48 protein-coding genes, 1 tRNA gene, 1 pseudogene and 1 riboswitch (2 of these 51 running past the window's edge) are annotated in these 56393 nt (G+C 72.7%); of the genes and pseudogenes, 19 read left to right on the top strand and 31 right to left on the bottom strand.

Annotation, left to right across the window (positions count from 1 at the left end; all coding sequences use genetic code 11):
* A protein-coding gene (locus ACIGZJ_RS07630; RefSeq protein ID WP_396456398.1) for an extracellular solute-binding protein crosses the window boundary here: on the bottom strand, positions 1-1053 show its 5' portion. 240 nt of this gene lie to the left of the window's left edge; the window shows 1053 of its 1293 coding nt (coding positions 1-1053); its start codon is at positions 1051-1053; its stop codon lies beyond the left edge, outside the window.
* A 336-nt stretch (positions 1054-1389) separates the two neighbouring features.
* Here ACIGZJ_RS07630 and ACIGZJ_RS07625 point away from each other — a divergent pair, with 336 nt between their 5' ends.
* The 4 genes from ACIGZJ_RS07625 to ACIGZJ_RS07610 all read left to right on the top strand — a co-directional run bounded on the left by ACIGZJ_RS07625 (position 1390) and on the right by ACIGZJ_RS07610 (position 5289).
* Positions 1390-2181, top strand: a complete 792-nt coding sequence (locus tag ACIGZJ_RS07625) for a GntR family transcriptional regulator (protein WP_396456397.1) — start codon at positions 1390-1392, stop codon at positions 2179-2181.
* A 280-nt stretch (positions 2182-2461) separates the two neighbouring features.
* The gene (locus tag ACIGZJ_RS07620) at positions 2462-2725 is read left to right on the top strand and encodes a DUF3311 domain-containing protein (protein ID WP_396456396.1); all 264 of its coding nucleotides are present in this window, start codon (positions 2462-2464) and stop codon (positions 2723-2725) included.
* On the top strand, positions 2722-4335 hold the full coding sequence (gene mctP / locus ACIGZJ_RS07615; RefSeq protein WP_396456395.1) for a monocarboxylate uptake permease MctP: 1614 nt from the start codon (positions 2722-2724) through the stop codon (positions 4333-4335). The genes ACIGZJ_RS07620 and mctP overlap by 4 nt, the downstream gene beginning before the upstream one ends.
* A gap of 174 nt (positions 4336-4509) precedes the next feature.
* Entirely contained in the window at positions 4510-5289 is a 780-nt protein-coding gene (locus ACIGZJ_RS07610; RefSeq protein ID WP_396456394.1) for a histidine phosphatase family protein, read from the top strand.
* A gap of 66 nt (positions 5290-5355) precedes the next feature.
* Here ACIGZJ_RS07610 and ACIGZJ_RS07605 read toward each other — a convergent pair whose 3' ends face one another.
* Entirely contained in the window at positions 5356-6312 is a 957-nt protein-coding gene (locus tag ACIGZJ_RS07605) for a helix-turn-helix domain-containing protein (protein ID WP_396456393.1), read from the bottom strand.
* Between the two features lie 476 nt (positions 6313-6788).
* Here ACIGZJ_RS07605 and ACIGZJ_RS07600 point away from each other — a divergent pair, with 476 nt between their 5' ends.
* Complete coding sequence (locus tag ACIGZJ_RS07600; RefSeq protein WP_396456392.1) at positions 6789-7283, top strand: GNAT family N-acetyltransferase; 495 nt, start codon at positions 6789-6791, stop codon at positions 7281-7283.
* Between the two features lie 50 nt (positions 7284-7333).
* Here ACIGZJ_RS07600 and ACIGZJ_RS07595 read toward each other — a convergent pair whose 3' ends face one another.
* The 5 genes from ACIGZJ_RS07595 to ACIGZJ_RS07575 form a co-directional block, all read right to left on the bottom strand.
* Entirely contained in the window at positions 7334-9046 is a 1713-nt protein-coding gene (locus ACIGZJ_RS07595; protein ID WP_396456391.1) for a glycosyltransferase family 39 protein, read from the bottom strand.
* 2 nt (positions 9047-9048) lie between these two features.
* Complete coding sequence (locus ACIGZJ_RS07590) at positions 9049-11259, bottom strand: glycosyltransferase family 39 protein (RefSeq protein ID WP_396456390.1); 2211 nt, start codon at positions 11257-11259, stop codon at positions 9049-9051.
* Positions 11259-12356, bottom strand: a complete 1098-nt coding sequence (locus tag ACIGZJ_RS07585) for a glycoside hydrolase family 26 protein (RefSeq protein WP_396456389.1) — start codon at positions 12354-12356, stop codon at positions 11259-11261. The genes ACIGZJ_RS07590 and ACIGZJ_RS07585 overlap by 1 nt, the downstream gene beginning before the upstream one ends.
* Positions 12353-13954 carry a glycosyltransferase family 2 protein gene (locus ACIGZJ_RS07580; protein ID WP_396456388.1) on the bottom strand — a complete coding sequence of 534 codons (1602 nt, stop codon included), beginning with the start codon at positions 13952-13954 and terminating at the stop codon, positions 12353-12355. Before ACIGZJ_RS07580 ends, ACIGZJ_RS07585 begins: the two co-directional genes overlap by 4 nt.
* A 159-nt stretch (positions 13955-14113) precedes the next feature.
* Positions 14114-15259, bottom strand: coding sequence for a hypothetical protein (locus tag ACIGZJ_RS07575; protein WP_396456387.1), 1146 nt, complete (start codon positions 15257-15259; stop codon positions 14114-14116).
* A gap of 156 nt (positions 15260-15415) precedes the next feature.
* Positions 15416-15557, top strand: a riboswitch (cobalamin riboswitch).
* A gap of 184 nt (positions 15558-15741) precedes the next feature.
* On the opposite strand from ACIGZJ_RS07575, the gene ACIGZJ_RS07570 reads away from it, so the two are divergent.
* The gene (locus ACIGZJ_RS07570; protein WP_396456546.1) at positions 15742-18138 is read left to right on the top strand and encodes a ribonucleoside-diphosphate reductase subunit alpha; all 2397 of its coding nucleotides are present in this window, start codon (positions 15742-15744) and stop codon (positions 18136-18138) included.
* Positions 18138-19154 carry a ribonucleotide-diphosphate reductase subunit beta gene (locus ACIGZJ_RS07565; protein ID WP_396456386.1) on the top strand — a complete coding sequence of 339 codons (1017 nt, stop codon included), beginning with the start codon at positions 18138-18140 and terminating at the stop codon, positions 19152-19154. The genes ACIGZJ_RS07570 and ACIGZJ_RS07565 overlap by 1 nt, the downstream gene beginning before the upstream one ends.
* On the opposite strand, the pseudogene ACIGZJ_RS07560 reads toward ACIGZJ_RS07565, so the two are convergent.
* From ACIGZJ_RS07560 to ACIGZJ_RS07550, 3 genes and pseudogenes are all read right to left on the bottom strand, one after another.
* Positions 19048-19371: pseudogene (locus ACIGZJ_RS07560) on the bottom strand (DUF397 domain-containing protein); the annotation flags it as partial. The gene ACIGZJ_RS07565 and the pseudogene ACIGZJ_RS07560 overlap by 107 nt on opposite strands.
* Positions 19372-19422: 51 nt before the next feature.
* Complete coding sequence (locus ACIGZJ_RS07555; RefSeq protein WP_392929122.1) at positions 19423-19773, bottom strand: peptidoglycan-binding protein; 351 nt, start codon at positions 19771-19773, stop codon at positions 19423-19425.
* 362 nt (positions 19774-20135) lie between these two features.
* A complete protein-coding gene (locus ACIGZJ_RS07550) occupies positions 20136-20672 on the bottom strand; it encodes a DUF3995 domain-containing protein (RefSeq protein ID WP_396456385.1) in 537 nt (178 codons plus the stop codon).
* A 308-nt stretch (positions 20673-20980) separates the two neighbouring features.
* On the opposite strand from ACIGZJ_RS07550, the gene ACIGZJ_RS07545 reads away from it, so the two are divergent.
* Complete coding sequence (locus tag ACIGZJ_RS07545) at positions 20981-22039, top strand: ferritin-like protein (RefSeq protein WP_396456384.1); 1059 nt, start codon at positions 20981-20983, stop codon at positions 22037-22039.
* 70 nt (positions 22040-22109) lie between these two features.
* Here the strand turns inward: ACIGZJ_RS07545 and def are convergent, their stop codons facing one another.
* The 8 genes from def to ACIGZJ_RS07505 all read right to left on the bottom strand — a co-directional run bounded on the left by def (position 22110) and on the right by ACIGZJ_RS07505 (position 30212).
* Entirely contained in the window at positions 22110-22751 is a 642-nt protein-coding gene (def, locus tag ACIGZJ_RS07540; RefSeq protein WP_396456383.1) for a peptide deformylase, read from the bottom strand.
* Positions 22752-22813: 62 nt separating this feature from the next.
* Entirely contained in the window at positions 22814-23803 is a 990-nt protein-coding gene (locus ACIGZJ_RS07535) for a tetratricopeptide repeat protein (protein ID WP_396456382.1), read from the bottom strand.
* Positions 23804-24095: 292 nt separating this feature from the next.
* Positions 24096-25427, bottom strand: a complete 1332-nt coding sequence (locus tag ACIGZJ_RS07530) for an HD-GYP domain-containing protein (protein WP_396456381.1) — start codon at positions 25425-25427, stop codon at positions 24096-24098.
* Positions 25428-25450: 23 nt separating this feature from the next.
* Positions 25451-26893 (bottom strand): HD-GYP domain-containing protein, encoded by a 1443-nt coding sequence (locus ACIGZJ_RS07525; protein WP_396456380.1) that lies wholly within the window; start codon positions 26891-26893, stop codon positions 25451-25453.
* Positions 26894-27282: 389 nt separating this feature from the next.
* Positions 27283-27672 (bottom strand): mycothiol system anti-sigma-R factor, encoded by a 390-nt coding sequence (rsrA, locus tag ACIGZJ_RS07520; protein ID WP_396456379.1) that lies wholly within the window; start codon positions 27670-27672, stop codon positions 27283-27285.
* Positions 27669-28412, bottom strand: coding sequence for a sigma-70 family RNA polymerase sigma factor (locus ACIGZJ_RS07515; RefSeq protein WP_387944636.1), 744 nt, complete (start codon positions 28410-28412; stop codon positions 27669-27671). Before ACIGZJ_RS07515 ends, rsrA begins: the two co-directional genes overlap by 4 nt.
* 277 nt (positions 28413-28689) lie before the next feature.
* Entirely contained in the window at positions 28690-29346 is a 657-nt protein-coding gene (locus ACIGZJ_RS07510) for an alpha/beta family hydrolase (protein ID WP_396456378.1), read from the bottom strand.
* Positions 29347-29459: 113 nt separating this feature from the next.
* Positions 29460-30212 carry an SOS response-associated peptidase gene (locus ACIGZJ_RS07505; RefSeq protein WP_396456377.1) on the bottom strand — a complete coding sequence of 251 codons (753 nt, stop codon included), beginning with the start codon at positions 30210-30212 and terminating at the stop codon, positions 29460-29462.
* 133 nt (positions 30213-30345) lie between these two features.
* Between ACIGZJ_RS07505 and ACIGZJ_RS07500 the strand changes: the two genes are divergently transcribed.
* The 5 genes from ACIGZJ_RS07500 (at position 30346) to hisN (ending at position 35000) form a co-directional block, all read left to right on the top strand.
* Positions 30346-31059 carry a M50 family metallopeptidase gene (locus tag ACIGZJ_RS07500; protein WP_396456376.1) on the top strand — a complete coding sequence of 238 codons (714 nt, stop codon included), beginning with the start codon at positions 30346-30348 and terminating at the stop codon, positions 31057-31059.
* A 140-nt stretch (positions 31060-31199) separates the two neighbouring features.
* Positions 31200-32531, top strand: coding sequence for a 3-phosphoshikimate 1-carboxyvinyltransferase (gene aroA / locus ACIGZJ_RS07495; protein ID WP_392929104.1), 1332 nt, complete (start codon positions 31200-31202; stop codon positions 32529-32531).
* Between the two features lie 15 nt (positions 32532-32546).
* The gene (gene rsgA, locus ACIGZJ_RS07490; RefSeq protein WP_396456375.1) at positions 32547-33602 is read left to right on the top strand and encodes a ribosome small subunit-dependent GTPase A; all 1056 of its coding nucleotides are present in this window, start codon (positions 32547-32549) and stop codon (positions 33600-33602) included.
* Positions 33603-33722: 120 nt separating this feature from the next.
* Positions 33723-34046, top strand: a complete 324-nt coding sequence (locus tag ACIGZJ_RS07485) for a DMT family transporter (protein WP_392929100.1) — start codon at positions 33723-33725, stop codon at positions 34044-34046.
* A 156-nt stretch (positions 34047-34202) separates the two neighbouring features.
* Positions 34203-35000 carry a histidinol-phosphatase gene (hisN, locus tag ACIGZJ_RS07480; RefSeq protein ID WP_392929098.1) on the top strand — a complete coding sequence of 266 codons (798 nt, stop codon included), beginning with the start codon at positions 34203-34205 and terminating at the stop codon, positions 34998-35000.
* An 86-nt stretch (positions 35001-35086) separates the two neighbouring features.
* Here the strand turns inward: hisN and ACIGZJ_RS07475 are convergent, their stop codons facing one another.
* Positions 35087-36565: a catalase gene (locus tag ACIGZJ_RS07475; RefSeq protein ID WP_392929096.1), complete on the bottom strand. Its 1479-nt coding sequence runs from the start codon at positions 36563-36565 to the stop codon at positions 35087-35089.
* Positions 36566-36670: 105 nt separating this feature from the next.
* Here ACIGZJ_RS07475 and ACIGZJ_RS07470 point away from each other — a divergent pair, with 105 nt between their 5' ends.
* Positions 36671-37090, top strand: coding sequence for a Fur family transcriptional regulator (locus tag ACIGZJ_RS07470; protein WP_396456374.1), 420 nt, complete (start codon positions 36671-36673; stop codon positions 37088-37090).
* A 3-nt stretch (positions 37091-37093) separates the two neighbouring features.
* On the opposite strand, the gene ACIGZJ_RS07465 is transcribed toward ACIGZJ_RS07470, so the two are convergent.
* From ACIGZJ_RS07465 to ACIGZJ_RS07455, 3 genes are all read right to left on the bottom strand, one after another.
* Positions 37094-39088: a sel1 repeat family protein gene (locus ACIGZJ_RS07465; RefSeq protein WP_396456373.1), complete on the bottom strand. Its 1995-nt coding sequence runs from the start codon at positions 39086-39088 to the stop codon at positions 37094-37096.
* A gap of 348 nt (positions 39089-39436) precedes the next feature.
* A tRNA-Met gene (locus tag ACIGZJ_RS07460) sits at positions 39437-39510 on the bottom strand.
* Between the two features lie 56 nt (positions 39511-39566).
* On the bottom strand, positions 39567-42575 hold the full coding sequence (locus tag ACIGZJ_RS07455; protein ID WP_396456372.1) for a UPF0182 family protein: 3009 nt from the start codon (positions 42573-42575) through the stop codon (positions 39567-39569).
* A gap of 178 nt (positions 42576-42753) precedes the next feature.
* On the opposite strand from ACIGZJ_RS07455, the gene ACIGZJ_RS07450 reads away from it, so the two are divergent.
* On the top strand, positions 42754-43320 hold the full coding sequence (locus tag ACIGZJ_RS07450; protein ID WP_392929087.1) for a PPA1309 family protein: 567 nt from the start codon (positions 42754-42756) through the stop codon (positions 43318-43320).
* A gap of 66 nt (positions 43321-43386) precedes the next feature.
* On the opposite strand, the gene ACIGZJ_RS07445 is transcribed toward ACIGZJ_RS07450, so the two are convergent.
* The 4 genes from ACIGZJ_RS07445 to ACIGZJ_RS07430 form a co-directional block, all read right to left on the bottom strand.
* Complete coding sequence (locus ACIGZJ_RS07445; protein WP_396456371.1) at positions 43387-44496, bottom strand: PDZ domain-containing protein; 1110 nt, start codon at positions 44494-44496, stop codon at positions 43387-43389.
* A gap of 42 nt (positions 44497-44538) precedes the next feature.
* Positions 44539-44727, bottom strand: a complete 189-nt coding sequence (locus tag ACIGZJ_RS07440) for a hypothetical protein (RefSeq protein WP_396456370.1) — start codon at positions 44725-44727, stop codon at positions 44539-44541.
* A 231-nt stretch (positions 44728-44958) separates the two neighbouring features.
* Positions 44959-45399: a molybdenum cofactor biosynthesis protein MoaE gene (locus ACIGZJ_RS07435; protein WP_392929081.1), complete on the bottom strand. Its 441-nt coding sequence runs from the start codon at positions 45397-45399 to the stop codon at positions 44959-44961.
* 107 nt (positions 45400-45506) lie between these two features.
* Positions 45507-46655 carry an NAD-dependent epimerase/dehydratase family protein gene (locus ACIGZJ_RS07430; protein ID WP_392929080.1) on the bottom strand — a complete coding sequence of 383 codons (1149 nt, stop codon included), beginning with the start codon at positions 46653-46655 and terminating at the stop codon, positions 45507-45509.
* A gap of 209 nt (positions 46656-46864) precedes the next feature.
* Between ACIGZJ_RS07430 and ACIGZJ_RS07425 the strand changes: the two genes are divergently transcribed.
* Both ACIGZJ_RS07425 and ACIGZJ_RS07420 read left to right on the top strand, forming a co-directional pair.
* The gene (locus tag ACIGZJ_RS07425; RefSeq protein ID WP_396456369.1) at positions 46865-48400 is read left to right on the top strand and encodes a zinc-dependent metalloprotease; all 1536 of its coding nucleotides are present in this window, start codon (positions 46865-46867) and stop codon (positions 48398-48400) included.
* Positions 48397-49005 (top strand): NUDIX hydrolase, encoded by a 609-nt coding sequence (locus tag ACIGZJ_RS07420; protein WP_396456368.1) that lies wholly within the window; start codon positions 48397-48399, stop codon positions 49003-49005. The genes ACIGZJ_RS07425 and ACIGZJ_RS07420 overlap by 4 nt, the downstream gene beginning before the upstream one ends.
* A 138-nt stretch (positions 49006-49143) precedes the next feature.
* On the opposite strand, the gene ACIGZJ_RS07415 is transcribed toward ACIGZJ_RS07420, so the two are convergent.
* A complete protein-coding gene (locus tag ACIGZJ_RS07415) occupies positions 49144-49806 on the bottom strand; it encodes a M48 family metallopeptidase (RefSeq protein ID WP_396456367.1) in 663 nt (220 codons plus the stop codon).
* A gap of 324 nt (positions 49807-50130) precedes the next feature.
* Here ACIGZJ_RS07415 and ACIGZJ_RS07410 point away from each other — a divergent pair, with 324 nt between their 5' ends.
* Both ACIGZJ_RS07410 and ACIGZJ_RS07405 read left to right on the top strand, forming a co-directional pair.
* On the top strand, positions 50131-51219 hold the full coding sequence (locus tag ACIGZJ_RS07410) for a ThiF family adenylyltransferase (RefSeq protein ID WP_396456366.1): 1089 nt from the start codon (positions 50131-50133) through the stop codon (positions 51217-51219).
* Between the two features lie 720 nt (positions 51220-51939).
* Positions 51940-53319, top strand: coding sequence for an ABC1 kinase family protein (locus ACIGZJ_RS07405; RefSeq protein ID WP_396456365.1), 1380 nt, complete (start codon positions 51940-51942; stop codon positions 53317-53319).
* A 143-nt stretch (positions 53320-53462) separates the two neighbouring features.
* Here ACIGZJ_RS07405 and ACIGZJ_RS07400 read toward each other — a convergent pair whose 3' ends face one another.
* From ACIGZJ_RS07400 to ACIGZJ_RS07385, 4 genes are all read right to left on the bottom strand, one after another.
* Positions 53463-53708, bottom strand: a complete 246-nt coding sequence (locus tag ACIGZJ_RS07400) for a hypothetical protein (protein WP_387944344.1) — start codon at positions 53706-53708, stop codon at positions 53463-53465.
* A 149-nt stretch (positions 53709-53857) separates the two neighbouring features.
* On the bottom strand, positions 53858-54226 hold the full coding sequence (locus ACIGZJ_RS07395; protein WP_392929067.1) for a WhiB family transcriptional regulator: 369 nt from the start codon (positions 54224-54226) through the stop codon (positions 53858-53860).
* A 167-nt stretch (positions 54227-54393) separates the two neighbouring features.
* Positions 54394-54870, bottom strand: coding sequence for a hypothetical protein (locus tag ACIGZJ_RS07390; protein ID WP_392929064.1), 477 nt, complete (start codon positions 54868-54870; stop codon positions 54394-54396).
* A gap of 313 nt (positions 54871-55183) precedes the next feature.
* Positions 55184-56393, bottom strand: partial view of an ATP-dependent DNA helicase UvrD2 gene (locus ACIGZJ_RS07385; RefSeq protein WP_396456364.1) — the 3' portion only. Its footprint extends 1025 nt past the window's final position; the window shows 1210 of its 2235 coding nt (coding positions 1026-2235); its start codon lies beyond the right edge, outside the window; it ends in the stop codon at positions 55184-55186.

The following is a 56393-nucleotide window of genomic DNA, read 5'->3' as shown; positions in this document are numbered from 1 at the left end:
GGCGGCGACCAGACCCTCGTTCTTGTCGTTGAGGGCGATCTTCAGGAAGTCCTTCGCCATCTCGGTGTTCTTGCTGGTTGCCGAGATCGCCAGGTTCGAGCCGCCGAGGAAGACGCTGGAGGCCTTGTCGGCGGTCTTGCCCGGGAGCGGGAAGAAGCCGATCTTGTCCTTCGGCATGGTCTTCTCGTCCGGGAGCTCCCAGCCGAGACCGATCATGGCGCCGATGTCACCCTTGCCGAAGACGTCCTTCTGCTGCGGGGTGGCCTCGTCCTTGTCCTTCGGAGCGGTGGTCGAGTAGGCCTGCAGCTTCTTGTAGGTCTCGAAGGCCTTCTGCGCCTCGGGGGAGGACAGACCGCCGACCCACTTGTCGCCCTCCTTCTTGGCGAGCTTGCCACCCTCGCTGGTGAGGAGACCGAAGTAGACGTACCACTCCTGGCCCGGCATGTAGATCGCGTCGGTGACGCCCGCGGTGGCCTTCAGCTTGTCGAAGTCCGCGTAGAGCTCGTCCAGGGTCTTCGGCGTGGCGGTCAGGCCGGCCTTGGCCCACAGGTCCTTGTTGTAGGCGACGACGCGGTTGGTGACGAACCACGGGGCGGCGTACTGCTTGCCGTCCAGGATCGCGGCCTCGTTCTGGTTGGCGGCCCAGTCGGCCCCGCCCAGGGCGGCCTTGTCCTTGGTGATGTCGAGCAGACCACCGGTGGCGGCGTAGCCCGCGGTCTGGGTGTTGCCGACCTCGAGGACGTCGACCGAGCCCTCGGACAGACCGGCGGTGACCTTCGGGCCGATGCCGTTCCACGGCTGGACCTGGAAGTCGACCTTGGAGCCCGGGTAGGCGGTCTCGAAGTCGGCCTTGACCGAGTCCGTCCAACCCTTGGGGGCGGAGCCGTCCATCGTCCAAACGGTCAGCGTCTTGCCACTGTAGTTCTTGGTGGCGGCGGAGGAGGACGAACCGCTCGCGGTGTTGTCGCTGTCCTTCTTGCCGTCCGAGCCGCAGGCCGCCAGGCCGACGACCATTGCTGCGACGCCGACCGCCGCGATGAGCTGACGCTTCACGCCATCCTCCTGAGGGATGCCTGGGTTACCCCCGTCGGGTGGCAGCGGCAGACCCACATAAAGCGGGAGGAAAGGTGCCGCGGTCCCCAGCGAACGGGTGGGGGGATTCATAGTTACCGGCCTAGTGGTGTAGACCAGATGCCTGGAGCTTGGCCTAGACCAATGGGCCTGTCAACGGCTGTTCGACCTATCAGGACCACCCGTTATCAAGCCGACACCGCACATCGTTCATCGCGTGATGAGGTATTCGTTCCGTAGCCATACATGCAACGATGTGAGCCGTTAACGATATGGCGGGGCACCTTCAGGCCCCGTAAGAAGCGGGAGACAGGTCCGATGAGCAGCGACGGGGGCAGCACGGCCCAGGTGAACGACCCCCAGGAGAAGAGCCCCCAGGGCCAGCCCGCCGGGGACGCCACCGCACGGGTGCCGAAGTACTACGGCCTCAAGCGCCACCTGCTGCAGCTCACCGAGACCCAGCCCGCCGGCACCCCGGTGCCGCCCGAGCGGGCGCTGGCCGCCCAGTTCGACACCTCGCGCACCACCGTGCGCCAGGCCCTCCAGGAGCTGGTCGTCGAGGGCCGGCTGGAGCGCATCCAGGGCAAGGGCACCTTCGTCGCCAAGCCCAAGGTCGCCCAGGCCCTCCAACTGACCTCCTACACCGAGGACATGCGGGCCCAGGGCCTGGAGCCCACCTCCCGGCTGATCGAGATCGGCTACATCACCGCCGACGAGCACCTCGCCCCGCTGCTGGACATCAAGCCCGGCGGCCGGGTGCTGCGGATCGAGCGCCTGCGGCTGGCCAACGGCGACCCGATGGCCATCGAGGTCGCCCACCTCTCGGCCAAGCGCTTCCCCGCGCTGCGCCGCAACCTCGCCAAGCACAACTCCCTGTACACCGCCCTGCGCGAGGTGTACTCGGTGACCGTGGCCGAGGCCGAGGAGACCATCGAGACCACCCTCGCCAACCCGCGCGAGGCCGGCCTGCTCGGCTCCGACCTCGGACTGCCGATGCTCCAGCTCTCCCGGCACTCCTTCGACGCCGAGGGCCAGCCGGTCGAGTGGGTCCGCTCGATCTACCGCGGCGACCGCTACAAGTTCATCACCCGCCTCAAGCGCCCGGAGTAGCCCTCCGGCCGCCCCGGCCCCCTGAGCTGCCGAGCCCCGGCGCGCGAAGCGCGTGCCGGGGCTCGCGCGCGTCCGGATAGCGGGAAGTTCCGCCGTTTCCGGTGACACAGATCACTCCATGCTCTAGATTTCGCACCCGTACTGACTGTCGATCACCAGTGGTGCTGCTCGGCGGGCTCAGGGGGGTGTGCGGTGCCCGCTGGGCTGCGGCGCCGACGGGGTGACCCCTCCGGAGCGGAGCCGAACCATGTCGTCAGACCTCCATCCCACCGAACCTGTCATGCCCGAGCCACCAGGGACGATCCCGGCCGTCACGCCGGAGCGGGTGCTGGCCGGACTCGCCCTGCTCGTGCCGATCGTCGCGATGCTCTGGGTGTCCTCCTACGACAAGACCGACCCCGAGGTCGGCGGGGTCCCCTTCTTCTACTGGTACCAGCTGCTCTGGGTGCCGATCTCGGCCGTCTTCACGGTGGCCGCGTACCTGCTGATCAACCGGGACGAGAAGGCCCGCAAGGCCCTCCGCAAGGCGGGTGGCGCGCGATGAACGGCGTCAACGTGCCCGCCCTGGTCGTCTTCCTGCTGTTCTTCGCCCTGGTCACCGTGATGGGCTTCCTCGCCTCGCGCTGGCGCCGGGCGGACGACGCCCAGCACCTGGACGAGTGGGGCCTGGGCGGCCGCAGCTTCGGGACCTGGATCACCTGGTTCCTGCTCGGCGGGGACCTCTACACCGCGTACACCTTCGTCGCCGTCCCGGCGGCCGTCTACGCGACCGGCGCGGCCGGGTTCTTCGCGGTGCCGTACACGATCATCGCCTACCCGCTGGTCTTCCTCTTCCTGCCCCGGCTCTGGTCGGTCTCCCGGGTGCACGGCTACGTCACCCCGGCCGACTTCGTGCGCGGGCGCTACGGCTCCAGGCCGCTGTCCCTCGTGGTGGCGCTGACCGGGATCCTGGCCACCATGCCGTACATCGCCCTGCAGCTGGTCGGCATCCAGGCGGTGCTGGACGTGCTGGGCGTCGGCGGCGGCGAGAACGCCAACTGGTTCGTCAAGGACCTGCCGCTGTTCATCGCCTTCGGCGTGCTGGCCGCGTACACCTACTCCTCCGGGCTGCGGGCGCCGGCGCTGATCGCCTTCGTCAAGGACACCCTGATCTACATCGTGATCATCGTCGCGGTGATCTACATCCCGATGCGGCTCGGCGGCTACGGGCACATCTTCGACGCGGTCGGCGAGAAGTTCAGCGCGCCCAAGGCGGCCGGCTCGTTGACGGTGCCGGAGAACAAGCAGTGGACGTACGCCACGCTGGCGATCGGCTCGGCGATGGCGCTGTTCATGTACCCGCACTCGGTGACCGGCGTGCTGGCCTCCAAGTCCCGCAACACGGTGCGCCGCAACATGGCGATCATGCCCGCCTACTCGCTGATGCTGGGCCTGCTGGCGCTGCTCGGCTTCATGGCGATCGCGGCGGGCGTCGGCAAGGGCGACAAGAAGTTCAACACCCAGCTCTCGGTGCCGCAGCTGTTCGAGAACATGTTCCCGGACTGGTTCACCGGCGTCGCCTTCGCCGCGATCGGGATCGGCGCACTGGTGCCGGCCGCCATCATGTCGATCGCCGCGGCCAACCTCTTCACCCGCAACGTCTACAAGGAGTACCTGAAGCCCACCGCCACCCCGGCCGACGAGACCAGGGTCGCCAAGCTCGCCTCGCTGCTGGTGAAGGTCGGCGCGCTGGTCTTCGTGCTCACCATGGACAAGCAGGCCGCGATCAACCTGCAGCTGCTCGGCGGCCTGTGGATCCTGCAGACCTTCGTCTCCATCGTCGGCGGCCTGTTCACCCGCTGGTTCCACCACTGGGCGCTGTTCGCCGGGTGGGCGGCCGGCATGGTCTACGGGACGTGGCAGGCGTACGGCCTGGCCAGCCCGGCGACCAAGCACTTCGGCGGCAACGCCACCGAGATCCCCGGCATCGGCGAGCTGGGCTACATCGGCCTGACCGCCTTCGTGCTCAACCTGCTGGTCTCGGTGGTGCTCACGGTGGTGCTGCGGGCGCTCAAGGCCCCGGAGAGCCCGGACGAGACCCGTCCGGGCGACTACAGCGCCGAAACCGGCGACGAAGAGCTGAAGAACGCGCCGGAGCCCGTGGCGGCGCACTGATACGCCCCGCGCGCGCCCTGTGATCGCGCCGCCTTCTCCGTGAACACTGGAGAAGGCGGCGCGATCATATGTATGAACGGCCGCACACCCAGAGCACCATCCAGCACGACCAGACCGGACCGCCGGACGGCCGGCAACTGATCGCACCGGCATCGACCACGGGGAGAAGCGGCGATGGCAGAACTCGGCACCACCCTCAACGGCCAGTACCAGTCCACCCACGGCGCACCGCCCACCGCACCGGCCGCCGCCCACCGGCTGCCGTCCGTCCTGATCGCCACCCGGCACGGCGAGTCCACCGCCAACGTGGAGTTCCAGCTGGCCGAGGCGGCCGGCGCGCTGAGCGTGCCGATCAGCTGCCGGGACGCGGACATCCCGCTCTCGCTGCACGGCCAGCAGCAGGCCCAGGCGCTGGGCCTGTGGTGGGCCGCGCTGCCCAGCGCCGACCGCCCGCGCAGCGTCTGGTGCTCGCCGTACGTCCGCACCACCGAGACGGCCCGGATCGCGCTCGCCCAGGCCGCCGGGCTCGGCGCGGTACCGGTCTCGCTGAACGTGCGCTACGACGAGCGGCTGCGCGACCGCGAACTGGGCGTGCTGGAGATGCTGACCAAGGCCGCGATCGAGGCCAAGTACCCCGAGGAGGCCGCCAGACGGCGCAAGATGGGCGAGCTGTACTACCGGCCGCCCGGCGGCGAGTCCTGGGCCGACGTGGCGCTGCGGATCCGCGGGCTGCTGCGCGACCTGGGCGAGGAGGAGGCCGGGCGGCCGGTGCTGCTGGTCGGGCACGACTGCACGGTGCTGATGCTCCGGTACGTGCTGGACCGGCTGACCGAGGCGCGGCTCACCGCGCTGGAGCCGGTGCGCAACTGCTCCACCAGCATCTGGCGCGCCGAGGGCGGGCGGCTGCAGCCGGCGCACTGGAACGACACCGGGCACCTGGAGGGCACCCGGTAGCCCGCCGGGCCCGGCGCCTCGGCGGCGGCTCGGCCCTCCGCGGCGGCGGCTCGGCCGGCGACGGGATCAGCCGGCGACGGGCTCGGCGAAGCAGCGGCGGTAGGCCAGCGGGGTCGTGCCCAGCCGGCGCCCGAAGTGGTGGCGCAGGGTGGCCGCGTTGCCGAAGCCGCAGCTGGCCGCGATCACGTCCACCGATTCGGTGGTGGACTCCAGCATCCGCTGCGCGAGCAGCAGGCGCTGCCCGGTGAGCCAGCGGTGCGGGGTGGTGCCGGTCTCCTGCTGGAAGCGGCGGGCGAAGGTGCGCGGCGACATGTGGACCCGGGCGGCGAGCTGCTCCACGGTGGACTCCTCGTCCAGGTGGTGGCGCATCCAGTCGAGCAGCGGGGCGAGCGACTCGCCGTCGCCCTCGGGCAGCGGGCGGGCCACGAACTGGGCCTGCCCGCCCTCCCGGTGCGGTGCCACCACCATCCGGCGGGCGATCCCCCGGGCCACCTCGGCCCCCTGGAACCGGCGCACCAGGTGCAGACAGGCGTCGATGCCGGCCGCCGTCCCGGCCGAGGTGATCACCGGGTCGTCGTCCACGTAGAGCACGTCCGGCTCGACCGTGGTCAGCGGGAAGCGCCGGGCCAGCTCCTCGGCGTGCCGCCAGTGCGTGGTGGAGCGGCGGCCGTCGAGCAGCCCGGCGGCGCCGAGGACGAAGGCGCCGCTGCAGATCGACAGCACCCGGGCGCCGCCGTCCACGGCCGACCGGACGGCGTCGACCAGCGGTTGCGGGTACTGCGGGCGCAGGCCCGTCGCCGTGACGATCACCAGGTCGGCCTCGGCCAGCCGCTCCGGGCCGTACGGGACGTCCACCGTGAAGCCCGCGTGGGTGCGGTGCGGACCGGTCCGGGCCCCGGCGATCGCGAAGTCGTACCCGGGCAGGCCCTCCTCGGTGCGGTCCAGGCCGAACACCTCGCAGGCCACCCCGAGTTCGAAGGGGTGGAGCTCCTCCAGGACCACCGCGACCACGTTCGTCAGCATGCCGCCCAGGATGCCCTCCCGGACGGGCCGGGGGGAAGGGGCCGGGTGGCAGTATTTCGATGCAATCGGTCGTTCCTGCCACTCGTGGTGTCCGGGCGGCCCCGCGAGAGTGGAGCCATGGACTCCGACACACTCGCAAGCGCCCTCGCCCTCGCCGGTGCCGTCGGCGGGTTCGGCCTGCTCGGCACCCTGATCGGCCGGGAGGTCGCCCGGGGCACCGCCGCCGGCCGCGACAACTGGCACCGGGCCGGCGGCTATCCCGTCGACCCCGCCCTGCCCGACCGGCTGTACGGCACCATGCCGGCCGCCTCCCTGCGCCCATCCGCCGACCCCGCCGCCGACTCCCCCGCCCTGCCCGCCGCCGACCGCCCCGCTGTCGTACCGGCCGGCCGGGCCGCCACCCGCCGGGGCGCCGGCCCGGCCACCCGTCCGGCCCCGACCCGGGCCGTACCGGCCGGCTCCGGCACACTGGCCGGATGGACATCGTCATCCGCCGGGCCCGCACCGAGGACCTCGAAGCCGCCGGCCGCATCACCGTCGAGGCCTTCGTCGGCGACGGCTACACCTCGCCCGAGAGCCGCTACGTCGACCTCCTGCGCGACGCCGCCCGCCGGGCCCGGGAGGCCGAGCTCCTCGTCGCGGTCGACCAGGCCGACGGACGGGTGCTCGGCTGCGTGACCTTCGCCGTGGGCGGTACCGAGTGGGCGGACATCGCCGACCCGCACGAGGGCGAGATCCGGATGCTCGCCACCGCCGCGGCCACCCGCGGCCGGGGCGTCGGCGAGGCGCTGGTCCGCGCCTCGCTGGCGCGCAGCCGCGAACTGGGCCTGGCCGGCATGGCGTTCTCCACCCGGCCCGAGATGACGGCCGCCCACCGCATCTACGAGCGCGTCGGCTTCCGCCGCACCCCCGAGCGGGACTGGGCGCCGTACCCGGGCATGGACCTGATGGTCTACAGCCTGGCGTTCTGAGCGGGCCCCGGGGCTGGGCGCCCCGAGGCTGAGCCCCGTCCTGGTACGGCCTAGGCCTTTCCCTTGGTGCGTTCCAGCAGCACCACCCGGAGGTTGGGCACCGCCTCGGTGCGGACGGTGTGGAACTGCTTCAGCTCCTTGGCCACCTTGTCCGACACGCTGCCGTACGGCCGGCGGTCCGCACTCGCCACCAGCAGCCAGATCCGCTGGACCCCGGCCATGCAGCGGGCCGGCTCCTCGCACTCCAGCGCGCCGAAGCTGCCGGCCTGCTGCGCGGTCACCCAGAGCAGGGTGTCCTTCGGAGCCGGGCGGTCGCGCAACTCGTAGGCCAGCGCCCGGCGCATCGAACTGGTCGGCTCGAACACCACGCCGTCCCCGGGGTGCAGTCCGTCGCTGATCACCCGGGCGGCGGCGCGGGCGTCCGCCTCCCCTCCCAGGTCGTCCCGGACGCTCGCCTGGGCCGGCCAGGCCAGCACCGCGGCCAGCGCGAAGGCCACCACCAGCGGAACCGGCCCGACCACCCAGCGCGGCGGGGTCCGGGAGGCGGTGAGCTGGGCGACCAGTCCGGGCAGCCGACCGATCGCGGCCGCGGTGAGCAGCATCCAGGCGGGCACCGTGAAGAGCAGGTAGCGGGCCAGGAACAGGTGCAGCCAGTGCGCGGTCGCCACGGTGACCAGCACCGGCACGAGCGCCCAGCAGATCAGCGGGCCGACCTGCTGGCGGAGCAGCAGCAGGCCCACCGCGCCGAGCACGCCCAGCGGCAGCAGGGTCCAGCCGAGCGCCGAGGAGCCGGCCAGGTCCTTCACGAGTTCGCCGAGGTCGCCCCAGTCGCGCGCGTTCCAGGCGATCTGGCCGCTCTGCCCGGCGCCGAGCAGCAGCAGCGGGCTCAGCAGCAGCACCGCGGCGGCCGAGGCCACCGCCCACCGGCCGAACAGCACCCAGCGGGCCCCGGCGTCGTCCGTGCCGCGGCGGAACTCGCGGGCGACCAGCAGCAGGTGGCCGGGCAGCACCATCAGCGTCACCAGGTGGGTGAGGCCCATGGCGACCACGGTCAGCGCGTAGCCGGCCCAGAGCAGCAGCACCGGCCGCAGCCCGGCCGCGGCGGGCCTGCGGTCCTGGACGATCCGGGTGATCAGCAGGGTGCTGCCGGAGGCCGCCAGGACGGCGAAGGCGTACGGCCGGGCGTCCTGGCCGTACCAGGTGATGCTGGGGCAGACCGCGAACAGCACTCCGGCCAGCAGGCCCAGCCGGGGGGAGAGCAGCCGCCGCCCGAGCAGGGCCACACAGCCGGCGGCGGCGGCCATCGCGAGCGCCGAGGGGATCCGCAGCGCGGCCTCGGACTGGCCGGCCACCGACACCCACAGGTGCAGCAGCAGGTAGTAGGGGGCCAGCACCAGGTCCATGTTCCCGGTGAGGGTGCCGAGATCGGACCAGGACAGCGTGGCCGCCCACCAGGAGGCGTGCTCGTCCCGCCAGAGCTGGCGGTCCTGGATGCCGTAGAGGCAGAGCGCGAGGGTGAGCAGCACGGGCGGCAGGGCGATGCCGAGGGCGGCCCGCCACGGCGGGGCCTGCTCACCGGCCTCGGGCGCGGCCGGGACCGGTGGCGCGGACCCGGTGGAGGCCGGGGGCACGGCCGGGGGCGCGGGCGGGGGCGGCGGCGCCGTGGGGGGCGCGGGCGCGGGCGGGGACGGGGGCATCGGCGGGTGGCCCGGGGCCGGCGGCCAGGCCGCCGATGCACCCGTCGCACTGGTGGAGGTGGTCATCGCTACTGTTTGACCCAGATCCGGTAGTAGCCGGTTCCACCCACGTGTGTGAAGGGAATGCGCCCGAGCAGCCGGTAGTGCGGGCTCTGTGCGATCGCCTCCGCCACCACCCGGTCGGTGTCCGGGGTGGCGACCCCGTCCAGCACCACCAGGTCGAACCAGCCGTCCGCGATGGCCGTCCGGTAGCCGTCGTCGCCGGTGTGCAGCTTGTCGGCCTTGTCGACGTACCCGATGCCGTAGGTGGAGGTCCACTGGCTCTGCAGGGTGAGGTCGCGGGTGTAGTACACCGGGACGTTGTCGGCCGAGGCCAGGTAGCGGCCGGTGCTGGTGACGTGCTGGCGCAGCACCTCGGTCATCCGGGTGGAGTCCGGCCAGGTGTCGAACCGCCAGGTCGACTGGGTGAGGCCGAGCGCGAGCGCCACCACCCAGAGCAGGATGCCCAGTTGCGGGTGCCGGAAGTGCGGGCCGACCAGGCGGGCCAGGCCGATGCCGGCCATCGGCGCGGCGAACAGCAGCCCGAAGCCGAGGTGCTTGTAGAGCGCCACCGAGGTGTGCAGGTGCATCTGGTAGGCCGGGGCGAGCAGCGCGGTGCCGGTCAGCAGCAGTCCGAGCAGGACCCGTCGGCGCCGGCCGGGGCCGGTCATCGTGCGGACCAGCGGGGACTCGTTCATCCGGCCGCGCAGCGCGTAGGCGATCGCGCCGCCGACCGCGGTGACGAACATCAGGCCGCTGAACTCCACGCACTGGCGGGCCAGTTCCGTCCAGGGCTCGGTGCCGTGCGCGCGCTGGGTGGTGGTCGCCTGGACGCCCTTGAGGACGTCGGTGAAGGTCATCCCGAGCCAGAGCAGCGCACCCGAGCCGCCCGCCAGCAGCACCCCGCGCAGCATCGGCTGGCGGACGCCGTTGCGCCGCCCGGTCAGCACCGCGAGCAGCACCAGGCTGGGCAGGTAGAGCGCCGAGGCGTACTTCAGTCCGACCGCCAGCACCGCGACCGGTGCGGCCGCCAGGACGACGGCGGCGGGCGCCCGGTCGCTGCGCACCACGATCCAGATCGCCAGCGCGAGCAGCAGCACCGCCGGGGCGTCGTAGGTCGCGAAGAAGCCCAGCACCACGGTGGACTGGGTGACGGCGAACATCGCCGCCGCGCCGAGTGCGACGCGCTCGTTGAACAGCCGCCGGGTGAAGCCGTAGAGCAGTGCGGTGGAGCCCAGCATGGAGAGCAGGCTGAACAGCCGCACCCCGAGCATGCCGAAGTGGTTCTCCACCACCGCGGCCACGATCGGGTAGAGCGTCGGCGAGCCGGAGAAGTAGGTGTTGTAGTCCTTCGGCACCGGGGTGCCGTACATCCAGTGGGACAGCTGCGCGTGTCCGGCGTACATGTACAGCGCCTCGTCCTGGAACGCGGTGTTCGACAGGCGCACGGACATCGCGGTCTGGATCGCCAGGATGGCGATCAGCAGGGCACGGCTGACCCAGGAGCGGCGCCGGCCGGAGTCGAGCGTCCAGCTGGCCTCGGGCACCGGCGGCAGGGTGTAGCCGGGGCCCTCGTCGACCTCGGCGGGCTCGGCCTCGGCCTCGGCCTCGGCTGCGCGGCGGCGGCCGCGGCGGGGCCCGGCCTCCGGGTCCGGCTCCGACCCCGGCTCCGCGGGCTCGGCCGGTCCGCGGGTGGCGGGGGCGGCCGACTGCTCCGGCTCCGCCCCGGGCGCCCTACGGCGGCCGCGGCGCGGCCCGGGCGGGCTCGGCAGGGGCTCGACCGGTCCGTCCTCGGCGGGGGCGGCCGACTGCTCCGGCTCCGCCCCGGGCGCGCGGCGGCGACCGCGGCGCGGCCCGGGCGGGCTCGGCACGGGCTGCTCGGCGTCGCCGTCGAGCGGCTCCTCCCGCGGCAGGGCCTCCTGCTGCAGGGCCTCCTGTTGCAGGGCCTCCGACGAGCGGGCGCCCCGCGAACGGGCCTCCGGCGAACGGTTCGGCTCCGGGTTGGTCGACTGCGGCCGGTTCGGCTGCGGACGGGGGCTCTCGAACCACGACCCGCCGGTGTCGGGGATCCGGACCGGCCCGTCCTCGACGAACGGCGGCTCGGTGGCCGAAGGCTCGACCGGCAGCGGCTCGACGGACTGCGGCTCGACGGGCGGCCCGTCGGCGCGGCGGCCGTCGGCGGCCTCCGGTCTCGGGCCGGGGACCCGGCGGCGGGTGCGGTGCGCTGGGGAGGACGTCATCAGGGGCTCTTCACATCGAAGCTGTAGCGGCCGTCGGAGACCGCCTGCTTGAAGGCGGTCTGGGACTGCTGGTCGCTCTCGATCCGCCAGTCGACCTCCTTGTTGAGGTTGAACCAGATGAAGCCCAGGCAGTCGGAGCGCTTCAGCACGTTGGCGGCGAGGTTGAAGATGTCGGCCGGTTTGCGGGCACCGGGTTCGGAGCCGGTCTCGGCGATGATCCAGGGCTTGTTGGTGAAGGTGCGGATCTGGGTGAGGGTGGGCGTGTACAGGGTGTCGAAGGTGCCCGCTTCGAGGTGCGTGTAGTACGCGACGATCCCCACCCAGTCGACGTAGGTGTCACCGGGGTAGTACTGCTTGAGCGTCACCGTCGGCACCGGGTTGATGCTGTTGGGGCTCCACACCCAGATCACCTGGCCGACACCGAGCTGGGTGAACACGTCGTGCAGGTGCTGGTAGGCGGCGACGAAGTCGGCGGCGGTGGTGGTCTTGGTGCCCCAGTCGTACCAGGTGCCGTTGAACTCGTGGGCGAAGCTGATCGCCACCGGGATGTTGGTGTTGCGCACGGCGGCCGCGTACCGCTTGACGTAGTCGTCGTGCTTGCCCGCCGCGATGTCCGCGAGCGGCGTCTTGTAGGGCTCCCAGGCGATGAACGGCATCGCCCCGGCCGCCCAGGCGTTGGTCACGCCCTTGACGTCGTACTCGTCGCCCCAGCCGGAGTAGTACTCGACGATGTTCGGCCGCTTGCCGGCCTTCGTCGCGAACTCGTCCACGCCGGTCATCGACTGCGGGGCGCCGTCGACGGCCACCCCGACGTACTTCTTCGCCGGCTTGAGCAGCGGCCGGACGTCGTAGGGCAGGTCGGCGGCCGCCGTCGCGGAGGGCGAGGGGGCCGCCGCGGAGGCGTTCGGCGACGCCCCGGCGGAGGCCGTGCCGGAGGCGGTCGGGGCCGGCGCGGGGGCGGCGGCCAGCGGTCCGAGCGGCTTCTCGCCGAGCAGGTCGCAGGCCGCCAGCGGGAGCAGCAGCAGGGCCGCCGCGAGCGCGCGGACCAGACCGGAGCGGGCCCGGTCACCCCGTCCGGAAGTGGTGTGGAGCGTCATGCCGATGCGTCCTGGGATCGGGGCTGGATGAGGATGCGGCCGACGGTCACCGCGTAGAACAGGCCGGAGGAGAGGACCAGGGCGAAGTCCAGCGGGTACATCGTGAACATCCGGTAGACCGCCGCGACCACCCAGACCAGCGCGGAGCCCGCGCCCCAGACGATGACGCCGGTCCAGAACCGCCGCTGGCGGTTCTTGGCCTTGCTCGAACCGGTCGGCTGCCAGCCGCGCTCGCGCCCGCGGACGAGGTCCCAGACGGCGAAGAAGTGCGCCCAGCCGTACATCATCCGGCCGGCCCAGGCCTCCAGGCGGTACGGCGCCCGGTGCCAGAGCGGGAAGATCAGGGTCGCGTACACCAGGCTGGGGATGACGAGCGTCAGGTGCTCGACCTTCAGCAGGTCGGGCCGCCAGAGCAGCAGCATGATCGGCAGCATCGGCAGCGCGAAGGTCAGCAGCGCGGTGTGGATGTAGTACAGGAACCCGGAGATGTAGCAGAGCCGGGTGGTGAAATCGAGCTTGGTCTTCCAGAACTTCCGGCTGGTCATCAGCGACATCGAGCCCATGCACCAGCGGTACTGCTGGTTCTGGAAGGCCCCCGCGTTGTCCGGGCAGACGCCGGTGGACAGCGCCACCGGTATGTACTGCAGGTCCCAGCCGAGGGCGCGCAGGTCGAAGCCGGTGTGGACGTCCTCGGAGTGGGCTATCAGCGTGGTGCCGCCGTTCTCGTCCAGCGCCGCCCGCCGGTAGACCGCGCAGCTGCCGACGCAGATCGCGCCGTCGTTGCGCTGCCGGGCGACCTGGACCGAGCGGTAGAACAGCTCCTGGATCGCCCCGGCGCCGCGCTCGATCCAGTTCTGCGAGTCCAGCACCCGGAAGAACTGCGGCGTCTGCACGATGGCGAGCCTGCTGTCCCGCTGCAGGTACGGCAGGACCTCGTGCAGCAGGTCGTGGCGGGGCGCGAAGTCGGCGTCGAGGATCAGGATGAACTCGCCGTCCGAGCGCCCGAAGCCGTAGTGCAGGTTGCCGGCCTTCTTGAACCAGCCGCGGTTCTCCCGGACGCCGTAGCGGAAGCCGAAGTCGGCGGCCATCGCCTCGACCTCGGGGTTCGCCGCGTCGTCCAGGACGAACGGCATCACCAGGCCCGGGTAGTGCTCGGCCATCTTCCGGACGTACGTCCACGTGTTGTGCAGCACCTCGATCGGCTCGCCGCAGACCGGCAGGAAGACGTCCACGGTCGGGAGGTCGTCGGGCTTCCACTGCCGGACCAGCCGGCGGTGCTCCTTGATGTCGAAGTTCGGCGTGAAACTGTTCACGCGCAGCGACACCAGGTAGTAGACGACCGTGAAGAACAGGAACGGCACGCAGAGCCAGAACCACGACCCCACGGAGTACAGCTGGCCCTGGCTGATCACCAGGCAGGCGAAGCTGACCACCGAGCAGAGGGTCAGCACCCACTGGTGCCTGATGGTGTAGCTGTACTTCTCCTGCGAAGTGGGCGGGGCCGGCAGCAGCAGCGACGGGACGGGCTCTCCCGGGCTGCCGCGTCTGCGGCCTGCCGCTCTGCGCCGTCTGCTGGTCGCATTGACGGCAGCGCTCACCGCGCGGTACCTCCTGCTCGCTGATTCCCCGTCTCGGGGGCGCTTTGGGGCAGGCCGGTGCCTCCCCCCGAAAGCGGTCATCCTATCCGACGGCCATCTGCCGTCCGCACCGGGACGGTTGGCCGCCGGACGGTCCGCCGGCGGCCTCCTGCGGCAGACTCAGCCGGTGTGTCCGGCGCGGCCCAGCAGGACCGCCTTGGTGCGGTCCGCGAGCAGGGCGCCGGCGGTCGAGGCCACCGGGTCGCTCTGGTCCGGGGTCTGCTTGAGCGAGCCCGCCACGGTGAAGTAGCCGAAGCGGCCGATCGCGGCGTGCGTCTCCGTGCAGCCCGACTTGTCGGTCACGCAGAAGGTGGCCACGCCGGGGCCGGACAGGCCCTGGATCAGGCCGGCGTGACGGCCGAGCGCGCGGTCCGCGCCCGCCTTGTTGTCGAAGACCGCGACGCCGACGGTCACCGCGCTGTCGCCGCTGACGTACGTCGCGCGGACCAGCGAGCGGCAGGTGTCGTCGCCGAGGGCGAGGCCGAGGCCGCCGGTGGTCGCCTTGGAGCACGGGGACGTGGCCCCGGTCACCTTGCGGGTCCACACCTTGCCGTCGATGGTGCGGGTCTGGTCCGGGAACAGCGTCGCGGCGTCGACCGGGAGCTTGTCGGTGGCGGCGTCCGAGATGACGGCCAGCGCCTGCTCGGTGGGCACGCCCGCCGAGGTGGAGCTCGCGGTCGGCTTGGGGTCGGCCTTGGTGTCGCCGTTGCCGTTGATCCACACCGCGGCCGCGACCACGCCGCCGACCAGGACGGCGGCCAGCGCCGCGGCGCCGATCCACAGGCGCTTGCGCTTGCGGGACTCGTTCGCGTGGCGGTCCGCCATCGCACCCCAGTCCGGCTCGGCGGGGCCCTGCGGCGCGGGCTGCGGCCACTGGTTGTACGGGGCGGGCCCGCCGGGGCCCTGGGGCGGCCCGGTGTGGGGCTGCGGCGCGGGCTGCGGCATCGGCTGGGCCATCGGCTGCGGCGCGGGCTGCGGCTGGGCCATCGGCTGCGGGGCCGGCGGCGGGTACACCCCGGGCCCGCTCGGCACATGCGGCGGCGCCGGCGGCTGGGCCTGCGGCGGCACCCCGGCCCCCGGCTGCGCGTACGGGGTCGCGGGCGGCCCGAAGCCACCGGGCGGCGGCACCGGCGGCCCGCCCTGCTGCTGCGGCGGCACGGGCGGCTGACCCGGCGGCACCTGACCCGGCGTTTCCGGCTGCTGACCCGGCACCGGCTGCGCCGGCTGACGCGCCCACTCCGGCGGTACGCCCGTTCCCTCGCTCATGTGCCGAGATCGTAGGGCATGACCCTGACGGCCAGTCGTCCGGTAACCAATCCGTTCCCAAAACCGGCCGTCCACCGGACACGCCGGGGCCCGCGCCCGCACCCGCCGTCATCGTCCCGACACGCGGCGCCGCACAACATGTGGTGTCGCATCGAGCGGACACCACTAGATGTATGCTCGACCCTGCTGTCGACGCAGGGGAACCCGGTGCGAGTCCGGGACTGCCCCGCAGCGGTGTGCGGGCGGCTCCCCAAAGAGCCCGCGAGTCCGACTACCTGCCGACGGCGTGCCACGGCCTCCCCGCAGAGGCCCTGCAGCACGTGCAGTACTTCCGGGCCTCGCGGGCGGGCCGGGGATGCCACCGTCGCGCGACGCCACCGGGCGTTCGCGCCGTGCTCCCCTGCCCCGATCGGCCCGGTTGCCGGATCCGCCGCCGATCGCCGCCAGGAGAGAGCGCCTTGACCACCGCTGCCTCAGTCACCCTGCCCGCCCAGGGTTCCCCCGCCGAACCGACGGTTTCCGACCCCGGCGGTTCGCTGCTCCGGCTACTGACCGACCGCAGCGTCGATCTCCCCCAGGTGGACCCCGGCCATGTCGCCGCCGCCGCGCTCCGCGGCCGCCACGCCGGCTCGGACTTCGCCGAGCTGCGCGGGCTGGCCGTGGAGGCCGCCGCGTCGATGATCGCCGAGGACCCGCAGTACTCGAAGCTGGCCGCCCGTCTCCTCGCCCTGGAGATCGTCGACGAGGCCGTCAGCCAGGGCTCGGTCTCGTTCTCCGCCTCGATCGCCGTCGGCCACGCCGAGGGCCTGATCGGCGACACCACCGCCGCCTTCGTCGCCAAGCACGCCGACACCCTGAACGCCCTGATCGACCCCAGCGGCGACGACCGCTTCGAGTACTTCGGCCTGCGCACCGTGCAGAGCCGCTACCTGCTGCGCCACCCGATCACCCGCAAGGTCGTCGAGACCCCGCAGCACTTCCTGCTCCGCGTCGCCAGCGGCCTGGCGGTCGGCGACAACGAGCAGTCGGTGCGCGAGGTGGCCGAGCTGTACCGCCTGATGAGCCGGCTGGAGTACCTGACCTCCTCGCCGACCCTCTTCAACTCCGGCACCCGGCACCCGCAGATGTCGAGCTGCTACCTGCTCGACTCGCCGCTGGACAACCTGGACTCGATCTACTCGCGCTACGCCCAGATCGCCCGCCTCTCCAAGCACGCCGGCGGCATCGGCCTGTCCTACTCGCGGATCCGCTCGCGCGGCTCGCTGATCCGGGGCACCAACGGCAAGTCCAACGGCATCGTCCCGTTCCTGCGCACCCTCGACTCCTCGGTCGCCGCCGTCAACCAGGGCGGCCGCCGCAAGGGCGCGGCCTGCGTCTACCTGGAGACCTGGCACGCGGACATCGAGGAGTTCCTGGAGCTGCGCGACAACACCGGTGAGGAGGCGCGCCGCACCCACAACCTGAACCTGGCGCACTGGATCCCGGACGAGTTCATGCGCCGGGTGAACGCCAACGCCGACTGGTCGCTGTTCTCCCCCGCCGACGTGCCCGAGCTGGTCGACCTGTGGGGCGTCGAGTTCGACGAGGCCTACCTGAAGGCCGAGCAGGCCGGCAAGGCCGTCCGCACCATCCCCGCGCAGACCCTGTACGCCCGGATGATGCGCACCCTGGCGCAGACCGGCAACGGCTGGATGACCTTCAAGGACGCCTCCAACCGCGCCGCCAACCAGACCGCGCTGCCCGGCCGCACGGTGCACAGCTCCAACCTCTGCACCGAGATCCTGGAGGTCACGGACGACTCCGAGACCGCCGTCTGCAACCTCGGCTCGGTCAACCTCGGCGCGCACGTCGCCGCCGGTGCCACCGCCGCGGACCTGCTGAACGCCATGGACTGGGACCGGCTGGACGCCACCGTGCGCACCGCCGTCACCTTCCTCGACCGCGTGGTGGACATCAACTTCTACCCGACCCCCGAGGCCGGCGCGTCCAACTCGCGCTGGCGCCCGGTGGGCCTCGGCGTGATGGGCCTGCAGGACGTCTTCTTCCAGCTCCGCCTGGACTTCGACTCCGCCGAGGCCAAGCAGCTCTCCACCCTGATCTCCGAGCGCATCATGCTCACCGCCTACGAGCGCTCCGCCGACCTGGCCGAGCAGCTGGGCCGGCACGAGGCGTACGGCGAGACCCGCGCCGCCCGCGGCGAGCTGCACATCGACCACTTCCCGAGCGCCGCGCCCGAGTGGGCCGATCGCTGGACCGCCCTGCGGGCCCGGATCGCCACCACCGGTCTGCGCAACTCGCTGCTGCTGGCGATCGCGCCGACCGCCACGATCGCCTCGATCGCCGGCGTGTACGAGTGCATCGAGCCGCAGGTCTCCAACCTGTTCAAGCGCGAGACCCTCTCCGGCGAGTTCCTCCAGGTCAACCCGTACCTGGTGCGCGAGCTCAAGGAGCTCGGCGTCTGGGACCAGCAGACCCGGGACGCGCTGCGCGACGCCAACGGCTCCGTCCAGGAGCTCAACTGGCTGCCCGCCGGGGTCCGCTCGCTGTACCGCACGGCCTGGGAGCTGCCCCAGCGCGCGCTGATCGACCTGGCCGCCGCCCGGATGCCGTACATCGACCAGAGCCAGTCGCTGAACCTCTTCATGGCCGCGCCCACCATCGGCAAGCTCAGCTCGATGTACGCGTACGCGTGGAAGGTCGGTCTGAAGACCACCTACTACCTGCGCTCGCGCCCGGCGACCAGGATCGCCCAGGCCGCGTCGGGCACGGCCCGCGCCGCCGCCCCGGTGCCGGTGGCGTCCCCGACCCTCACGCCGGAGGAGGAGGCCGCGCTGGCCTGCTCCCTGGAGAACCCCGAGTCCTGCGAGGCCTGCCAGTAATGTCCGACGACCGCGAGAAGATGCTGCTCGACCCCGGGTTCGAGCTGACCCTTCGCCCGATGCGCTACCCGTCGTTCTACGACCGCTACCGCGACGCGATCAAGAACACCTGGACCGTCGAGGAGGTGGACCTGCACTCCGACGTCGCCGACCTCGCCAAGCTGAGCGAGGGCGAGCGGCACATGATCGGCCGGCTGGTCGCCTTCTTCGCCACCGGTGACTCGATCGTCTCCAACAACGTGGTGCTGAGCCTCTACAAGCACATCAACTCCCCGGAGGCGCGGCTGTACCTGTCGCGCCAGCTGTTCGAGGAGGCCGTGCACGTCCAGTTCTACCTGACGCTGCTCGACACCTACCTTCCGGACCCGGAGGACCGCAACGCGGCCTTCGCCGCGGTGGAGAACATCCCCTCCATCCACCAGAAGGCCCAGTTCTGCTTCAAGTACATGAACGCGGTCGACCACATCGACTCGCTGCAGACCAAGGACGACCGCCGCGCGTTCCTCCTGAACCTGATCTGCTTCGCGGCGTGCGTCGAGGGCCTGTTCTTCTACGGCGCGTTCGCGTACGTGTACTGGTTCCGCTCGCGCGGCCTGCTGCACGGGCTCGCGACGGGCACCAACTGGGTGTTCCGGGACGAGTCCATGCACATGGACTTCGCGATGTCGGTCGTGGACACCGTCCGCGAGGAGGAGCCCGACCTCTTCGACGACAAGATGGCCCAGCAGGTCACCGAGATGCTGGAGGAGGCCGTCGAGGCCGAGCTCCAGTTCGCCCAGGACCTCTGCGGCGAGGGCCTGCCCGGCATGAACACCGCGTCGATGCGCGAGTACCTGCAGGCCGTCGCCGACCAGCGGCTCGCCCGCCTCGGCATGCCGATCCGGTACGGCTCGACCAACCCGTTCGGCTTCATGGAGCTCCAGAACGTGCAGGAGCTGACCAACTTCTTCGAGCGCCGGGTGTCGGCGTACCAGGTCGCCGTCGAGGGCTCGGTCGCCTTCGACGACGACTTCTAAAGAAGACACGTACGGCAGAGGTGCCCCGCCCGGCCACGGCCGCGCGGGGCACCTCTGCGTTGGCCCAGAAGACCGGAAGGCCCCCGCACCCGGCCCCTGTCACGAAGGCCGCCCACGCCCCGGCGGCGCGGAGCAGAGCCGGCCCCTCCGGATCCCTGGAGTCCCGGAGGGCCGTCGCCGTCAACCCGACCCGCGTCCCGACGCAGCTCCCGCCCTGACCGCTGTACGTGCCTGGTCGGCCGGTCCGGCAAGGGCCTCCTGGGGCTTCCTAGCCCCAGATGCCCTCGGTGGGCAGGCTCCAGTAGCAGGAGCCGTTGGTGCCCGAATTGTAGTTGTACCGGGGGTCGCCCCAGGCGTAGAGCGTGCTGCCCGTGGCCGGCCCGACGATGCCGTCGACCTCGGTGTTCGGGTCGGTGTCATTGGCCTGCAGGTACCTGATCGCCTCCTCCGTCTGCGGGCCGAACAGGCTGTCTTCCTTGATCTGTGCGTGGTAGATGTTCATGGTCTTGAAGATGTGGTTGAGGCTGTGCTGCACGCACCACACGCCGGCCTTCGTGTTGGGGTAGCCGTTGCCGATGTAGCTCACTCCGACCCTGGCCTGGGCGCTGCCGCTCAGCATGCCGCTCACGAACAATGCCGCGGTGCCCGCAACGAGACCGATCCTGGCAACCCTGCGCTTGCGCATGGCCCTTCCCCCTCTTGACGGTGTTTCGGAATTCACCAGGGGGCTCTCTTCACCCCTGGCGCTGCGTCAACTATAGGAATCCGCAACCCACTCCGAGTGGCGCCAAACCCCGCAAGCGGCATCCCGGGATTCGTCTCACCACGCTGACCTGGGAATTGGGACGCCACCATGCCCCCAATTGGTGACGTCCCACTCTGACGGACGGTGGGTGGAGACGACCACGGCCCACCGCGACGCCATCCGCTCCTGCACCAGCCCCGGCCGGTCCGACTTCTCATGCGCGTGGTCGCGGCTGCTCAGGCCCGCGCGCAGTTCGCACAGTTCGCGCGGTTCGCACGGCGAAGGCGGTGGCGGGCGGCCAGACCCAGGGCTAGGCCCCAGGCGAGGAAGAGGCCGTACCAGAAGAGGCCCCAGGCGGCCTGCGGGTGGGCGTCCTTCGCGGCGAAGGCGGGCGCGGAGACCACGCGGTCCGCGGCGAGCAGGTACTGCATGGCGAAGTAGATGGAGCCCCAGAGCACCATGCCGACGGAGGCGATCGCCGCCGGAACGGCGATCAGGCGGGCCGGGATCCGCCGGCCCCACGGGCGTACCAGGGCGAGCGGGAGCACCGCGCCGAACACGGCGACCAGCCCCATCCCCCAGTATCCGGTCGCCGCCGCCCATGTGCCGTGCGGCGCCGAGGCAAAGTCGCCCGGGAAGGTCGCCGCGACGCCGGCGCCCCACCAGAAGTGCGGTGCCGCATAGGCGAGCGCGGCCCCGGCGGCCGCGTAACCGGCCCACCCGGAAGAACGGTTGCTCCGGTCGGGCAGCGGGAGGGCGGTCACGGCGGCCATGGGGCTCTCCGGGGATCGTCGGGTTCGGCGCGGTGATCCGAGTCTTCCCTCGTGAGCACCCGCGGCGGATCCGGCCGCCGCACGATCCCACTCCCCCTGCGGGGGGAGGCGGCCCCTACGCAGGAAGTCGGAGGGGCCGACTTCCTGCGCAAGAACCGCGAGGATTCAGCCGAACCACCGGGCGGGGCGCCCGTGCCCGCGCGCGCCGCCCGTACGGATGAACTCCCGGGCCGCGCCGCCGCGAGACATCCGCACACGATCAACCCCCGCGTACGGTCCGGCGCACAGCCGAACGAAAGGGGCCCACCGTGCCGACCGGAATCCTCGACTACAAGAGCGATGCGATCGTCCAGCTCATGAACATGGCGGAGGAGGACTGGACCGAGCAGGAGCTCAAGGACGCGCTCCAGCGGGCGATCATGCTGGAGCTCTCCACCATCCCGCCCTACGCCACCGCCCTCTGGTCGATCACCGACCCGGACAACGGCAAGCCGGTCCGCCACACCATCCGCGAGATCGTCTTCGACGAGATGTCCCACTTCGGCCTGGTCTGCAACATGCTCACCAGCATCGGCGGCACCGTCGCCCTCACCGACCCCGCCACCGTGCCCAAGTACCCGGGCCAGCTCCCCGGCGGCGTCAACCCCGGGCTGGAGGTCTTCCTCAGCGGGCTGAGCCGCGACTCGGCCTGCCTGTTCGCCGACATCGAGAAGCCCGAGCACCCGCTCGCCTTCGCCGCCGACGGCAACACGATCGGCGCCTTCTACCAGCGCATCGCCAACGTGTTCCCGAAGTTCGCCCACCTGCTCACCGGTCAGCGGCAGGTGGAGTTCCCGCTCGGGTCGAGCCACGGCGCCGGCAACGACATCATCCCGATGAACACCATCGACGACGTCCTGAAGGCGATCAACATCATCCAGGAACAGGGCGAGGGCACCACGGCCTCCCCGGTGAACCCCTTCCCGGGCTCCCCGGGCGAACTCGCCCACTACTACGCCTTCAAGGAGATCGCCGTCGGCAAGAAGCTGGTCTTCGACGACCAGACGGGGAAGTTCGAGTTCGCCGGCCCCGACCTCCCGCTGCCGGACACCTCCCCGGTCGCCCGCGTCCCCCAGGGCGGCTGGGCCAACTCCCCCGGCAACGAGCCCGACGCGACCACCGCCGGCCTCCTGCGCACCTTCAACCAGCACTACAGCGACATGCTGCGCGCCCTCGAGGGCGCCTGGGGCGCCGACGGCCCGGACTCGATCGGCCCGGCCATCGGCCTGATGGGCCAGATGCGCCGCGCCGCCCAGCAGATCAACGGCGTCAAGCTCCCCGCCGATCCCCGCTTCACCTACGGCCCGGAGTGGCTGTTCGTCCAGTAGCAGCCCGCGCCGCGGAACGACGAAGGCCGGTGCGATTTCGCCGCACCGGCCTTCAACACGCCCTCGGACGTCAGTCGTTCGCCACCGTCGCGTACCGCGGCGTGCCCTCGGCCATCTGCCGCAGCGCGTCCTTGCGGTCCCGCTTCGACAGCTTGTCGATGTACAGGAACCCGTACAGGTGGTCCGTCTCGTGCTGCAGGCAGCGGGCGAAGAAGCCGGTGCCCTCGACCCGGATCGGGTTGCCGTCCTTGTCCACGCCGGTCACCGCGGCGTAGTCGGGCCGGGCCAGCTCGGCGTAGGCCGTCGGCACCGAGAGGCAGCCCTCGTTGCCGTCGTCCAGCACCCGCTTGCTGCCGGCCGGCAGCTCCTCCAGGACGGGGTTGACGACGTGGCCGATGTGGCGCACGCCCTCGTCGTCCGGGCAGTCGTAGACGAAGACCTTGAGGTCCACGCCGACCTGGTTCGCGGCCAGGCCGACGCCCTCGGCCGCGTACATCGACTGGAACATGTCGTCGATCAGCGCCGACAGCTCACCGTCGAACACGGTGACGTCCTTGACCTCCCGGTGCAGCACCGGGTTGCCGTACACCGTGATCGGACGCGCGGTGCCCTTCGAGAGGTCCGGCTCCTCGCCGACCACCTTCACCGGCTGGGCCTCGCCCTGCTCGGGCTCGTGGTCGTGGTCGTGCTGGTGGTCGTGCTGCTCCGCCATCGCTGCTTATCTTCCGATTCCGTGGACTACCGAGGTATACCGATCAAGAGTAAGCGGCCCGGTCAGCAGACTTCTTCGAGATCCCGATACGCCCTGGTCGACGGCGCCGCCGCCACCCAGCGGTCCAGCAGCGTACGCACCACCCCGGCCGGCGCCGCGAGCCCGCACTCCCGCTCCACCAGCCAGGACATCCCGCCCGCGCCCTGACTCAGATGGCTCAGGTGCCCCGGGTGGGCCGCGTCCCCGTCGTCGTGCGGATCGTGGTGGGCCGTGTGCCCGTCGTCGGACGCCATCCGGCTCTCCGAACACGCCCGGCACAGCAGCCGCACCGAGGACGTCCAGTCCTCCGCCGCGTACCCCGCGTCGGCGACCAGCCGCTCCAGCGCGTCCCGGTCACCCGCCGTGGCGGCCTGCAGCAGCACCACGTACGTCGGCACCGGGGACGGCGCCCACAGCTCGATCTCGTCGAACACCGGGTACGCCACCCCGTCGGTCACCCGCTCACCGTGCGGGGCGCCGTCGTGCAGCACCACCTCGCCCCACCGGCGGCCGGAGGACGGCAGCGGAATCGACAGCACCTCGATCCGGGCCGGGTCCAGCCGGCGCCCCCACACCACCTCGGACTCGCCGTCCGGCGACAGTCGCACCGGCGTCGTCCCCAGGTCCAGGCTCACCGGGCCGTCCGGCTGCGCCCCGGGCCCGCCCGGCAGCCGCAGCCCGTACGCCTGCCAGGCCCGCCTCGCCAGCGGCCAGTCCTGCAGCGCCGTCGCCGTGATCCCGAGGTTCCACCAGTCCGGCGCGCCCTGCTCGCGGTCCAGCAGCGCCACCGCCCGCAGCCCGGCCGACCGCGCCTGCTCCCAGTCCCGGCGGAACTTGTGCAGCAGCGCGAGGTTGAACCAGGAGTCCGACAGCCACGGCTCCAGATCGGCGGCCATCACCAGCAGCGCGCCCGCGTCCTCGAAGCGGCCGTCGCCGATCAGCGTGAAGGCCCGGTCGGTCGTCTGCCGCCAGGTGGCGGACGGCCGGTGCCGTGCCCGGTGGAAGATCCTCACGTTCGTCCCTGCCGTCGTCGTCCGCTGAAGTCCCGCACCACTTCTCCCGTATCCGCTCCCGCGTCACGGTCCCGGTGCCCCGGGTCGGTGTTCCACGCTACGACCGCATCCAACCACGCCCGCTGCCGCCTGCGCTCCCCACCGCCGCGGTTGCACCTGCTTCCCGCCCCCGCCCCTACCCAGCCTGCCCGCCCCGCCGCCCGGCCTCAACCCCAGCCGCCGGGCCGGCCCCGGAGACGACCCGGGCCCGAGCCGGGGCCGAGCCGGAGCCGAGCCGGAGCCCGGCGGGAATCTAGCCCCGCACCCGCACCAGTGCGTCGACGACCCGGGCGTCGTAGACCCGCCCGCGCCCCATCCGCAGCACCTCCAGCACCTCCAGCCCCCCAACCGCCTCCCCCACGCCCCGCCCCCGGGCCGCCGTCAGCAGGTCGTCGTGCGCGTTCGCCACCCGGATGATCCGCGCCGCCAGCGGCACCGAGCGGTCCGCGCCCCCGTCCGGCCCGTGCCACGGGTCCGCCGACCGGGCGACCTGCTCGGCCACCTGCCGCGGCACCCCCGTCCGCCGGATCACCTCGCTCCCCAGCCGGGCGATCCGCTGCTGCTCCTCGTCCGACAGCAGCGCCGTCGCCCCGTCCGGCACCGGCTCCACCAGCGACAGCTGCCCGACGTCGTGCATCAGCGCCGCGTACTCCAACAGGGCGAGCTCACGGGTGCCCAGCCCCAGCTCGCGCCCCAGCGCGCACGCCGTGTCGGCGACCCGGCGGGCATGCCCCGGCGGGGTGTAGCCGGCCACCTCGGTGGCCTTGGCCAGGCTGGCGATGGTCTGCCCGGTGGTGGCCCGGGCGGCGGCGGCCCGCCGGAACGACACCTGGGCCAGCAGCAGCGGCGCGCAGAACAGCGGCAGCGCCCAGAGCCCCACCTCGCCCGCCGCGAGGCTGACCAGCATCCCGGTGGCGACGATCGCCGAGCCGATCCCGAACAGCGAGCGCAGCTCGTCCTCCAGCGCCGCCGGGAACCGCAGCCCGGTGCGCGCCCGCCGCAGCGCCGCGGCGAGCGTGGCATCGCACAGTGCCGCCAGCGCCGCCACCACGGTCAGGAACAACCCGTACGCGGGGCCGTCCGGCGAGTACCGGTCGACCAGGCCGCTGTTGTAGAGCGGCTGGAAGAGCACCGCGGCGAAGCCCACCCCGATCAGCCGCCGGGCCGCGGTGTCCCGCCGGGCCGGGTCGTTCCACGGCCGCCGCCGGTGGCGCCGCGCCGACCGGGGCACCACCGCCGAGGGGAGCAGCGCGAGCAGCATCCCCGCCCCCGCGACCACGACCACCTGGAGCACCCCGTGGGCGGTCGGCAGCCCGCGAAGCGGCCCCAGCAGGGCGTAGGCGAGCGCCCCGGCGGCCCCGATCGGCGCCTGCTCGCGATCGCCCGGAAGGGTGATCCGGACGCACTCACCGAGCGCGATCAGCACGACGAAGGCCAGTGCCACCCCGGGCGCGGACACCCCGCGCACCACGACCGCCCCGAGCGCGACGGCGAAAAGCCCGACCGCCCCGGCGTGCACCGCCCCCGGACCGGCCCCGAACGCCGCCGTCCCGCCGGCCCGGCCGGTCCCGCCCGTCCCGCTCATCCGGCCCGTCCGGCCCGCCCCGGTCACGGCTGACCGGCCATCGGCCCGGTCCCGCCCTGGGCCGGCACCCGGCGCGGGGCCGCCCGGGCCGGCTCGGGCACCCCGAGCGGGATGTCCGGCACCGCCCGGATGCAGTCGCCGGGCGGCGGCAGCACCGGCTGCCAGTCGTGCACGGCGAGCGCGTCCACCAGCGCCCCCACCATCACCGGGTCGAACTGGCTGCCCGAGCAGCGCTGCAGCTCGGCGACGGCCTCGGTGACCGGCCGCCCGCGCCGGTAGGAGCGGGTCGAGGTCATCGAGTCGAAGGCGTCGGCCACCGAGATGATCCGGGCGAACTCCGGGATCTGCTGCCCCACCAGCCCGCTCGGATAGCCCCGGCCGTCCATCCGCTCGTGGTGGTGCAGGATCCCGGCGTGCGCCTCGCCGAGGAAGGCGATCCCGTGCACCAGCTCGTACCCGTACACCGGGTGCACCTCCACGGCCCGTCGCTCGTCCTCGGTGAGGGGACCGTTTCTGCGCAGCAGCTCGGTGGCCACGCCCAGCTTGCCGACGTCGTGCAGGATGCCCGCGAACCGCAGCGTGCGCAGCCGTTCGGCCTCCATGCCCAGCTGACCGGCGATCAGCACGGCGGCCCTGCCCACCCGTTCGCTGTGGCCGCGGGTGTACGCGTCCTTGATCTCGACCGCCTGCACCAGCGCCTGGACGGTGGCCTGGTGGGCGTCGCGCTCCCGGTGGCCCTGGGCGAACACCCACGCGGAGATGGAGAGCGGCAGCAGCGCCAGCAGCGCCGCGAAGGCCCCGTACGGGCCCTGCCAGAGCACCGCGACCATCAGTCCGCCGGCCGCGTGCACCAGGACCGGCAGCCCGACCGCGGCGGCCGGCCCGCGCAGCAGCACCCCGGGCCGCCGCCCCTCGGCGAGTACCAGCATCACGCCCACCAGCACCCCGTTGGCCAGGCAGAACGCGCCGACGGCGGCCAGCGCGGGCAGCAGCGCGGCCGGGAACCGCGAGCCCAGCAGCAACTGCGGCCCGCACAGCAGGTGGAACACCACCGAGGAGGCGAACGCGCAGAGCGCGAGCTGCGAGCCGTTCCACAGCTGCCGCAGCCAGAAGTGCGGCTCGGGGTGGCCGAGCAGCCCGGCCGGGACGGCCACCAGCGCGGCGGCGGCGGGCGGCAGCATCAGCACCCCGGCGAAGAGCACCGGGAAGAAGGCGTTCGCCCCGGACCGGGCCGGGGCCCGCTCCGGCAGCGGCCGGCGCAGCACCAGCCGCAGCAGCCGCAGACAGGGCGTGGGCAGGCCCTGGGCGAGCGACTCCCAGCAGCCGTGCAGGAACGCCAGCAGGCCGACCTTGGGCCAGTCGACCGGCCCGCCCAGCCAGCGGGGCGCCCCGAGCGGGAGCGCGTCGGACAGCAGCGGCAGCAGGCAGCAGAGCGCCGCCACCGGGACGGCCACCAGGTACCGCACGGCGCCCTCCCGCAGGGCTTCGCCTCCACTGTCGGTAGCGATCTCGACCTCCCCGCCGTCCTGGCCCGCTCTGCGCTCAGCGCGCCGGGCGGACCGGCGGTGAGTGTCCGTCAGGAGGATAGGCCGCCACTCCGGTGCAGGGACGCATGATCGCGGAATGCCGCAGCTGGCGCATTACCAACTCACTCGAACGAGTGACGGCGCATACGAGCAGAAAGGGAGCGGCCCCGGGAGCGCGTGCTCCCGGGGCCGGGTGTTCAGATATCCGTGGAATCCGAGGTGTCAGGCCTGTCCGGCCGATCCACCCGGCGCGGCCGGTCCACCGGATCCGGCCAATCCGCCGCATCCGATGCGAACACGCGTCCGCCCGCCGATCGGCGGGCCGCCGCTCACTCCGCCGGAGCGCCCGCCTCGACCGACGCGCCCACCGGCCGGACCGCCGCCTCGGTGGCGGCCTTCGGCGGCACGGCGACATGGACGTCCGCGGCGTCGACGGCGACCACCACCGCCTCGCCGGAGCGCTGCCCGGCACGGATCGAGTCGATCCTGGCCAGCACCTTGCCGCGCAGGTCGGCCGGGGTGTCGTCGCACCCGCAGCAGCGCTTGATCAGCGCCTTGATCGCCTGCTCCAGCCCGTACTTCTCCAGGCACGGGGAGCACTCCTCGAAGTGCACCCGCAACTTGTCGTAGTCGCCCTCGGCCATCTCGTTGTCGAGGAATTCATAGAGGTGGTCGAGGACCTCGCCACACTCGGTGTCGTGCGGATCGCCGCAGCTCATGAGCCCGAGCCCTTCGCTTCCTGCCCTGCCCCGCTGCCGGCCGGGACGAGCCCGCGCTCACGGGCGTAATCCTCCAGCATGCCGCGCAGCTGACGACGGCCGCGGTGCAGCCGGGACATCACCGTACCGATGGGAGTACCCATGATGTCCGCGATCTCCTTGTACGCAAAGCCCTCTACGTCCGCGAGATAGACGGCGATACGGAATTCCTCCGGAATGGCCTGGAGGGCGTCCTTCACGTCGCTGTCCGGGAGGTGGTCGAGCGCCTGGGTCTCGGCCGAGCGCAGACCGGTCGACATGTGCGACTCGGCCCTGGCCAGCTGCCAGTCCTCGATCTCCTCGGCGGCGGTGCGCTGGGGCTCCCGCTGCTTCTTGCGGTACGAGTTGATGAACGTGTTGGTGAGGATGCGGTACAGCCAGGCCTTGAGGTTGGTGCCCTCACGGAACTGGTGGAAGGACGCGTACGCCTTGGCGAACGCCTCCTGGAGCAGGTCCTCCGCGTCGGCCGGGTTGCGGGTCATCCGCAGCGCCGCCGAGTACATCGGATCCAGGTAGCCCAGGGCGTCGCGCTCGAAGCGCTCCCGCCGGGCCTCCTCGCTCTCCTCCGCCGACACCCGGAAGGTGTCCTCACCGATCGCCTCGGCCAGCTCCTCACCGGTGAGCGCCTCGCCCGTGGGCAGGCTCTCGCCCGGGCCCCTGCCCGGCTCGGCCTCGTGCTCGGTCCCGACGACCGGACCCACCTCCTCGGCATGGCGCCCCACGGCGGGCCGCCCCGAAATGGAGGATATCGGCCTGACGGGCTTCTCGCCCGCGGCAATCCACTCCGACCATGCAGGGGCAAAGGCCGTGGCGGCCTCGCGCTCCTCCGGCCGCTCGGGGCACGCGATCGAACCCATCTGTGCTGCCTTCCACCTCGGGACTCAAGCTGACGAGGGTGTCAACCACGCCGAGGGCGCCCGCATTCCCGCCCCACCCCCTTGATTCACCCGCCAGGGTGAGCGGGCGGCCACAGCCCGCTCACGAACCACCCGGAGCCGCCCCGAGCAGCCCCGACAGCCAGCCGCCGACCGCACCGGTGATCAGCTCCAGCACCTCCTCCTGCCCGATCGGCGCCCGCTTCGGCACGTCGAACCCGTGGCCGCCGTACGGCACGGACACCAGCTCGTGCCCGGCCGGCAGCTCCGGGAACTCCGCCGGGCCGCCGAACGGATCGGCCACGCTCTGCACCACCAGCGTCGGCAGGCCCGACTCCAGCAGCTCCTGCGCCCGGCTCTTCTCCGGCCGCCCCGGCGGGTGCAGCGGGAACGCCAGCGCCAGCACCCCCACCGCGCCGGTGGCCGCGCCCGTCCGGCAGGCCACCCTGGCCCCGGCGCTGCGCCCGCCGACCACCAGCGGCGGCCCGTCCCCGGCCAGCCGCTCGGCGACCGGGGTCCAGGCCGCGTCCAGGGTCTTCGGCGCCGGGCCGAGCCGCTTGCGCGCCACCCGCCACGGCTGCTCCACCAGCGCCACGGTGAACCCCAGCGGCGGCAGCGCGGCCGCCAGCGCGGCGAGGTCCCTGGCCTCGATCCCGCCACCCGCGCCGTGCCCGAGCGCCAGCACCGCCGCCGGGTCGGCCGCCCGGTGCCAGGTGATCCGGGCGTCCCCGGCGGGGGTGGGGAGGAGTTCGGTGGTCATCGTGCGGGGCTCCCGGTTCGGAAAAGCGCGGTGCTCGGAAAACGTGGTGGTCGGAAAGCGCGGTGCTCGGAAAACGTGGTGGTCGGAAAGCGCGGTGCTCGAAAACGTGCTGCTCAGAAGAGCGTGGTCTCGTGCTCGACCTCGGTCCACGGCCGGGTCAGCTCGGGGCCGTTGTTGCGGATGCTGCCGACGGCCGGCGAGACCGGGGTGGCCAGCAGCGCGCCGGGCGGCGGAGGTATCAGCAGTCGGCGCAGCTCCTCGGGTTCGACCGCCGCCGGGTCGAGCCAGTCGTCGAAGGAGCCCGGGTCGAGGAAGAGCGGCATCCGCTCGTGGATCGGCGCGAGCAGCTCCTCCGCCTCGGTGGTGACGATGGTGAAGGTGACCAGCCACGCCTCCGGGTGCCCGGCCGGCACCGTCCGGTTGCGCCAGAACTCGTACAGCCCGGCCAGCGCCAGCGGGGCGCCGTCCGCCCGGGAGACGAAGAACGGCTTCTTGCGGGGCTTGCCGCGCTCACCCGGCACCGTCTGCCACTCGTAGTAGCCGTCGACCGGCAGGATGCACCGCCGGGAGGCGAAGGCCTGCCGGTACGAGGGCTTCTCGTGCACCGTGTCCGACCGGGCGTTGATCATCTTCACCGCCGTCTCGGCGGACCTCGACCACTGCGGCACCAGGCCCCAGCGCAGCACCCGCAGCTGCCGCACGGGCTGCGTGCCGCCCTTGGGCACCCGGTCCAGCACCACGAAGGCGCTCTCGGTCGGGGCGACGTTCCAACTGGGCGCCAGCGTCTCGGCCGGATCCCACTGCCGGACGCCGAACAGTTCGACGATGTCCTCGGGCGTACTGCTGGAGGCGAAGCGACCGCACATGCCGTCAGCTTGCCACGCGCCGCACTCTCACCGATTCCTCATCCCGAACAGCGGAACCCCCCGCCGCCGCCCGGCCGTCCCCGCATGGGAGGCTGCCACCTCGGCCGCCGGACCGCAGGCAGGGAGCACACGCATGGACACCCAGAGCATCGGCGAGGTGTGGGACCGCGTCACCGGCACCCAGCCCGCCCCGCCCGGCTGGCTCGTCCTGGCCACCGGCGCCGCCGCACTGCTCACCGTGCTGTTCCGGCCGCTGTGGCGGTTCGGCCGCAACGCCGTGACCATCGCCCACGAGGGCGGCCACGGCCTGGTCGCCCGCCTCACCGGCCGCAGGCTGGCCGGCATCCGGCTGCACTCCGACACCTCCGGCCTGACCCTCTCCTACGGCCACCCCACCGGGCCCGGCATGGTGCTCACCGCCGCCGCCGGCTACACCACCCCCGCGCTGCTCGGCCTCGGCGGCGCCGCCCTGCTCGGCGGGGGCCGGATCACCCTGCTGCTCTGGCTGGCCATCGCGCTGCTGCTGGCCCTGCTGGTCCGGATCCGCAACGCCTTCGGCCTGCTCTCCGTCCTGCTGGCCTGCGCCGCCTTCCTGCTGGTCTCCTGGTACGGCAGCACCGAGGTGCAGGCCGCCTTCGCCTACCTCGGCAGCTGGTTCCTGCTGTTCGGCGGCGTCCGCCCGGTGCTGGAGCTCCAGCACCAGCGCCGCCGCGGCCAGGGCGGCGACTCCGACGCCGACCAGCTGGCCCGGATCACCGGCATCCCCGGCCTCGCCTGGGTGACGCTGTTCCTGGTGACCGCCCTCGCCTGCCTGGCCCTCGGCGCGAACCGGCTGCTGGGCTACTAGGCCCTGTCCGACCGGGGGCCCGTCTTTGCAAAATCCCACCGCGACTTTGCAAAGACCCCTCAGGGCGCGGCGGCCGCAGTACCGTCCCGCCATCCGGCCACGGGCGGGGACAGTTCCCGTACGGCCCCTAAACTTGCCCCATGACCGAGACCCTGTGGCCCGCCCCCGTCGCGACCACCCCCGTTGACGCCACCGTCACCATCCCCGGCTCCAAGTCGGTCACCAACCGGGCCCTGGTGCTGGCCGCCCTCGCCGGCGAGCCCGGCTGGGTACGGCGCCCGCTGCGCAGCCGCGACTCCCAGCTGATGGCCGACGGCCTGCGCGCCCTCGGCGTCGGCATCGAGGAGCGGGTCAACAACGACGCCGGCGGCACCGGCGGCGGCGAGGCCTGGCGGGTCATCCCCGCGCCCGCCCTGCTCGGCCCCGCCTCCATCGACGTCGGCAACGCCGGCACGGTCATGCGCTTCCTGCCCCCGCTCGCCGTCCTCGCCGACGGCCCGGTCCACTTCGACGGCGACCCGCGCAGCTACGAGCGCCCCCAGCACGGCGTGATCAACGCCCTGCGCGCGCTCGGCGGCCGGATCGACGACGGCGGCCGCGGCGCCTTCCCGCTCACCGTGCACGGCACCGGCGCGCTGGACGGCGGCCCGGTCGAGCTGGACGCCTCCTCCTCCTCGCAGTTCGTCTCCGCCCTGCTGCTCTCCGGCGCCCGCTACAACCAGGGCGTCGAGGTCCGCCACGTCGGCGGCCCCGTCCCCTCCCTCCCGCACATCCGGATGACGGTGGAGATGCTGCGCCTCGCCGGGGTCCAGGTCGACGCCCCCGAGGACGGCGGCGAGAAGGACGTCTGGCGGGTCACCCCCGGCGCCCTGCTCGGCCGCGACATGGTCGTCGAGCCCGACCTCTCCAACGCCGCGCCGTTCTTCGCCGCCGCGCTGGTCACCGGCGGCCGGGTCGCCGTCCGCGACTGGCCCAAGCACACCACCCAGCCCGGCGACCAGCTGCGCGAGATCTACACCCGGATGGGCGGCGTCTGCGAGTTCACCGACGAGGGCCTGCAGTTCACCGGCAGCGGCCGGATCCACGGCATCGAGGCGGACCTGCACGACGTCGGCGAGCTGACCCCGGTGATCGCCGCCGTCGCCGCGCTCGCCGACTCCGAGTCCCACCTGTACGGCATCGCCCACCTGCGGCTGCACGAGACCGACCGGCTGGCCGCGCTCGCCAAGGAGATCAACGACCTCGGCGGCGACGTCACCGAGACGGAGGACGGCCTGCGGATCCGCCCGCGCCCGCTGCACGGCGGCGTCTTCCACACCTACGAGGACCACCGCCTGGCCACCGCCGCCGCGGTGATCGGCCTGGCCGTCAAGGGCGTCCAGGTGGAGAACGTGGCCACCACCGCCAAGACCCTGCCCGACTTCCCGGTCATGTGGGCGGACCTGCTCGGCGAAGCGGTGGCGGGCGGCTGAGCGGAGACTGAGCACATGCGCCGCTACGGCAAGGACGCCGACGAGGACGACATCCGCAACCGCCCCGCACGCCGCGGCTCCCGGCCGCGGACCCGGATCCGGCCCAAACACGACGACGCCGCCGAGGCGATGGTCCTCACCGTCGACCGCGGCCGGCTGACCTGCCTGCTCGACGCGGGCACCCGGCAGGAACGCGAGATCGTCGCCATGAAGGCCCGCGAGCTGGGCCGCAAGGGCGTCGTCGTCGGAGACATCGTCAACATCGTCGGCGACCTCTCGGGTGACGCCGACACCCTGGCCCGGATCGTCCGGGTCGAGGAGCGCACCTCGGTGCTGCGCCGCACCGCGGACGACGACGACCCGTACGAGCGGATCGTCGTCGCCAACGCGCAGCAGCTGGCCATCGTCACCGCGCTCGCCGACCCGGAGCCCCGGCCCCGGCTGATCGACCGCTGCCTGGTGGCCGCCTACGACGCGGGCATGGAGCCGCTGCTGGTGCTCACCAAGTCCGACCTGGCCCGGGCCGAGCCGCTGCTGGAGTCGTACGCCCCGCTCGGCATCAACTACGTGGTGACCCGTCGGGACGAGCTGGCCACCGAGGGCGCCGAGGCCGTCCGGGCGCACCTGCGCGGGCTGTCGACGGTGTTCATCGGGCACTCCGGTGTCGGGAAGACCACCCTGGTCAACGCGCTCGTGCCGCTGCACCAGCGGACCACCGGGGTGGTCAACGCGGTGACCGGCCGCGGCCGGCACACCACCGTCTCGGCGCTGGCGCTGCGGCTGCCGCCTCCCCCCGGGGTCAAGCCGGGCTCGAAGAAGGCGCTCGATCCGGGCTGGGTGATCGACACCCCGGGCTTCCGCTCCTTCGGCCTCTCGCACATCGACCCCTCCCGGGTCATCCTCGCCTTCCCCGACCTGGAGCCCGGCACCGCCGAGTGCCCCCGGGCGTGCAGCCACGACGAGCCGGACTGCGCGCTGGACGCCTGGGTGGCGGACGGCCACGCCGAGGCCGCCCGGCTCTACTCACTGCGCCGGCTGCTGGCCAGCAAGGAGACCCGCGAGGGGGACTGACGGCGCGGCGCGCCGCTTGTTTTCCGCGCGTTCGAGGTGTCGGACCGGCCAGGCCTGGTGATCATAGGAAAGTCGGGCCGGGTTACGGTCCGACACCTCGATCGACAGGGAGAGCACGCGATGGCATGGGCCCTGGTGATCCTGGCCGGCCTGCTGGAGACCGGCTTCGCTATCAACCTCAAGCTCAGCGAGGGGTTCACCAAGCTCTGGCCCACCATCAGCTTCTGCGTGTTCGCCCTCAGCAGCTTCGGCCTGCTCACCCTCTCCCTGAAGAGCCTGCCGGTCGGCCCGGCCTACGCGGTGTGGACCGGGATCGGCGCGGCCGGCACCGCGATCTACGGCATGGTCTTCCTGGAGGAGACCACCTCGGCGCTCAAGCTGGTCTCGATCTCGCTGGTGATCGCCGGGGTGATCGGGCTCCAGCTGAGCGGCTCGGCGCACTGACGCACGGCCCGGCGCCGCCCCGGACCGTACGGACCGGGAGGCCCGCCCGCCCCTGGTCGGGGGCCCTCGTGGGGCGCTCCACGGCGGCCGGACGCACGGCGTCCGCTCCGCGAGCCCGACTGTCCCGATCGGGTACGGCTCGCTAGGGTTTCGACCATGGCCGACTACCACGATGATCTCCGACTCGCCCATGTCCTCGCCGACTCGGCCGACTCGATCACCCTGGAGCGCTTCCGCGCCCTCGACCTGAAGATCGAGACCAAGCCCGACCTGACCCCGGTCAGCGACGCCGACAAGGCGGCCGAGGAGCATGTGCGCGGGGTCCTCCAGCGGGCCCGTCCGCGCGACGCGGTGCTCGGCGAGGAGTTCGGCCTGCAGGGCTCCGGCCCGCGCCGCTGGGTGATCGACCCGATCGACGGCACCAAGAACTACATCCGCGGCGTACCGGTCTGGGCCACCCTGATCGCGCTGCTGGAGGACGGCCCGGACGGCGTGGAGCGCCCGGTGGTCGGCATCGTCTCCGCCCCCGCGCTGAACCGCCGCTGGTGGGCCGCCAAGGACCTCGGCGCCTTCGCCGGCCGCAGCCTGGCCAAGGCGAGCCGGATCCACGTCTCCGGGGTCTCCCGGATCGAGGACGCGTCGTTCTCCTACTCCTCGCTCTCCGGCTGGGAGGACCGCGGCCGCCTCGACCCGTTCCTGGACCTCACCCGGGCGTGCTGGCGCACCCGCGCCTACGGGGACTTCTGGTCCTACATGATGGTCGCCGAGGGCGCGGTGGACATCGCCGCCGAGCCCGAGCTGTCGCTCTGGGACATGGCCGCCAACTGCGTCATCGTCGAGGAGGCCGGCGGCCGCTTCACCGGCCTGGACGGCGTCCCCGGCCCCGGCGGCGCCGACGCGGTCGCCTCCAACGGCCTGCTGCACGAGGAGGCGCTGCGCCGCCTCAGCGTCTGAAGTCCTTCCCCGTTCATGGGTGCGGGCCCGTGCCGACCGGCTTTCCGGTCGGCACGGGCCCGCGGCTCATCGGGGACGCGGCGGCGTCACTTCTGCTTGCGCAGCTCCCGCACCGCCTCGTCCAGGCGCCGGCCGTAGTCGGCGTCCGCCTTGCGGAAGTTCTCCACCGCCCGCTCGACGATGTCCTCGCGGTCGGCCGAGACCTTGGCGATGAAGCCGGCCAGGTTGGCGATCAGCCGCTGCTTCTCGTCCTCGGAGAACAGCCGGTACAGGGTGCCGGCCTGCACGAAGTCGTCGTCCTCGCGGTGCGAGGGCGCCTCGTGGGTGCCGGTGGCCCCGGTGACGGCCGTGGCGGCCCACAGCGGGCGGTTGGTCTGCACCGCGCCGCCGAAGCTGTTCGGCTCGTAGTTCTTGCGGCGGCCGTGGCGGCCGTCGTACAGGTGGCCGTCCCGGCTGTTGGTGAGCGCCTCGGTGGCGTGCGGGCGGTTCACCGGCAGGTGGTCGGCGTTGATGCCGACGCGGTAGCGGTGGGCGTCCGCGTAGGCGAACAGCCGGCCCTGCAGCATCTTGTCCGGGGAGGGGCCGATGCCGGGCACGAAGTGCGCCGGGGAGAAGATCGACTGCTCGACCTCGGCGAAGACGTTGTCGGGGTTGCGGTTGAGCTCCAGCCGGCCGATCTCGATCGGCGGGTAGTCCGCGTGCGGCCAGACCTTGGTCAGGTCGAAGGGGTTGAAGCGGTAACCCGCCGCGTCCGCCGCCGGCATGATCTGGACCTGCACCGTCCAGCTCGGGAACTCGCCGCGCTCGATGGACTCGCGCAGGTCCCGCTGGTGGCTGTCCGGGTCCTCGCCGGCGAGCTTCGCCGCCTCGTCGGCCGTCAGGTTCCTGATGCCCTGGTCGGTCTTGAAGTGGTACTTGACCCAGAAGTACTCGCCGGCCTCGTTCTGCCACTGGTAGGTGTGCGAGCCGTAGCCGTTGAGGTGGCGGTAGGAGGCGGGGATGCCGCGGTCGCCGAACAGCCAGGTCACCTGGTGGGTCGACTCCGGCGACAGGCCCCAGAAGTCCCAGACGTTGTCCGCCTCCTGCGAGCCGGTGTACGGGTCCCGCTTCTGGGTGTGGATGAAGTCCGGGAACTTGATGGCGTCCTTGATGAAGAACACCGGGGTGTTGTTGCCGACGAGGTCGTAGTTGCCCTCCTCGGTGTAGAACTTCAGCGCGAAACCGCGCGGGTCGCGGACGGCGTCGGCGGAGCCGAGGTTGCCGGCCACGGTGGAGAACCGCAGGAAGGTCTCGGTCTGCCGGCCGACCTCGGAGAGGAAGTGCGCCCGGGTGTACGCGGAGACGTCGGCGGTCACCGTGAAGGTGCCGTACGCGGCGGCGCCGCGGGCGTGCACCACGCGCTCCGGGATCCGCTCGCGGTTGAAGTGCGCGAGCTTCTCGAACAGCTGCTGGTCCTGGATCAGCGCCGGACCGCCGACACCGGCGGTCTCGGTGTTCTGGTTGTCGGCGACGGGGGCACCCGCCTCCGTGGTGAGGGTGGGGCGCAGCTCGTCCTGAGTGGTCATAAGAGGGTGCCTCCGCGTGATCCGGTCGTGATGAACCGATCCTAACTTGGACTTTGTCTAAGTCAATACTGGAACCAGGTCCGGAGCGTCACTTACCCTGTACCCATGAGTGATCTGCTGGAGCGGCTTCGCGGACGTGGGTGGCGGCTGACCTCGCAGCGCCGGGTCGTTGCCGAGGTCCTCGACGGTGAGCACGTCCACCTGACGGCCGAGGAGGTGCACGCCCGCGCCGTCGAACGGCTCCCCGAGATCAGCCGCGCGACGGTCTACAACACGCTGGGCGAGCTGGTCTGCCTCGGCGAGGTGCTGGAGGTCTCCACCGACGGCCGCGCCAAGCGCTACGACCCCAACGCGCACCACGCCCACCAGCACCTGGTGTGCTCCGGCTGCGGCGCCATCCGCGACGTCCACCCGCAGGGCGACCCGCTGGCCGCGCTGCCCGCCGCCGAGCGCTTCGGCTTCCTGGTGTCCGGAGCCGAGATCACCTACCGCGGACTCTGTCCGGACTGTACGAACGGACCCTGACCGCTACGCGCTCAACTCGGCGTGCAGCGCGCCCAGCAGGCGCCCCGCACGCTCCGCGACCTCGGCCGGGCCGTAGTCCGTGGCCCGCCGGCACCAGTTCTCCGCCTGGACCGGCTCGCCGCGCCGCAGCGCCAGCAGGGCCAGCCGCAGCGCCGCCCGCCCGTGCCCGGCGTCCGCGGCCCGGGTGTACCAGAGCATCGCCTCGGCCTCGCTGTCCTGCCGGGCCAGCAGCAGCCCCAGGTTGAACGCGGCGCTGCGGCTGCCCGCCTCCGCCGCCCGGCGGTACCAGCTCTCCGCGATCTCCAGCGCGCCGCGCTCGGCCGCCCGCACGCCCATCCGCACCTGGGCCCGCCGGTGCCCGGCGTCCGCCGCCAGCGCGTACCAGTGCTCGGCCTCCGCGTCCGCGTCCCCCCGCCGGTCCAGCACCGAGGCCAGCCGGAACGCGCCCTCCGCCGAACCGCCCGCCGCCGCCTGCCGGTAGCGGTCCAGGGCGCCCGCCAGGTTGCCGCGCTGCTCCTGGACGACCGCCAGCTGGAGCGCCGCCTCGCCGTGCCCCTCGGCGGCGGCGCGCGCGTACCACTCCTGCGCCTGCCGCTGCTCGCCGCGCCCGGCGTGCAGGACGCCCAGGTTGAACGCGCCGTCCACGCTGCCGGCCTCGGCGGCCTTGGAGAACCACGGCTCGGCGCCCGACTCGTCGCCGCGCTGGAGCAGCACCACGGCCAGCGCGTTGCAGGCCTCCCGGTGCCCGGCGTACGCGGCGCGGCGGTACCACTGCTCGGCCTGCTGGTCGCGGCCGGCGCCGGCGCAGAGCAGACCGAGGTTGAAGGCCCCGTTCTGGTCCCCCGCGTCCAGCGCGCTGCGGTACCAGCGCTCGGCCTCCGCGGCCTCGCCCCGGCCGGCGTGCAGTGCGCCCAGCGCGTTGGCGGCGTTGCCGTCCCCGGCCTCGGCGGCCTCCTGCCACCAGTCGGCCGCGGCGGCGGGGTCGCCGGAGTCGCGCAGCAGGAAGCCCAGCGCGCAGGCGGCCCGCGGCTCGCCGTTCTGCGCCGACTGCCGGTACCAGCGGGCGGCCTCCTCCAGCAGCGACTGGTCGGTCCTGGCCCGCTCCTCCAGCAGCACCCCGAGGCGCAGCGCCGCGCGGGCGTGGCTGCGCGCCGCGGCGGTGCGGTACCAGGTCTCGGCGGTCTCCTTGTCCCCCGCGGCCTCGCGCATCCGGGCCAGCCGGTAGGCGGCCTCGCGGTGCCCGGCGTCGGCGGACACCTTGAACCAGCGCTCGGCGCGCACGTCGCGCCGGTGCTCCATCAGGTCGCCCAGCGCGTACGCCCCGAGCGGGTGGCCGTGGTCGGCGGCGAAGTGCAGCCAGTACTCGGCCGCCTCCTCCTCACCCTGGTCGCGCAGTTGGAGGCCGAGCGCGTGCGCGGCCGGCGCGCTGCCGGCCACCGCGGCCTGCCGCCACCACTGGGCGGCCTCGGCCCGGTGGCCCTGCTGGTGCAGCAGCACGCCGAGGTTGTTGGCGGCGGCGCGCAGCCCGGCGGCGGCGGCGCTGCGCAGGTACGGCTCGGCGTCCTCCAGTTCGCCGCGGCGCAGCAGCAGGGTGCCGAGCCGGCCGGCGGCGTCCGGGTCCCCGCCGTCGGCGGCCTGGCGGTGCCGGGCCTCCAGGGCGGCCTGCTCGCGGGCGGCGAGGGCGGTCTCGAAGCTGGCGGAGTCGAAGCCGGCGGAGCCGGGGCCGGCGGAGCCGGGGCCGGGCTGGCCGTCCTGCTCCGCCTCACCCTCGGTGAGCGCGCCGTACGAGCCGATGGCCGAGGTGAACTGACGGGCCGAGACGTGCACCAGGCTGTCGGGGCCGTAGCCGTCGGCGGTGCGGCGCTCGGTCAGTCCGCTGGTGCGCTGGGCGGGCAGGGCTCCGGGGTGGCGCTCGGGGCTCTCCGCCCAGGCGTCGGTGTCCGCCTCGGTGGTCGCTGCGGGCTTGGCTCCTGGTCCGTTCCTGCCGATCAGCCTCATGCCGACTCCCGCTCCCCCAGAGTGCCGCGGCATCCTCCCCCGGCCTGCGGCCAGGGGGACCCCCAGGGGGCCTGCCGGATCCGACGGCCGGTCAGCAGCCGTGCAACGTCCCCCGTATGTCCCATCGTCGCATCACCCGCAACCCGCGTACACCTGCCCCGGCCGATTTCGGCGGGGCGGACCCGAAGCCGACGGAATTGCTTCGGCGCTTTGTCGATTTCCCGACACTTCGATGCCACAAACCCCGATGCCCGCAACGGTCGATAGTACCGGAGCGGGCCGGGCCGCCCCCGGATGAAAACGCAAGAGGCCCGGAGGATGATCCTCCGGGCCTCTGCTGCTACTGAGTAGCGGGGACAGGATTTGAACCTGCGACCTCTGGGTTATGAGCCCAGCGAGCTACCGAGCTGCTCCACCCCGCGTCGGTAGTTGAACTGTAGCACGGGTGCGGGGTGGAACAGGAATCGGTTTTCCCAGCTCAGGGACTCGTGCTCGGCGCGGTGCTCGGGGCCGGGTTCGTCGGGGCCGCGGTCGGGGCCGTCGTCGGGGTCGCCGCCGAGGGCGAGGACACAGGCGTGCCGCCCGCCTTCTGCTGGGCCTCCTGGGCGGCCTTGATCGCCTCGCCGAGCGCCTTCTGGGCCTGGCCGTAGGCCGCCCAGTCGCCGTTCTTGAAGGCGCTCTGGCTGTCGTTGTACGCCTTCTCCACGTCCGCCCAGGCCTTCTGCAGCTCGGGCGAGGTGCCGGTGCTCGGGGGCTGCGTCGGCGAGGTCGGCGTCCCCGGAGTGGTCGGGGTGGTCGGGTTGCTCGGCACGGTGGGCGTGGTCGCGGGGGCCGCGCCGGCGAAGACCTTCTTCAGCGCCTCCTCCAGGGTGTTCTCGAACGCCACGTTGTCGTTCCCGTACACCGCGAGGACCTTTTGCAGCGTCGGGTACTTGGCACCGCGTCCGCGCACGTACACCGGCTCGACGTTGAGCAGCCCGCCGCCGACCGGCAGGGTCAGCAGGTTGCCGTACTCCAGGTCCGAGTCGCCGCCGCTCTTCAGCAGGGTGATCTGCTGGGCCACCTCCTGGCGGGAGTTGAACTGCGACTGCACCAGGTTGGGGCCGAGCGTCTTGCTGTCCCCCGGCACCTTGAGGATCCGGATCTTCCCGTAGTCCGGCCCCGGGTCGGCGCTGACCGCCATGAAGGCCGCCAGGTTGTCCCGCTTGTTCGGCACGAAGGCGGTGGTCAGCGAGAAGCTCGCCGAGGTGACCGCCGGGTCCGGCATCCGCACCGTCAGGTAGTACGGCGGCTGGACCTGCTTGGTGTCGCTGGTCGGGTCCACCGGGACCTGCCAGATGTCGCTGCCGTTGAAGAACGAGTTGGCGTCCGTCACGTGGTACTGGCCGAGCAGGTCGCGCTGCACCTTGAACATGTCCTGCGGGTACCGCAGGTGCGGCATCAGCGTGGCCGGGATGTCGGCCTTGGCCTTGACGGTGTCCGGGAACGCCTTCATCCAGGTCTTCAGCACCGGGTCGTTCTCGTCCCACTGGTACAGCGTCACCTCGCCGGTGTACGCGTCCACGGTGGCCTTGACCGAGTTGCGGATGTAGTTGACCTGGTTGGCGGCGGTCAGCAGCTCACCGCGCTGGTTGGTCAGCGAGTCCTTGGTGGCGGTGCCCAGCGTCGTCTTGGACGAGAACGGGTAGCCGTCGGAGGTGGTGTAGCCGTCCAGCACCCAGACCACCCGGCCCGGCTGGCCGTTCTCGCCCGGCTCCACCACCGGGTACGGGTCGGCGTCGATGGACAGCCACGGCGCGACCTTCTCGACCCGCTCCTTGGGGGTGCGGTCGTAGATCACCTTGGCGCCGTGGCTGATCGCGCCCGCGTACAGGATCTGCGGCTCGGCGAACTTCACCGCGTAGGCGGCCCGGGTGATCGGGTTGTCCAGCGAGACCCCGCTGCCGCCGCCGTAGGTCGACTCCTTGTTCTCGCCGGAGTCGGTGGTGTAGTCGATCTCCTTGTTGGAGCCGCCGACGATCGAGTACGTGCCGGTCTTCTCGCCGTAGTAGATCCGCTGCTGGTAGTCGCCCAGCGAACCGGTGGCCGGCAGGCCCGACTCGGTGAAGACCGGCTGGCCCTTGTCGTTGACCTGGTTGCCCTTGGCGACGACCGCGCCGTAGCCGTGGGTGTACTTGAAGTGGTCGTTGATCCAGTTGCGCTGCACCCCGTTGAGGTCCAGCTCACGCAGGCCGATCACGGTGTCCTGGGCGCCCGCGCCCTTTCCGTACCGGTCCACGTCCAGGGTCTGCGGGAACGCGTAGTACGAGCGCTGCTGCTCGATCGACTGGAAGGTCGGCGAGACCACGTTCGGGTCCAGCAGGCGGATGTCCGCGATGGTCTGCGCGTCCGGCTTGAGCGCGTCCGCCGTGGTCGAGCCCTGCGGGGTGTACGGGGTGGTCTGACTGTCCGCGATCCCGTACGCCTGCCGCGTCGCGTCGATGTTCTTCTGGATGTACGGCGTCTCCTTGGCCTGCTCGTTCGGCTTGACCTGGAACTGCTGCACGATCGCCGGGTACACCCCGCCGATCAGCACCGCCGACAGCACCATCAGGCCCAGGCCGATCAGGGCCGGCGCCCAGGTGCGGCGGATCGGGGTCAGGAAGAACAGCACCGCGCAGATGATCGCGACGAAGAACAGGATGGTCTTGGCCGGCAGGAACGCGTTGGCGTCCACGTAGCGCAGACCCGTCCAGCCGGACACCCCCTTGTAACCGCCGGTCTTGACCGCCAGCGCGTACCGGTCCAGCCAGTACGCCACGGCCTTCAGCAGCACGAAGACGCCGAGCAGCACCGCCAGGTGGCCCTGCGCCCCGGCGCTCGCCCGGCGGCCCGGGCCCTGCAGCCGCAACCCGCCGTACAGGTAGTGCACCAGCACCGACGCCAGCAGCGAGACGATCACCGCGCTGAACGCGAAGCCGAGCAGGAACTCGTAGAAGGGCAGCTCGAAGGCGTAGAAGGAGACGTCCAGGTTGAACTGCGCGTCCTTGACGCCGAAGGACGTCCCGTTGGTCCACAGCAGCCAGGTCCGCCACTGGCCGGACGCCGCGGCACCGGCCACCAGGCCGATCACCAGCGACAGCCCGATCAGCGCCCAGCGCTTGAACGGCGCCAGCCCGGCCCGGTAGCGGTCCAGGCTCTGCTGCTCCACCGACATCGCCGACAGCGGCGGCCGCAGCCGGTGCGCCAGCCAGATGTTGGCGCCCGTGATCACGGCCATCAGCAGGCCGAAGACGGCGAACAGCCCGACCTTCGTCCAGAGCTGGGTGGTGAACACCGAGGAGTAGTGGACGGACTTGAACCAGAGCCAGTCCGTCCAGAACCCGGCGAACATGACGAACAGCAGGAAGAGCACCGCGAGCACGCCCAGGGTGAGCAGGGCGACCCGCGCACGCCGGGAGGGCGGGCCTACCCTGCGCCGGAATCCCGGCCCTGAGCGTTCCGGCATCTGGAATACCACGGTGGCACCTCAGCTGTGTCGTCTGGAATAGGTTCGGTCGTCAGTGCAACTTAACCAGGCTTTAGCCGAGTTCCCACCGTTAGCAGACGGTTACGACAACCGCCCGCCACCGGCCGCCGTCCGTGTGTGGCAGCGCCCCGGCCGCCCGGCGTGTGAGGATTGGGACATGTCCGATGTCTCCTCTTCCTCCCCCGACGACGTCTCCAGCCTCCCGGCCGCGACCCCGCTCACCCGGGCCGCGCTGGAGATCGACGAGTACGCCGCCACCCTCGGCTGGGACCTCCCGGCCCGGCTGTTCGCCCTCGTGGACAGCGCCGCACTGCGCAAGGCCGACCCCCGGGTCGCCAAGCAGCTCGGCCTCGCCGACAGCGACGAGCCCGGTCTCACCCCGGTCGAGCAGGACGAACTGCCGGCCGGCATGGAGCTGGACAAGTTCCTCGGCACCATCGCCTGGCCCGACGCGGTGGCCGGCTGCGCCCTCGTGGTGGAGCGGCTGATGCTTCCGCCGGGCGCAGAGCAGTCCCGCCCGCGCAACGCCAGCGACGCCCAGCTCGCCGACTGGGTGGCCAACCACCCCAAGCGCGAGGAGGTGCGGATCACCGCCGCCGTGCTGCGCAACGGCAAGAAGGAGATCGCCCTGCGGCTGCGCTCCAAGGACACCGCCCGCGAGGTGCTGACCGGCCCCGACCTGGTGCCGGGCCTGACCAAGGCGCTGCTGGCGACCTTCTCCTGACCCGGCCTTCCCGCCCGGCCGGCCCCGGCCGCCGGGCGGGGCCGATGGCCGGCTGCGGCGGCTCTGCTACTTGGTGCAGGACGGCAGCGCGGAGGTCTGCCCGGAGCGGACCTGCTCCAGCGACTTCAGCGCGCCGTCCAGCGTCTCGGCCTTGATCAGGGTCAGCCCGGACGGGGTGGCCTTGCTCGCCTCGGCGCAGTTGGCGGCCGGGGTGAAGAAGTACTCGGCGCCGGCGTCGCGGGCGGCGATCAGCTTCATCGATATGCCGCCGATCGGGCCGACCTTGCCGTCGTCGGTGATGGTGCCGGTGCCGGCCACGAACCGGCCCGCCGTGAGGTCCTCCGGCGTCAGCTTGTCGATGATGCCGAGCGAGAACATCAGGCCGGCGCTCGGGCCGCCGACGTCCTGCAGGCCGATGTCGATCTGGAACGGGTAGGTGTGCCGGATCCCGGCCACGATGCCGACCATCGCCGCGTCGGCGCGGTCCGGCTTGAGCGTCGGGTCGACGTCCCCGGCCCGCTTGGTGATGACGGCGACATCGGTGCTGGCGGCCTTGGCGCCGTTGGCGTTGGCGTCTTTGACCCGCGGGACGACGGTGAACATCACCAGCTCGCCCGGCTTGTGCCTGGTGACGGCGTTGGCGACGTCCTCGGGGGTGGTCACCGGGGTGCCGCCGACGGCGACGATCTGGTCGCCCGCGTGCAGCCTGCCCTCCGCCGGGGCGCCGGCCGCGACGGACTTGACGATCAGCTCGGCCCCCACCGGGATGCCCAGCTGGGTGAGCGCCGCCGTCCGGGCGCTGTCCTCGGAGGAGGCGAACTCCTCGGCGTTCTGCCGCTTCGCCTGCTCGTCCGTCTGGCCCTTCGGGTAGACGTTGTCGTGCGGGACGACCAGCACGTCGCCGCGCAGCCACCCGACCACCGCGGAGACCAGGCTGGGCTCGTACTTGGCGCCGGTGACCTGGACGGTCGTCATGTTGAGGTGGCCGCTGGTCGGGTACGACTCGTGGCCGGTGATGCTGATCACCGGCTTGCCCGTCTTGTCCTGCATCCCGAGCGTGTTGTACGTCGGCCCGGGGCTCATCTCCGTGTACGGCACCTTCGTCAGCACCGAGACGCAGAGCAGCGCTATGAGCAGCAGGGTGGCGGCGAGCATCGTCGCAGAGCGGCGTGGCATGCCTCGACAGTACGGGACGCGGGTGACGCGGCGCCCGCCGGGCTACCGCCCGGGGCGCTCGCCCGGGGCGCTGTCCGCGGTGGTGCGTTCCATCGCCGCCATGAAGCGCCGGTGTTCGGCCAGTGAGGCCGGGTCCCCCGTGGCTCGCGGGGCCCGTTGGGCCCACCCCGCCCACAGGGCGGCGAGCAGGACGGCGACTACCGGAATGATCAACCAGGCGAGCACAGCCATCTCAGTACTCCCAGCTCGTCGTGTCTATGAGCAGATTAACCACCCCGGCGGACAACGCAGGTGGCGCCGTCCGGGTTACGGGACGGCCGATCGGCTCACTGCCAGGGAGTATTCGGCGCACCGGTCCACACCCGTTCGGGTGAGGGCGCGGCGCGCCTGCCGGAAAGCGGTGCGGCGGGGGGCTTCAGCAGCTGCGGCGGGAGCCCTTCGGCAGCCGCCGGCGGGCGGCCGTCAGCAGCTGCCGGCGCCGACCCACTCCTCCTCGCCGTCGGAGAAGACCTGGTGCTTCCAGATCGGCACCTCGTGCTTGAGGTCGTCGATCAGCCGACGGGCGGCGGCGAACGCCTCACCCCGGTGGGCGCAGGAGACCGCGACGATCACGGCCTTGTCGGTGATCTCCAGCCGGCCGATCCGGTGCACCGCGGCGAGCGCCCGGACCGGGAAGTCCGCGACGATCTTCTCCGCGATCCGCCGCATCTCCTGCTCGGCGGTGGGGTGGCAGCTGTACTCGAGCGCCGCGACGGACTTGCCGCCGTCGTGGTCGCGAACCGTCCCGACGAAGACGGTCGTACCGCCGGCCGCGTCGTCGCCGACCGCCTCGTACACCTCGTCGAGCGAGAGCGGGGTGTCGCGGACGGCGAGCAGCCGGATGGGGTCGTGGTTCTCGGACATGACTCCATGATTCCCCATCCCGGGTGGTTTCGGGCAAGGGCCTTCCGTATCACGATTGCGAAATTTCGCATCGTGAGAACGGGATAGGGAATCGACCGCCCGACCGGTCAGAAGCGGCGCCGCTTGCGGGCCCGGCGCACCAGCGCCGCGGTACCGACCAGCGCCACCGTCGCCCCCGCCGCCCCCAGGCTGGTGGCGGCCTCCTTGCCGCCCAGCCGCCGCCCGGCCACCGCGTGCTTGCCGGAGACCTGCGCCAGCAGCTCCGCCAGCACCTGCTCGTTGCTGTACACCGGGCGCCAGCCCGCCTCGTGCAGGCGGCTGCCGGACACCACCCACGGGTACATGGTGTACGCGAGGTCCCCGGCCGGGGCCGGGGTCAGGCCCAGCCGGTGCAGCCGGGCGGCGGTGCCCAGCGCCAGCGAGGCGGGCAGCTCCATCCGCCGGATCCCGGAGAGCCGCTCCACGTCCTCCTGCTCCAGCCAGCCGTCGCAGCCGACCGTGACCTCGCCCTCGACCAGGCCGAGCGCCGCGTACTCCAGCGCCGCCGCCAGGTCGTCCACGTGGCAGAACTGCCAGCACGGCCGGGAGCCCGCCACCACCAGCAGCCGGGGCGCCTCGAAGTGCCTGGTCAACACGGTGTCGACGCCCGGCCCGACCACCACGGCCGGACGCAGCACGGTGACCTGGAGACCCGGGTGGGCGCGCGGGGCCCGCCGGGCCAGCCGCTCGATCTCCAGCAGGTCGCCGACCAGCGAGGCCTCCTCGGTGGCCCGCAGCTCCGAGTCCTCGGCCAGCGGCACCTCGTTGTCGGCCAGCGCGCCGTAGACCATCGCCGAGGTGCAGAGCACCACCCGGTTGACCCCGGCGGCCGCGGCGGCGGTCAGCACGGTCTGCGCGCCGCGCACGTTGTAGGCGCTGCGGGCCCGCGGGTCGGACTCCATGCCGAGGTCCATCGCGAGGTGGACGACCACGTCCACCCCGGCCAGCCGCTCGGCCACCGCCGGGTCGCGGACGTCCAGGATCCGCCACTGGACCCCGGGCACCTCCCCGCGGCGGTCGTCCACCGCGAGCACCTTCTTCACACCGGGCGAGGCGACCAGGCGTGCGGCGACGCGCTCGCCGAGCACGCCGGCGGCGCCGGTCACGGCCACGGTCAGCGGCCTTCCGCCGTAGGCTGGAGGCGGCGACGCCGTGATGTCCGGGGCGTCCTCACCTCCGGTCAGCCCAGAGCGAACGTCCGAGGGCGGGGAACTCACCGGCCATCCTCCACGGTTAGCTTATGTGCGTACGTACGTGTGTCAGTACGTCCATCCTGCCCGAGGCTAAGGCCCGGCGGTGCACCCGGCGCGGGCCAGCCGCGCGGGAGCCGCCCACCGGCCACGAGTCCCCCACTCCGCCGACCGCCTCGGACCGGCAGTTTTCACCCGCCACCACCCGCAAGACGGCCGACCGGATCGAGGACCCCGTGAGCGACCTTCCCTTCGGATTCGGCGTTCCGCCAGAGGAGCCCGAGGACGGCAAGGACAAGGACAAGTCCGAGCAGGACAAGCCCCAGCAGGGCAAGCCCGAGCAGAGCGGCCAGTCCCCGTTCGGCTTCGCCGGGAACCCGCTGGGCGCGCTGTTCGGCATGGGTATGCCGGGAGCCCCCGGTGGGCCGGGCGCCGGCGGGCCCGGTGCGGACAACCCCTTCGCGGCGATGTTCGGCGGCCTCAACCCCAACGACCTCGGCGCGGCCTTCCAGCAGCTCGGGCAGATGCTCTCCTTCGAGGGCGGCCCGGTGAACTGGGACCTCGCCAAGGACATCGCCCGCCAGACCGTGGTCGCCGAGCCCGTCGAGGGCAAGAGCAAGGACCGCTCGGTCAGCGCCACCGAGCGCTCGGCCGTCGCCGAGGCCGTCCGGCTCGCCGACCTCTGGCTGGACTCCGCCACCGAGTTCCCCTCCGGCGCGGGCACCGCCGTCGCCTGGAGCCGCGCCGAGTGGATCGAGGCCACCCTTCCGGTCTGGAAGGACCTCGTCGACCCCGTCGCCGAGCGGGTCGGCACCGCCATGGGCGGCGTGCTGCCCGAGGAGATGCAGGCCATGGCCGGCCCGCTGATGGGCATGATGCGCTCGATGGGCGGTGCCATGTTCGGCACCCAGATCGGCCAGGCGCTCGGCGCGCTCGCCGCCGAGGTGGTCGGCTCCACCGACGTCGGCCTGCCGCTCGCCCCGGCCGGCAAGGCCGCGCTGCTGCCGCAGAACATCGCCGAGTTCGGCGAGGGCCTGAACGTGCCCGCCGACGAGGTCCGGCTCTACCTCGCCCTGCGCGAGGCCGCCCACCAGCGGCTCTTCGCCCACGTGCCGTGGCTGCGCGCCCACCTGTTCGGCGCCGTCGAGGCCTACGCCCGCGGCATCAAGGTGGACAGCTCCCGGATGGAGGAGCTGGCCGGCCAGCTCGACCCGAGCAACCCCGAGGCGCTTCAGGAGGCCCTCGCCGGCGGCCTGCTCCAGCCCGAGGACACCCCCGAGCAGAAGGCCGCGCTCGCCCGCCTGGAGACGGCGCTCGCGCTGGTCGAGGGCTGGGTGGACGCCGTCGTGCACGCCGCCGCCGAACCCCACCTCCCGCAGGCCGGCGCCCTGCGCGAGACGGTCCGCCGCCGCCGCGCCGCCGGCGGGCCCGCCGAGCAGACCTTCGCCACCCTGGTCGGCCTGGAGCTGCGCCCGCGCCGGCTGCGCGACGCCGCCCGGCTCTGGGCGCTGCTCGCCGACGCCCGCGGCATCGAGGGCCGCGACGACCTCTGGCAGCACCCCGACATGCTGCCCACCGCCGCCGACCTGGACGACCCGGACGCCTTCGTGCACCGCGGCAGCGCCGACGACCTGGAGGGCGGCCTCGACTTCGACGCGATCGACCGGCTGCTCGGCGAGGCGGCCGCCGGCGGCTCGTCCGCGTCCGACGCCAAGCCCGACCTGGCCAAGAAGGACGAGGACGAGGACGGGAAGGGCGAGCCCACCGCATGACGATCACCGACCCGGGCGCGTCGACCCGGCCCGCCCCCTCGCTGCACGCCGACGCCGTCCGCACCCTGGCCGGCTGGCGGCCCGCCGACCCGGACCAGGACCAGCTGCGGCGCGACTACCTGAACCACCTGGCCGAGCAGCCCGAGGGCCTGTACCGCTCCTGCCTGCCCGCCCACATCACCGCCAGCGCGGCGGTCGTCGACCCGGCCGCCGGGCGGGTGCTGCTCACCCTGCACCCCAAGGTCGGGATGTGGCTGCAGATGGGCGGGCACTGCGAGCCGGGCGACCCCGACCTCGCCTCGGCCGCGCTGCGCGAGGCCACCGAGGAGTCGGGCATCCCGGACCTCGTGCTGCTGACGGTCGACGGCGTCCCGGTGCCGGCGAAGCTCGACCGGCACCAGGTGCGCTGCACCGGCAAGGACCGGCCGGAGAACACCCACCTCGACGTCCAGTACATCGCGGTGGCACCGCCCGGGGCGCAGGCGCTGATCAGCGAGGAGTCGCTGGATCTGCGCTGGTTCGACTTCGACCGGCTGCCCGAGCTGACCGACCACTCGGTGCGCGTCCTCGTCGCGCGGGCCCGGGAGCTGACCGCCCGCGGTTGAGGTGAAGGCATGAAGTAGGGGCGCGGGCCGGACGGCCCGCGCCCCTTTTTTCGGCCTGGTCGGCCCTCGTCGCGTTCTTTTCGGTCTGGTCGGCCCTCGTCGCGCCGTCTTCGTGTCGTCCTTCCGGCGGGGTGTGCGTCAGCCGCAGGAACCGGCCGGGTCCGGCTCCGGCCGGGCGCCGGGGATGTGCGGCAGCCGGGCCGCTGACACCACGCCCTCCAGATAGCCGCGGGCCCGCTCGGTGCGCGGATAGGCCTCCAGCAGGGCCCAGAAGGCCGGGCCGTGGTCCGGCACCAGCAGGTGGGCGAGCTCGTGCAGCAGCACGTAGTCGACCACGTACTCGGGCATGCCCTGGAGGCGGTGCGAGAGCCGGATCGTGCGCTCGCTGGGGGTGCACGACCCCCAGCGCGAGTTCTGGTTGGTGACCCAGCGCACCTGCGCGGGCTGGGCCCGACCGCCGAGATAGCCGGCCGAGAGCTCACGCGCCCGGGCGGCCAGCGCGTCGTCGCCGAGCATCCGGCGGCTCTCCTGGGCCGCCAGCTTCTCCAGCATCTGCGCGACCCAGCGCTGCTCCTCGGCGTGCGACATCCGGGCCGGGATCAGCACGATGGTGCGGTCGCCCTCGCGGTACGCGGACACGGTACGGCTGCGGCGGGCGCTGCGGCGGACCTCCACCCGGGAGCGGTCGAACTGTTTCTCGACATGCGCTTCACCGTGCTTGTCCGCGCCCGGAGGGGGCGGCGGCGGTTCCGCGGATGTCGGCCGCTGATCAGGGCGCCCGCGCGTGCTCGGCGCCGCCACCTGCGACCCGGACGCTGCACGGGCACGCCGACGCGACGCCGGGGGATGGGAGTCCCGTTCGGCTGCCATGGCACACGACGTTACCCGGTACCCCTGACAGAAGTCCGCTGCCGTGGCCGAAATCTTTCGTGGAGTGATCGCGAACGAAAGGCCGACAGAGGGTGTCCGGAATACGACCTCGGACCGGACATCGAGTTATCCACAAGGAGTGCGAACCGATGGTGTGATCATGGACCCGGACCTGTGGATAACCCAGAGCACGACGTCGTTCCGATCGGGCATGCTGCCGTCAGCCGTCCGGAAACGATCGGAAGGGACACCACCGTGCGCCTTGCCCTGAAGCCCGCCCTCTCCCGCAGCTGGCGGGACTCCGACACCCTGCAGTTCGGCACCCTCCAGCGCTACGCCGGGGTGGTCGAACGCGCCGACAAGACCCTCTGCGACTTCCTCGGGCTGCTCGACGGGACGCGCGAGCGGCCGGAGCTGCTCGCGGCCGGCGAGCGGGTCGGCCTCGGCCGCGACCCGGCGGACGCACTGCTCGACGAGCTGGAACAGGCCGGGCTGCTGGACGACGCCGACGCGGCGGGCGCCGCGCTGCGGCGCTACCCGCAGCCGCACCGCGATCTGCTCGGGCCGGATCTCGCCTCGCTCTCGCTGGTCCACTCCAGCCCGGGCGCCGCACCGGCCGTCCTGTCCCGACGGGCCGACCTGCGGGTCGAGGTGCGCGGCGCCGGCCGGGTCGGGGCGGCGCTCGCCGCGGTGCTGGCGGCGGGCGGGGCGGGGGCCGTCACCGTGGTGGACAACGGGCGGGTCGGCCCCGGGGACTGCTCCCCCGCGGGTCTGCCACCGGGCGACGTCGGGCGGCTGCGGGCGACCGCCGCCCGCGAGGCCGTCCAACGGGCCTCGGCGCGGCGGCCGGCGCCGGGCGGCGGCCGCGTGGGGAAGGGGCCGCCCGATCTGGTCGTGCTGGCGCCCAGGGACGGCAGCGGGGCGTTCGCGGGCGGCACGTACGCGGCCAGGGAGCTGCTGCGGGCCGGGGTGCCGCACCTGTACGTCGGGGTGGTGGAGGAGATCGGGGTGGTCGGGCCGCTGGTGGTCCCCGGCGTCTCGGCCTGCGGCCACTGCCTGGTGCTCACGAGGGAGGACGAGGACGCCGCCTGGCCCCGTCTGCTCGCCCAGCTGGCCGACGAGGGCCCCGGCCGGGCCCGCACCCCGGCCTGCGACACCGCGTTGGCGACGGCCGTGGCCGGTCTCGCGGCGCTCCACGTCCAGCTGTACCTCGACGGCCTCCGCCCACCCAGCGTCGACGGCTGGTGCGAGATCTCCGCGGGTGACGGTATGTCCCGCCGCCTGCGCTTGAAGGGCCATCCGGACTGCGGCTGCCTCTGGCAACCGCTGCCGCCACCGAACTGACCACGACCACCGAACCCCGGGAAGGGAGGCCTGGCCGGCCATCAGCAGCTGGGGGCCCAGCACCCTGCATGGCCTCGTCCTGCCCGCTGCAGCGGGCAGGACGAGGGGAAGGGAAGGCCGCGGGCGGCCCGGCGCCGGCCGCACCCTGGCCTGCGCTGCGGGCCGCGTTGGGCCGTCGTTTGCGGGCCGCGTTGGGCACGGGCGGCTGTCGGCAGGGCGCGGACAGGTGTGGACCGGGACAGCCAACAGGCCGAATGAAAACGAAGCGGAGGTGGTGGGAGGGGGAGGGGGGTGGGCCCCAAATCGCAGGTCAGCGCGCCGGCCTCGGGCGCACCGCCCGAGGCCGGCGAAACACCGCAGGAGGCCAGCCCGGCCCCTCCGCCCGCAGCGGAGGGGCCGGGTGGAAGACCCTCCCCCACCCGGTAGCAGACCAGGCATCAGCCGCCGACGCCCCGCCGCCGGTGCCCCGCCGCCGGGCTCCCCGCAGCGGTCGGGCCCCACTAGGGCGGCACTTCACCGCCGGTGGAGGTTGCCCCGGCTTTCCTCGGCTCGGCGGCGTTCTTCGGCCGGGCCGACGGCCGCGGCCTGGGAGGCCCCCGAGGTAGGGGTGGGACAGGGGGCAAATACGAGCGGGCCCGGGGCGGGGAGCGGGCACAATGGCGTAGTGATGGCCGGCCCTCCGTTGTGGGGGGCCGGGGGCGTGTGGGATTGGAGGCCCGGGTGAGCGATCTACCGCGCAAGGCAGTGACCCGCACGGCACGGCTCGCCGCCCTGCCGCTGGGGATAGCCGGTCGGGCCACACTCGGACTGGGCAGGCGGATCGGGGGGCGGTCGGCCGAGGTGGTGACCGCCGAGCTCCAGCAGGCCACCGCGGACCAGCTGTTCAAGGTCCTCGGCGAGCTCAAGGGCGGGGCGATGAAGTTCGGGCAGGTGCTGTCCGTCTTCGAGGCCGCACTGCCGGAGGAGGTCGCCGGTCCCTACCGGGCGGCCCTGACCAAGCTGCAGGACGCCGCTCCCCCGATGCCCGCCGCGAAGGTCCACACCGCGCTCGCGCAGCGACTCGGCAAGGACTGGCGGGAGCTGTTCCGCCAGTTCGACGACCGGCCCGCCGCCGCCGCGTCGATCGGGCAGGTGCACCGGGCGATCTGGCACGACGGGCGCGAGGTCGCGGTGAAGGTGCAGTACCCGGGGGCGGGTGACGCGCTGCTGGCCGATCTGTCGCAGCTGAGCCGGGTGGCCTGGCTGCTCGGCCCGCTGATCCCGGGGCTGGACATCAAGCCGCTGATCACCGAACTGCGCGAGCGGGTCGCCGAGGAGCTGGACTACGAGCTGGAGGCGGCCGCGCAGCGCAGGCACGCCGAGGTGTTCGCGGGCGATCCGGACATCGTGGTGCCCGGTGTGGTGGCACAGGCCGACCAGGTGCTGGTCACCGAGTGGATGGGCGGCACCCCGCTGGCCGAGGTGATCGCCTCCGGCACCCAGGAGGAGCGCGACCGGGCGGGGCACCTGCTGGCCCGGTTCCTGTTCGCGGGCCCGTCGCGGACGGGTCTGCTGCACGCCGACCCGCACCCGGGCAACTTCCGGCTGCTGAAGGACGACGGTCCGGCGGCCGGCTGGCGGCTCGGGGTGATGGACTTCGGCACCGTCGACCGGTTGCCGGGCGGGCTGCCCGCCCCGATCGGCGCGTCCCTGCGGATGGCGCTGGCCGGGGACGCGGCGGGTGTGCTGGAGATGCTCCGCGAGGAGGGCTTCGTCAAGCCCTCCATCGAGCTGGACCCGGATGCGGTGCTCGACTACCTGGTGCCGATCATCGAGCCGGCCGCGGTGGACACCTTCCACTTCACCCGGGCCTGGATGCGGGCCCAGGCGGCCCGGATCGCCGACCCGCGCTCGCCCGCCTACAACCTGGGCAAGCAGCTCAACCTCCCCCCGGCGTACCTGCTGATCCACCGGGTGACGCTGAGCACCATCGGCGTGCTCTGCCAGCTGGGGGCCAACGCGCCGTTCCGGGCGGAGATGCTGCGGTGGCTGCCGGAGTTCAACGACCAGCCCGAACCGGCCGCGCAGGCGAAGAAGCGCGGGGCGGCCGGAAGGCGCTGACCCACCCCGTACTGACCACCCGCGCTGATCCGCCCCGCGCCGACCAACCCCGCGCCGACCAGCCCCGTACAACGGCCGAAGGCCGCTCCCCGCGATGGGGGGCGGCCTTCGGCACGACGGGGGTGAAACGAACCTGGCGGTGACTACATCAGCGCGACGGCGAGGGCCTTGCGGGCCCGGAGCGAGGCGCGTTCGGCCCGCTGCTTGAGCCGGCGGGCGCGGACGACCCGGCTGACGAGCCGTTCGTGCTCGGCCTCCTGGAGGCGCTCTTGCATATGGGCACGGGCCAGGGATTCGTGGAGAAGTTGCATCTCAAGGGTCCTGTTCTGGATCTGAAGTTCAGTGGTCTGCTCGGCGCGGACGGTCGGATCGATGGCGGCGGCGGTCATGTGGTGGTCCTGCTCGTGGTGCGACGTTGGGAAGGGGACGGTGCGGGCGGCGTCGGCCTTGGCGGCGGCGAGACGCACGGAGCGACGCAGGGCGCTGTCCAACGGGGGCTGCTCTCCCCGACGGACGGCCCGGGCTCCGAGCGCGGGGTTCACGCTGCGACCTCGGTCTTGCGCGGACGGCCACGCGGACGCTTCCGGGCCACGATCACGCCCTGGACGAAGAGCTCGCCGCCCCAGACGCCCCACGGCTCGCGCCGCTCCAGCGCACCGGTGAGACAGGCGTCCTTGACCGGGCAGGTGCCGCAGAGGGACTTCGCGTACTCGACGTCGGCGGGCGTCTCGGCGAAGAAGACCTCCGGGTCGAAGGTGCGGCACGGGATGGGCTGGCCAAGAGCCTCGGCCTGGTCGATCGAGGTGAGCTGCATAAGAGAAACCTCCGGGGGGTCGGCCTGGTCGGCCTTGGTGTTCTGGCTTGTCGGCGGTACGGACGGGATGGGCGGCGTGATGACCGTGGACACTGTTGGCGTCTTCCTCGTCTTTTCAGTGGGTCCGGCTCAGCTGACTGGTGGGGCTGGGCCGGAGGCCCCGGGGGGCCTGGGTCGGTCTTGCGTACCGGACAAAACAGAAGGGCCGCGGATCCCGTTTACGGGTTCCGCGGCCCTGGAGGGTGCCGACCTGAGGCTTCTCAGGTTCGTTCTCTCCAGGGTTCAGGCCCGCGGAAGGCCCGCATCCGGATGGCCGTGGCGCCCGTAAAGGCGGCCTTGGCCTGGTTGATCTGCTGCTCGTTCTGCTTCTGGGCGTTTCCGGCACCGATGGCCTGCGCATAGCCGCCATGCATGGCGGCCGCTACTGCTGCCTTCGGTGCCTGGGTCGGTCGCTCATCACGCAGGGAGCGCGACATGGCGACCGGGGCCCAGTCACGGGACAGACCGGTCTCGACGGAGGTGCCTTCGCTGCCGCCCTTGACGCCCGTGCTGGAGAGATCAGTGTGTCCAAGACCACTGACAGCGGGGACGACGGAGGCGGGAACGACGGAGACACCGAGGGTGTCGAGACCCAGACCGGTTCCGCACAGCAGGGCGAGGGCCCGCAGGCGGGCATCACGCACGGAGGTAGCGTCGACGGTCTGGCCAGTCAGTTTGGTGATCATGATGGTTTCCACTGTCTTCGCCTCCTCTCGGCGTCTCGCGGAGCCTGGTCTCCCGGGCTCCGAACTGTTCGGATGTCTGTCTCGGTGATGCAGGTGGTGCAGGTGAAGCTGTGGCGTGCAGGGGTATGCGTGACAGGTGTGACCCCGTGCGACCGCGTCCCCTTGACCGCTCCGGCAGGCTATTGCGCTCCCGGTATGGCGCGCAAACTATTTTTCCGGCGAGTTCTCGGCGGGGTTCTCCGGCACGTTCGCCGGTGAGCCCCAGCGGGTTGCGAAGCCGCGGTCCGAACCGCCCGGGCAACCGACCGGAGTGGTCCGGGTCGACTCAGGCGGGATCACCCGGATCGCCGTCCTCGACGTCGACCGGATCCTCCGCAGGCTCCTCCCCCGCACACAACGAGAGCACGGCGGCCCCGTACTTGTCCAGCTTCATCGCACCGACGCCCGAGATCACCGCCAGGTCCTGCCGGGTCGCGGGGACGTCCTCGGCGATCGCCATCAGCGTCGCGTCGGTGAAGACCACGTAGGCCGGCGCCCCCTGCTTCTTCGCCTGCCCGGCCCGCCACTCGCGCAGCCGCTCGTACAGCCCCTCGTCCATGGTGGACGGGCAGCTCTCGCAGCGGCGCAGCTTGCGCTCGACCGCCTCGGTGAGCACCCGCTCGCAGACCCGGCACTTGACCGGCCCGCGCACCCGGCGCCCGGCCGCGCGCTCGCCCGGCTCGACGCCGCCGCGCCCGCCCCGGCCTCCGGCGCGCACGCCCGGTGCGCCGGAGCCCGGCCGCAGGCCGTCCAGGAAGCGGGTGGGCTTGCGGCTGGCCCGGCCGCCCGGGGAGCGGGAGAGCGCCCAGGAGAGCGAGAGGTGCTTGCGGGCGCGGGTGACGCCGACGTAGAGCAGCCGGCGCTCCTCCTCGACCTGCTCGTCGGTCTTCGCGTAGATGATCGGCATGGTGCCCTCGGTGAGGCCGACCAGGAAGACGGCGTCCCACTCCAGGCCCTTGGCGGCGTGCAGCGAGGCGAGGGTCACGCCCTCGACGGCGGGGGCGTGCTGGGCGGCGGCCCGGGCGTCCAGCTCGGCGACGTACGCGGCGAGGTCGGCCGGCTCCCCGGCGGCCGCGCGGGTGCGCTCGAAGTCCTCGGCGAGCCGCACGAGCGCGGCCAGCGACTCCCAGCGCTCGCGGACCGCTCCGGAGCCGGCCGGGGGCTCCGGGGTGAAGCCGCGGCTGGCGAGGACGGCGCGGACCTGGGCGGCGAGCCCGGGGACGCCGTCGGTGAGCGGGTCGGAGCCGGCCCGGGCGGCGCCGCGCAGCAGCACGCCGGCGTCCCGTACCTCGGGGCGTTCGAAGAACCGCTCGGCGCCCTTGAGCTGGTAGGAGATGCCGAGGTCGGAGAGCGCCTGCTCGTAGACCTCGGACTGGCCGTTGGTGCGGAACAGCACGGCGACCTCGCTGGCCCGCACGCCCGCCGCCAGCAGGTCCCGGATCCGGCGGGCGGTGGTCTCGGCCTCGGTGGGCTCGTCCTCGTACTCGGTGTAGACG

The sequence above is a fragment of the Kitasatospora sp. NPDC052868 genome (assembly GCF_044547105.1).
Lineage (GTDB): Bacteria > Actinomycetota > Actinomycetes > Streptomycetales > Streptomycetaceae > Kitasatospora.
This window is presented reverse-complemented; position numbering and strand designations above follow the sequence as displayed.

What these genes read in the sequence shown, in the direction of transcription:
- ACIGZJ_RS07485 (WP_392929100.1), top strand. Translation starts at nt 33,723, where the DNA reads ATGGCATGGGCCCTGGTGATCCTGGCCGGCCTGCTGGAGACCGGCTTC.
- rsgA (WP_396456375.1), top strand. Translation starts at nt 32,547, where the DNA reads ATGCGCCGCTACGGCAAGGACGCCGACGAGGACGACATCCGCAACCGC.
- ACIGZJ_RS07440 (WP_396456370.1), bottom strand. Translation starts at nt 44,727, where the DNA reads ATGGCTGTGCTCGCCTGGTTGATCATTCCGGTAGTCGCCGTCCTGCTC.
- ACIGZJ_RS07620 (WP_396456396.1), top strand. Translation starts at nt 2,462, where the DNA reads ATGCCCGAGCCACCAGGGACGATCCCGGCCGTCACGCCGGAGCGGGTG.
- ACIGZJ_RS07445 (WP_396456371.1), bottom strand. Translation starts at nt 44,496, where the DNA reads ATGCCACGCCGCTCTGCGACGATGCTCGCCGCCACCCTGCTGCTCATA.
- ACIGZJ_RS07450 (WP_392929087.1), top strand. Translation starts at nt 42,754, where the DNA reads ATGTCCGATGTCTCCTCTTCCTCCCCCGACGACGTCTCCAGCCTCCCG.
- def (WP_396456383.1), bottom strand. Translation starts at nt 22,751, where the DNA reads ATGGCGGAGCAGCACGACCACCAGCACGACCACGACCACGAGCCCGAG.
- ACIGZJ_RS07590 (WP_396456390.1), bottom strand. Translation starts at nt 11,259, where the DNA reads ATGACGTCCTCCCCAGCGCACCGCACCCGCCGCCGGGTCCCCGGCCCG.
- rsrA (WP_396456379.1), bottom strand. Translation starts at nt 27,672, where the DNA reads ATGAGCTGCGGCGATCCGCACGACACCGAGTGTGGCGAGGTCCTCGAC.
- ACIGZJ_RS07500 (WP_396456376.1), top strand. Translation starts at nt 30,346, where the DNA reads ATGGACACCCAGAGCATCGGCGAGGTGTGGGACCGCGTCACCGGCACC.
- ACIGZJ_RS07510 (WP_396456378.1), bottom strand. Translation starts at nt 29,346, where the DNA reads ATGACCACCGAACTCCTCCCCACCCCCGCCGGGGACGCCCGGATCACC.
- ACIGZJ_RS07595 (WP_396456391.1), bottom strand. Translation starts at nt 9,046, where the DNA reads ATGACCACCTCCACCAGTGCGACGGGTGCATCGGCGGCCTGGCCGCCG.
- ACIGZJ_RS07610 (WP_396456394.1), top strand. Translation starts at nt 4,510, where the DNA reads ATGGCAGAACTCGGCACCACCCTCAACGGCCAGTACCAGTCCACCCAC.
- aroA (WP_392929104.1), top strand. Translation starts at nt 31,200, where the DNA reads ATGACCGAGACCCTGTGGCCCGCCCCCGTCGCGACCACCCCCGTTGAC.
- mctP (WP_396456395.1), top strand. Translation starts at nt 2,722, where the DNA reads ATGAACGGCGTCAACGTGCCCGCCCTGGTCGTCTTCCTGCTGTTCTTC.
- ACIGZJ_RS07475 (WP_392929096.1), bottom strand. Translation starts at nt 36,565, where the DNA reads ATGACCACTCAGGACGAGCTGCGCCCCACCCTCACCACGGAGGCGGGT.
- ACIGZJ_RS07585 (WP_396456389.1), bottom strand. Translation starts at nt 12,356, where the DNA reads ATGACGCTCCACACCACTTCCGGACGGGGTGACCGGGCCCGCTCCGGT.
- ACIGZJ_RS07605 (WP_396456393.1), bottom strand. Translation starts at nt 6,312, where the DNA reads ATGCTGACGAACGTGGTCGCGGTGGTCCTGGAGGAGCTCCACCCCTTC.
- ACIGZJ_RS07565 (WP_396456386.1), top strand. Translation starts at nt 18,138, where the DNA reads ATGTCCGACGACCGCGAGAAGATGCTGCTCGACCCCGGGTTCGAGCTG.
- ACIGZJ_RS07555 (WP_392929122.1), bottom strand. Translation starts at nt 19,773, where the DNA reads ATGCTGAGCGGCAGCGCCCAGGCCAGGGTCGGAGTGAGCTACATCGGC.
- ACIGZJ_RS07575 (WP_396456387.1), bottom strand. Translation starts at nt 15,259, where the DNA reads ATGAGCGAGGGAACGGGCGTACCGCCGGAGTGGGCGCGTCAGCCGGCG.
- ACIGZJ_RS07400 (WP_387944344.1), bottom strand. Translation starts at nt 53,708, where the DNA reads ATGACCGCCGCCGCCATCGATCCGACCGTCCGCGCCGAGCAGACCACT.
- ACIGZJ_RS07505 (WP_396456377.1), bottom strand. Translation starts at nt 30,212, where the DNA reads ATGTGCGGTCGCTTCGCCTCCAGCAGTACGCCCGAGGACATCGTCGAA.
- ACIGZJ_RS07530 (WP_396456381.1), bottom strand. Translation starts at nt 25,427, where the DNA reads ATGAGCGGGACGGGCGGGACCGGCCGGGCCGGCGGGACGGCGGCGTTC.
- ACIGZJ_RS07550 (WP_396456385.1), bottom strand. Translation starts at nt 20,672, where the DNA reads ATGGCCGCCGTGACCGCCCTCCCGCTGCCCGACCGGAGCAACCGTTCT.
- ACIGZJ_RS07600 (WP_396456392.1), top strand. Translation starts at nt 6,789, where the DNA reads ATGGACATCGTCATCCGCCGGGCCCGCACCGAGGACCTCGAAGCCGCC.
- hisN (WP_392929098.1), top strand. Translation starts at nt 34,203, where the DNA reads ATGGCCGACTACCACGATGATCTCCGACTCGCCCATGTCCTCGCCGAC.
- ACIGZJ_RS07420 (WP_396456368.1), top strand. Translation starts at nt 48,397, where the DNA reads ATGACGATCACCGACCCGGGCGCGTCGACCCGGCCCGCCCCCTCGCTG.
- ACIGZJ_RS07625 (WP_396456397.1), top strand. Translation starts at nt 1,390, where the DNA reads ATGAGCAGCGACGGGGGCAGCACGGCCCAGGTGAACGACCCCCAGGAG.
- ACIGZJ_RS07470 (WP_396456374.1), top strand. Translation starts at nt 36,671, where the DNA reads ATGAGTGATCTGCTGGAGCGGCTTCGCGGACGTGGGTGGCGGCTGACC.
- ACIGZJ_RS07465 (WP_396456373.1), bottom strand. Translation starts at nt 39,088, where the DNA reads ATGAGGCTGATCGGCAGGAACGGACCAGGAGCCAAGCCCGCAGCGACC.
- ACIGZJ_RS07455 (WP_396456372.1), bottom strand. Translation starts at nt 42,575, where the DNA reads ATGCCGGAACGCTCAGGGCCGGGATTCCGGCGCAGGGTAGGCCCGCCC.
- ACIGZJ_RS07435 (WP_392929081.1), bottom strand. Translation starts at nt 45,399, where the DNA reads ATGTCCGAGAACCACGACCCCATCCGGCTGCTCGCCGTCCGCGACACC.